The organism is Burkholderia sp. BE17, from assembly GCF_009362305.1.
GTDB lineage: Bacteria > Pseudomonadota > Gammaproteobacteria > Burkholderiales > Burkholderiaceae > Burkholderia > Burkholderia pyrrocinia_C.
On the sequence record NZ_WHNU01000016.1, the window covers coordinates 115344 to 159491 of the forward strand.

40 protein-coding genes (1 of these 40 cut by a window edge) are annotated in these 44148 nt (G+C 68.5%); 21 read left to right on the forward strand and 19 right to left on the reverse strand.

What is annotated here, in order from left to right; all coding sequences use genetic code 11:
• Positions 1 to 1054, reverse strand: partial view of an alanine dehydrogenase gene (gene ald / locus GD429_RS15925; RefSeq protein ID WP_152857761.1) — the 5' portion only. The gene continues 62 nt to the left of window position 1, outside the view; 1054 of the gene's 1116 nt are visible here — the first part of the coding sequence; its start codon is at positions 1052 to 1054; its stop codon lies beyond the left edge, outside the window.
• 331 nt (positions 1055 to 1385) lie between these two features.
• Between ald and GD429_RS15930 the strand changes: the two genes are divergently transcribed.
• Positions 1386 to 1802, forward strand: a complete 417-nt coding sequence (locus tag GD429_RS15930; protein ID WP_152857762.1) for a DUF3995 domain-containing protein — start codon at positions 1386 to 1388, stop codon at positions 1800 to 1802.
• A gap of 12 nt (positions 1803 to 1814) precedes the next feature.
• Here the strand turns inward: GD429_RS15930 and GD429_RS15935 are convergent, their stop codons facing one another.
• The gene (locus GD429_RS15935; RefSeq protein ID WP_152857763.1) at positions 1815 to 2399 is read right to left on the reverse strand and encodes an RNA 2'-phosphotransferase; all 585 of its coding nucleotides are present in this window, start codon (positions 2397 to 2399) and stop codon (positions 1815 to 1817) included.
• Between the two features lie 594 nt (positions 2400 to 2993).
• Between GD429_RS15935 and GD429_RS15940 the strand changes: the two genes are divergently transcribed.
• From GD429_RS15940 to GD429_RS15955, 4 genes are all read left to right on the forward strand, one after another.
• Positions 2994 to 3734 (forward strand): gluconate 2-dehydrogenase subunit 3 family protein, encoded by a 741-nt coding sequence (locus GD429_RS15940; protein ID WP_152857764.1) that lies wholly within the window; start codon positions 2994 to 2996, stop codon positions 3732 to 3734.
• Positions 3734 to 5512 carry a GMC family oxidoreductase gene (locus GD429_RS15945; protein ID WP_152857765.1) on the forward strand — a complete coding sequence of 593 codons (1779 nt, stop codon included), beginning with the start codon at positions 3734 to 3736 and terminating at the stop codon, positions 5510 to 5512. The genes GD429_RS15940 and GD429_RS15945 overlap by 1 nt, the downstream gene beginning before the upstream one ends.
• Positions 5509 to 6933: a cytochrome c gene (locus tag GD429_RS15950; RefSeq protein ID WP_152857766.1), complete on the forward strand. Its 1425-nt coding sequence runs from the start codon at positions 5509 to 5511 to the stop codon at positions 6931 to 6933. The genes GD429_RS15945 and GD429_RS15950 overlap by 4 nt, the downstream gene beginning before the upstream one ends.
• A gap of 206 nt (positions 6934 to 7139) precedes the next feature.
• Complete coding sequence (locus GD429_RS15955) at positions 7140 to 8858, forward strand: cation:proton antiporter (protein ID WP_152857767.1); 1719 nt, start codon at positions 7140 to 7142, stop codon at positions 8856 to 8858.
• A gap of 154 nt (positions 8859 to 9012) precedes the next feature.
• On the opposite strand, the gene GD429_RS15960 is transcribed toward GD429_RS15955, so the two are convergent.
• Together GD429_RS15960 and GD429_RS15965 are read right to left on the reverse strand one after the other, a co-directional pair.
• Positions 9013 to 10908: a peptidoglycan D,D-transpeptidase FtsI family protein gene (locus tag GD429_RS15960; RefSeq protein ID WP_152857768.1), complete on the reverse strand. Its 1896-nt coding sequence runs from the start codon at positions 10906 to 10908 to the stop codon at positions 9013 to 9015.
• A 422-nt stretch (positions 10909 to 11330) separates the two neighbouring features.
• On the reverse strand, positions 11331 to 11675 hold the full coding sequence (locus GD429_RS15965; RefSeq protein WP_152857769.1) for a DUF3564 family protein: 345 nt from the start codon (positions 11673 to 11675) through the stop codon (positions 11331 to 11333).
• Positions 11676 to 12325: 650 nt separating this feature from the next.
• Between GD429_RS15965 and GD429_RS15970 the strand changes: the two genes are divergently transcribed.
• The gene (locus GD429_RS15970; protein ID WP_321574643.1) at positions 12326 to 13540 is read left to right on the forward strand and encodes an SDR family oxidoreductase; all 1215 of its coding nucleotides are present in this window, start codon (positions 12326 to 12328) and stop codon (positions 13538 to 13540) included.
• Positions 13541 to 13596: 56 nt separating this feature from the next.
• Here the strand turns inward: GD429_RS15970 and hpaR are convergent, their stop codons facing one another.
• Positions 13597 to 14037 (reverse strand): homoprotocatechuate degradation operon regulator HpaR, encoded by a 441-nt coding sequence (gene hpaR, locus GD429_RS15975; RefSeq protein ID WP_152857770.1) that lies wholly within the window; start codon positions 14035 to 14037, stop codon positions 13597 to 13599.
• Positions 14038 to 14189: 152 nt separating this feature from the next.
• On the opposite strand from hpaR, the gene GD429_RS15980 reads away from it, so the two are divergent.
• From GD429_RS15980 to GD429_RS16015, 8 genes are all read left to right on the forward strand, one after another.
• Positions 14190 to 14879, forward strand: coding sequence for a fumarylacetoacetate hydrolase family protein (locus GD429_RS15980; RefSeq protein WP_152857771.1), 690 nt, complete (start codon positions 14190 to 14192; stop codon positions 14877 to 14879).
• On the forward strand, positions 14876 to 15640 hold the full coding sequence (locus GD429_RS15985; RefSeq protein ID WP_152857772.1) for a fumarylacetoacetate hydrolase family protein: 765 nt from the start codon (positions 14876 to 14878) through the stop codon (positions 15638 to 15640). Before GD429_RS15980 ends, GD429_RS15985 begins: the two co-directional genes overlap by 4 nt.
• A gap of 22 nt (positions 15641 to 15662) precedes the next feature.
• Positions 15663 to 17126: a 5-carboxymethyl-2-hydroxymuconate semialdehyde dehydrogenase gene (hpaE, locus tag GD429_RS15990; protein WP_152857773.1), complete on the forward strand. Its 1464-nt coding sequence runs from the start codon at positions 15663 to 15665 to the stop codon at positions 17124 to 17126.
• Between the two features lie 49 nt (positions 17127 to 17175).
• Positions 17176 to 18024, forward strand: a complete 849-nt coding sequence (hpaD, locus tag GD429_RS15995; protein ID WP_152857774.1) for a 3,4-dihydroxyphenylacetate 2,3-dioxygenase — start codon at positions 17176 to 17178, stop codon at positions 18022 to 18024.
• Between the two features lie 122 nt (positions 18025 to 18146).
• The gene (locus tag GD429_RS16000) at positions 18147 to 18539 is read left to right on the forward strand and encodes a 5-carboxymethyl-2-hydroxymuconate Delta-isomerase (protein ID WP_152857775.1); all 393 of its coding nucleotides are present in this window, start codon (positions 18147 to 18149) and stop codon (positions 18537 to 18539) included.
• Between the two features lie 19 nt (positions 18540 to 18558).
• The gene (hpaH, locus tag GD429_RS16005; protein ID WP_152857776.1) at positions 18559 to 19362 is read left to right on the forward strand and encodes a 2-oxo-hept-4-ene-1,7-dioate hydratase; all 804 of its coding nucleotides are present in this window, start codon (positions 18559 to 18561) and stop codon (positions 19360 to 19362) included.
• A gap of 7 nt (positions 19363 to 19369) precedes the next feature.
• Positions 19370 to 20176 carry a 4-hydroxy-2-oxoheptanedioate aldolase gene (gene hpaI / locus GD429_RS16010; RefSeq protein WP_152857777.1) on the forward strand — a complete coding sequence of 269 codons (807 nt, stop codon included), beginning with the start codon at positions 19370 to 19372 and terminating at the stop codon, positions 20174 to 20176.
• Positions 20177 to 20195: 19 nt separating this feature from the next.
• On the forward strand, positions 20196 to 20432 hold the full coding sequence (locus GD429_RS16015) for a hypothetical protein (protein ID WP_152857778.1): 237 nt from the start codon (positions 20196 to 20198) through the stop codon (positions 20430 to 20432).
• Here the strand turns inward: GD429_RS16015 and GD429_RS16020 are convergent.
• A complete protein-coding gene (locus tag GD429_RS16020; protein WP_152857779.1) occupies positions 20423 to 21232 on the reverse strand; it encodes an AraC family transcriptional regulator in 810 nt (269 codons plus the stop codon). The genes GD429_RS16015 and GD429_RS16020 overlap by 10 nt on opposite strands.
• Positions 21233 to 21327: 95 nt before the next feature.
• Between GD429_RS16020 and GD429_RS16025 the strand changes: the two genes are divergently transcribed.
• Positions 21328 to 21579, forward strand: coding sequence for a hypothetical protein (locus GD429_RS16025; RefSeq protein ID WP_152857780.1), 252 nt, complete (start codon positions 21328 to 21330; stop codon positions 21577 to 21579).
• 46 nt (positions 21580 to 21625) lie between these two features.
• Positions 21626 to 22588 carry a quinone oxidoreductase family protein gene (locus GD429_RS16030; protein ID WP_152857781.1) on the forward strand — a complete coding sequence of 321 codons (963 nt, stop codon included), beginning with the start codon at positions 21626 to 21628 and terminating at the stop codon, positions 22586 to 22588.
• A 234-nt stretch (positions 22589 to 22822) separates the two neighbouring features.
• Here the strand turns inward: GD429_RS16030 and GD429_RS16035 are convergent, their stop codons facing one another.
• From GD429_RS16035 to GD429_RS16050, 4 genes are all read right to left on the reverse strand, one after another.
• Positions 22823 to 23914 carry a porin gene (locus tag GD429_RS16035; protein ID WP_152857782.1) on the reverse strand — a complete coding sequence of 364 codons (1092 nt, stop codon included), beginning with the start codon at positions 23912 to 23914 and terminating at the stop codon, positions 22823 to 22825.
• 167 nt (positions 23915 to 24081) lie between these two features.
• Entirely contained in the window at positions 24082 to 25149 is a 1068-nt protein-coding gene (locus GD429_RS16040) for an ABC transporter ATP-binding protein (protein ID WP_152857783.1), read from the reverse strand.
• Positions 25142 to 26914 (reverse strand): ABC transporter permease, encoded by a 1773-nt coding sequence (locus GD429_RS16045; RefSeq protein WP_152857784.1) that lies wholly within the window; start codon positions 26912 to 26914, stop codon positions 25142 to 25144. The genes GD429_RS16040 and GD429_RS16045 overlap by 8 nt, the downstream gene beginning before the upstream one ends.
• A 100-nt stretch (positions 26915 to 27014) precedes the next feature.
• Positions 27015 to 28115, reverse strand: coding sequence for an ABC transporter substrate-binding protein (locus tag GD429_RS16050; protein WP_152857785.1), 1101 nt, complete (start codon positions 28113 to 28115; stop codon positions 27015 to 27017).
• 125 nt (positions 28116 to 28240) lie between these two features.
• Here GD429_RS16050 and GD429_RS16055 point away from each other — a divergent pair, with 125 nt between their 5' ends.
• Both GD429_RS16055 and GD429_RS16060 read left to right on the forward strand, forming a co-directional pair.
• Positions 28241 to 28912, forward strand: coding sequence for a response regulator (locus GD429_RS16055; RefSeq protein WP_034179665.1), 672 nt, complete (start codon positions 28241 to 28243; stop codon positions 28910 to 28912).
• A gap of 178 nt (positions 28913 to 29090) precedes the next feature.
• Positions 29091 to 30512, forward strand: coding sequence for a sensor histidine kinase (locus tag GD429_RS16060; protein WP_152857786.1), 1422 nt, complete (start codon positions 29091 to 29093; stop codon positions 30510 to 30512).
• A gap of 285 nt (positions 30513 to 30797) precedes the next feature.
• On the opposite strand, the gene GD429_RS16065 is transcribed toward GD429_RS16060, so the two are convergent.
• From GD429_RS16065 to GD429_RS16100, 8 genes are all read right to left on the reverse strand, one after another.
• Positions 30798 to 31664, reverse strand: coding sequence for an MOSC domain-containing protein (locus tag GD429_RS16065; RefSeq protein WP_152857787.1), 867 nt, complete (start codon positions 31662 to 31664; stop codon positions 30798 to 30800).
• A gap of 93 nt (positions 31665 to 31757) precedes the next feature.
• Positions 31758 to 32711, reverse strand: coding sequence for an ABC transporter substrate-binding protein (locus tag GD429_RS16070; protein ID WP_152857788.1), 954 nt, complete (start codon positions 32709 to 32711; stop codon positions 31758 to 31760).
• 37 nt (positions 32712 to 32748) lie between these two features.
• Complete coding sequence (locus GD429_RS16075) at positions 32749 to 33930, reverse strand: c-type cytochrome (protein ID WP_152857789.1); 1182 nt, start codon at positions 33928 to 33930, stop codon at positions 32749 to 32751.
• Between the two features lie 50 nt (positions 33931 to 33980).
• Positions 33981 to 34808: an ABC transporter ATP-binding protein gene (locus tag GD429_RS16080; protein WP_152857790.1), complete on the reverse strand. Its 828-nt coding sequence runs from the start codon at positions 34806 to 34808 to the stop codon at positions 33981 to 33983.
• Positions 34802 to 35917 carry an ABC transporter permease gene (locus GD429_RS16085; RefSeq protein ID WP_152857791.1) on the reverse strand — a complete coding sequence of 372 codons (1116 nt, stop codon included), beginning with the start codon at positions 35915 to 35917 and terminating at the stop codon, positions 34802 to 34804. The genes GD429_RS16080 and GD429_RS16085 overlap by 7 nt, the downstream gene beginning before the upstream one ends.
• A gap of 4 nt (positions 35918 to 35921) precedes the next feature.
• Entirely contained in the window at positions 35922 to 36956 is a 1035-nt protein-coding gene (locus GD429_RS16090) for an ABC transporter substrate-binding protein (protein WP_152857792.1), read from the reverse strand.
• A 33-nt stretch (positions 36957 to 36989) separates the two neighbouring features.
• Entirely contained in the window at positions 36990 to 37829 is an 840-nt protein-coding gene (locus tag GD429_RS16095) for a class II aldolase/adducin family protein (RefSeq protein WP_152857793.1), read from the reverse strand.
• 20 nt (positions 37830 to 37849) lie between these two features.
• A complete protein-coding gene (locus GD429_RS16100; protein WP_152857794.1) occupies positions 37850 to 38935 on the reverse strand; it encodes an LLM class flavin-dependent oxidoreductase in 1086 nt (361 codons plus the stop codon).
• Between the two features lie 346 nt (positions 38936 to 39281).
• Between GD429_RS16100 and GD429_RS16105 the strand changes: the two genes are divergently transcribed.
• On the forward strand, positions 39282 to 40628 hold the full coding sequence (locus GD429_RS16105; protein WP_152857795.1) for an acyl-CoA dehydrogenase family protein: 1347 nt from the start codon (positions 39282 to 39284) through the stop codon (positions 40626 to 40628).
• Between the two features lie 61 nt (positions 40629 to 40689).
• On the opposite strand, the gene GD429_RS16110 is transcribed toward GD429_RS16105, so the two are convergent.
• Positions 40690 to 41664 carry a LysR family transcriptional regulator gene (locus GD429_RS16110; protein WP_193727113.1) on the reverse strand — a complete coding sequence of 325 codons (975 nt, stop codon included), beginning with the start codon at positions 41662 to 41664 and terminating at the stop codon, positions 40690 to 40692.
• 17 nt (positions 41665 to 41681) lie between these two features.
• Here GD429_RS16110 and GD429_RS16115 point away from each other — a divergent pair, with 17 nt between their 5' ends.
• On the forward strand, positions 41682 to 42248 hold the full coding sequence (locus GD429_RS16115; protein ID WP_152857797.1) for a cysteine dioxygenase: 567 nt from the start codon (positions 41682 to 41684) through the stop codon (positions 42246 to 42248).
• 104 nt (positions 42249 to 42352) lie between these two features.
• Positions 42353 to 43978 carry a rhodanese-related sulfurtransferase gene (locus GD429_RS16120; protein ID WP_321574646.1) on the forward strand — a complete coding sequence of 542 codons (1626 nt, stop codon included), beginning with the start codon at positions 42353 to 42355 and terminating at the stop codon, positions 43976 to 43978.
• Positions 43979 to 44148 lie beyond the last annotated feature (170 nt).

Here is a 44148-nt window from a genome sequence, read left to right on the forward strand (position 1 = left end):
ACGTGATGTGTCCGTCGCAGACGTTCAGGCCCGCGCGCAAGTGCGGATCGTCGGCCATCGCCTGCTTCCAGCCCTTGTCGGCGAGCGCGAGCGCATGCCCGAGCGTCGCGTTGTTCAGCGCGAAGGTCGACGTGCGCGCGACCGCGCCGGGCATGTTCGCGACGCAGTAGTGCACGACGCCGTCGACGACGAAGGTCGGGTCCGCATGCGTTGTCGCATGCGAGGTCTCGAAGCATCCGCCCTGGTCGATCGCGACGTCGACGACGACGGCGCCCGTGCGCATCGTCGCGATCATGTCGCGCGTGACGAGCCGCGGCGCCGATGCGCCGGGCACGAGTACCGCGCCGATCACGACGTCGGCTTCGCGCACGGCTTCGTCGATCGTATGCGCATTCGAGCAGACGGTCGTGATCCGGTTGGCGAAGATCAGGTCGAGCTGGCGCAACCGGTTCACGTTGTTGTCGAGCACGGTGACGCGCGCGCCGAGGCCGACCGCCATCTGCAGCGCGCCGGTACCCACCACGCCCGCGCCGAGCACGACCACATGCGCGGCCGGCACGCCGGGCACGCCGGCCATCAGCAGGCCGCGGCCGCCGCGCGGGCTTTCGAGGTGGGTCGCCGCGACCTGGATCGACATGCGTCCCGCCACCTCGCTCATCGGCGCGAGCAGCGGCAGGCCGCCGCCGGGCCCGGTCACGGTTTCGTACGCGATGCAGACGGCGCCGGATTTCACGAGCGCGGCCGCCTGTTCGGGATCGGGCGCGAGATGCAGGTAGGTATAGAGAATCTGGCCGCGCCGCAGCATCGCGCATTCGGCCGGCTGCGGCTCCTTGACCTTGATGATCATGTCGGCGCGCGCGAAGATTTCGTCGGCGCCGTCGCACAGCGATGCGCCCGCGGCCGTGTAGTCGTGGTCGAGCAGGCCGATCGCCGTGCCCGCGCCGCGTTGCACGAGCACGGTATGGCCGTGCCGCGTGAGTTCGCGCGCGCCGGCCGGCGTGAGGCCGACGCGGTATTCGTGGTTCTTGATCTCCTTCGGCACACCGATCAGCATGAGTCGCCTCCATGGCCTTCGTTATCGTTGTCGTGCATGTGCGCCGCGCGGCGAACGATGCGCGCGCGGCCGGTTGCGCAGGGGCATGCCGACCGCGGTACTGGAATACCAGCGTACTAGCGCGCGAGGGGAAGTCAAGCGGGCGGCCGGCACGACGATGCCCGCGCACTGCACCGCAGCACGCGCTGCCGCGGGTTGCGACCGGACGCCGCAATGCACGCGATGCCGGGTTTCGGTATCGTCTTGCGTGTCGCGGGCCGGGACCGCGTGCCGGAAACCTGCCGGCAAAACAACGAGACATCGACACAACGAGACGAGGATATTTACCGACATGACCGGCGCGTATTTCAGCGTGCCGACGCTTTGCGCGATCGCGCTCGTTCACGTCTACTGGGCGTTTGGCGGGCGGCTCGGCAAGCGTGCGGCCATTCCGGAACAGGACGGCGTGCCGCTGCTGCGGCCGACCGCCGTCGGCACGTTTGCCGTCGCGATGGCGCTGCTGGCCGGCGCATGCGTGGTCGCCGCGCGTGCCGGCTGGCTGGGTCGGAACGCGTATCCCGGCACGATCGCGTTCGCGGTCGTTGCGCTCGCATTGATCTTCGCGGTGCGGGCCGTCGGCGATTTCCGCTATGTCGGTTTCTTCAAGCGGATTCGCGGGTCGCGTTTCGCGCGGATGGACACGCTGTATTACTCGCCGCTTTGCGCGGCGCTCGCGCTGTCCCTCGCGTCGATGTTCTGGCCGTGGTGAACGGCGCGCGACTCAGCGCGCCGGCGTGTCGATCTGCGTGAGGTATTCGGCCGGCACGGCATCGGTCAGCCATACGCCGTTCTCGGCGACGAAGAACGTGTGGCCCTGCCGGTGCATGCGCTGCGCATCGACTTCGAGAATCACGGGCTCGCCGTAGCGCGTGCCGACGGCCAATGCAGTCCGGATGTCCGGCGACAGGTGCACGTGATGACGGGCGCCGGGTTTCAGCCCTTGCGCCCGAATCGAATCCAGGAAGCGTGTCGCGGTGCCGTGATAGAGGCGCTCGGGTGGTTGCGCGGGCGGATACCGGCGTTGCACGACGGATGTCGAATGGCCTTGTACCGCGCGAATGCGTTGGCCATCGTCGGAGAGGGCGAAGCGCTGCTTGTCGCTGGTCGCGCAGACGGTTTCGATCGTCGCGCGATCGAGCCGGCGCCCGTGACGGGCGGCGCAGGCGATCAGTTCGCCGATGTCGGCCCAGCCTTCCGGGTCGAGTTGCAGGCCGATGGCTTGCGGTTCGTGGCGCAGCAGGTAGCTCAGGTATTTGCTGATGCTGATCGCGTCGGGCGCCAGCGGTTTGTTTTTCTGTGTATTCATGAGACGCGGAGGCTACCAGACCGCCGTGCAAACCGGCACCGTCGCGTTGCGCCGCGTGGCTGGAAAGAGACAGCCGTCGGTCCTGCCCGACGCGGAGCGGTCGCCTGCCCGGCGCGCGGATCGCGCCAGCGATCGCGCCATCCTTGCGCATTCCGGATTTTTCAATTGTTGCAATTTTCGATGCATTGAATTGCATCGAACCATCTCGTAATGGAACCGGTTCCATATATAATTCGCGGCACGCGTCGCCGGACCTGAAAGAGGGTCGTGCATGTTGCGCTTGCTGCCGGCAAGCGCGGCGTCCAGGTTGAATCCGGGTCATGGTGATGGCGGGCAGGTTCAGGCCGACAGGCCGGTATTTGTCCGATGACAAGGCCCGCGAAGAGGCCGATCCGCGCAGCGCTTCCGGAACCGGCGCGCACGCGGCTGCATGAAGGCGCCGTCGCGCATTGCGCGGCCGGCGCCCGCATCGAGGTTGTTCGCAACACACGAAACAACAGGACAGCCAGCCGCATGCGGCAAGGCTGCCGTGCCGGACCCGCCGTATGCGGAATACGCGCGTCCGGCCCCGATCCCCAACGATCACATCCGACCATGTCCACGCCAGCTGACAAACCCAACTCGCGCCGCCGTTTCCTGCGCACGTCGGTCGCGCTCGTGCCGATCGCGTCGGTCGCCGGCTGCGACCTGCGCTCGTCGTCGCCATCCGCGACGACGGCCGGCAACGCGCCCGCCGCCTCGGCCGGCGCCGAACGCGCCCCGTACAAGCCGACCTTCTTCGATGCGAAGGAGTGGGCGTTCGTCCAGGCCGCCGTCGACCGGCTGATTCCGGCCGATGCCGAAGGCCCCGGCGCGCTCGAATCGGGCGTGCCCGAATTCATCGACCGCCAGATGGAGACGCCGTATGCGCACGGCGCGACGTGGTACATGCAGGGGCCGTTCCAGCAGGGCGTGCCCGAGCTCGGCTACCAGTTGAAGCTCGTGCCGCGCGACATCTACCGGCTCGGCATCGCGGCCGTCAACCGCTATTGCGAAAAGGCCCACGGCAACGCGTTCGCGAATCTCGACGCGACTACGCGCGACACCGTGCTCGGCGCGCTGGAGAAGGGCGGCGCGCAGATCGACGACGTGCCGCCCGGCGTGTTCTTCGGCCAGCTGCTGCAGAACACGCGCGAAGGCTACTTCTGCGACCCGGTGCACGGCGGCAATCACGACATGGCCGCGTGGAAGATGATCGGCTTTCCGGGCGCGCGCGCGGATTTCATGGATTTCGTCAACCAGAACGGCAAGCCCTATCCGTACGGCCCCGTCTCGATCAACGGGGAGCGCAGCTGATGGCCGCAGAGAAAAAACCGCATGTCGATGCGGTGATCGTCGGCTTCGGCTGGACCGGCGCGATTCTCGCGAAGGAACTGACCGAAGCGGGCTTGAAGGTCGTCGCGCTCGAGCGCGGCGAGTATCGCGACACCTATCCGGACGGCGCGTATCCGAACACGATCGACGAGCTGACCTACAACGTCCGCAAGAAGCTGTTCGTCGACCTGTCGAAGACGACCGTATCGATCCGCCATGGCGTGCAGGACACCGCGCTGCCGTACCGGCAGCTCGCCGCGTTCCTGCCGGGCGAGGGCGTCGGCGGCGCGGGGCTGCACTGGTCGGGCGTGCACTTCCGGATCACGCCGGAAGAGCTGCGCCTGCGCAGCCACTATGAAGAGCGCTACGGCAAGAAGTTCATCCCCGCCGGGATGACGATCCAGGACACCGGCGTCAGCTACGACGAGCTCGAGCCGCATTTCGATTTCGCCGAGAAGGTGTTCGGCACGTCGGGGCAGGCGTACAAGGTCGGCGGCAAGGTGGTCGGCGACGGCAACGTGTTCGAGGCGAACCGCAGCAACAATTTCCCGCTGCCCGCGCAGCTCAATACCTATTCGGCGCAGCGCTTCTTCGACGCGGCACAGTCGCTCGGCCTGCATCCGTACCGGCTGCCGTCGGCGAACACGTCGGGCCCGTACGCGAACCCGTACGGCGTGCAGATGGGCCCGTGCAACTTCTGCGGCTACTGCAGCGGCTACGCGTGCTACATGTACTCGAAGGCGTCGCCGAACCTGAACATCCTGCCCGCGCTGAAGCAGGCGCCGAACTTCGAGCTGCGCTCGAAGTGCCACGTGCTGCGCGTCGACCTCGACGACACGAGGAAACGCGCGACGGGCGTCACCTACGTCGACCCGGCCGGGCGCGAAGTGCACCAGCCGGCCGATCTCGTGATCGTGGCCGCGTTCCAGTACCACAACGTGCACCTGCTGCTGCTGTCGGGCATTGGCAAGCCGTACGACCCGATCTCCGGCGAGGGCGTCGTGGGCCGCAATTTCGCGTACCAGAACCTGTCGACGATCAAGGCGTTCTTCGACAAGGACACCTACACGAACCCGTTCATCGGTGCGGGCGGCAACGGCGTCGCGGTGGACGATTTCAACGCGGACAACTTCGACCACGGCCCGCTCGGCTTCGTCGGCGGCTCGCCGCTGTGGGTGAACCAGGCCGGCGCGAAGCCGATCAGCGGCATCGCGACGCCGCCCGGCACGCCGCAGTGGGGCTCGGCGTGGAAGAAATCCGTGAAGGATTACTACGCGCACACGATCTCGATGGACGCGCACGGCACGAACATGTCGTACCGCGACGTGTATCTCGACCTCGATCCGACCTATCGCGATTCGTACGGCCAGCCGCTGTTGCGGATGACCTTCGACTGGAAGGACAACGACATCAGGATGGCGCAGTACGTGACCGGGCAGATGAAGAAGATCGCGGAGGCGATGGGGCCGAAGGCGATCGGCGTATCGACGCGCGAGTTCGGCAAGCACTTCGATTCGCGCGCGTACCAGACGACCCACCTCGTCGGCGGCGCGATCATGGGCACCGACCCGAAGACGAGCGTGCTGAACCGCTACCTGCAGTGCTGGGACGTGCACAACGTGTTCGTGATGGGCGCGTCGGCGCTGCCGCAGGGCATCGGCTACAACCCGACCGGGATCATCGCGGCGCTGGCCTACTGGTCGGCACGCGCGATCCGCGAGCAATACCTGAAGAATCCCGCCCCGCTGGTGACCGCATGAAGAGGACGATGAACCACAACGCCGCGCGCGGCCTTTCCCCGGTGCGGCGTGCGCTGGCGGCCGGCGCGGCCTGGGCCGCGCTCGGCCTCGCGGGCACCGCGGCTTTCGCGCAACCGGCGGTTGCGCCCGCGGCGGCGTCCGGCCCGGCGGCCGCGCCCGTCAGCCAATCCGCCGACGCGAACCTCGTCAAGCGCGGCGAATACCTGGCCCGCGCGGGCGACTGCATCGCATGCCACACGGCGAGCGGCGGCAAGCCGTTCGCGGGCGGGCTGAAATTCGACACGCCGATCGGCGCAATCTATTCGACCAACATCACGCCGGACCCGAAAACCGGCCTGGGCGGCTGGACGTTCGACGACTTCACCCGCGCGGTGCGCGAGGGCGTGCGCAAGAACGGCGACACGATGTATCCGGCCATGCCGTTCCCGTCGTATGCGCGTCTCACCGACGACGACATGAAGGCGCTGTACGCGTACTTCATGCATGGCGTCACGCCCGTCGAGCACGAGAACCGCGCGGTCGACATCGTGTGGCCGCTGTCGATGCGCTGGCCGCTCGGGATTTGGCGCAAGATGTTCGCGCCGTCGCCGAAGCCGTTCGACGCGGCGCCGTACACCGACCCGGTGGCCGCGCGCGGTGCGTATCTCGTGCAGGGTCTCGGCCACTGCGGCGCGTGCCACACGCCGCGCGCGCCGACGATGCAGGAGCGCGGGCTGACCGACGCGGACGGCCCGGACTTCCTGGCCGGCGGCGCGGCGATCGACGGCTGGGTGCCGACGAGCCTGCGCGGCGAGCCGCGCACCGGGCTCGGCACGTGGACGGAAACCGAGATCGTGCAGTTCCTGAAGACCGGGCGTACGCTGCGCACGGCCGCGTTCGGCGGGATGACGGACGTGGTCGGCCACAGCATGCAGCACATGACCGACGACGACCTGAATGCGATCGCGCGTTACCTGAAGACGCTGCCGCCGCGCGTGCAGGGCGAGCAGCCGCACGTGTACGACGCTGCCGCCGCGCAGGCCTTGCAGACCGGCGACGCGGGCAAGCCGGGCGCGGCCGTTTATCGCGACAACTGCATGGCGTGCCACCGCAGCGACGGCCATGGCTACACGCGCGTGTTCCCGGCGCTCGCCGGCAACCCGGTCGTGCAGGGCGGCGATCCGACGTCGCTGATCCATGTCGTGCTGGAAGGCAGCGCGCTGCAGGGCACGCGCACCGCGCCGTCGACCTTCACGATGCCGCCGTTCGGCTGGCGCCTGTCGGACCAGGAAGTCGCGGACGTGTCGAACTTCGTGCGCACGAGCTGGGGCAACACGGGTGCGCCGGTGACGGCCGCACAGGTCGCGAAGGTGCGCAAGAGCGTGCCGTCGACCCGCCCCGAAGCGCCGCCGGGCGCGCGGTTCCCGCAAGCGTCGCGCTGACGGGCGGCGGGGCGTCGGCCCCGCCTGTCCGAGCCGCTTCAAGGCGCTGCCGAGCCCACGCGGCGTCCGTCGTTCCACCGGGGTTGCACCCCGCCAAGGCGCGCCACCGCGTGAAATTTTCGCCGCGGCGCGCCATTGTTCTGCCTCATCCCTTATCCTTCCACTCTTGAACCTTACTAAATAGTTACAAGAACTTGGGAGGGGGGATGCCTCATGACGTCAGCCTGATTGCGTTGCTCGCGGCCGGTTTCGGTCTCGCGATGATTTTCGGTTACTTCGCATCGCTGCTGAAAATGCCGCCGCTCGTCGGCTATCTGCTCGCCGGGATCGTGATCGGCCCCGGCACGCCCGGTTTCGTCGGCGACCTGTCGCTTGCGCAGCAGCTCGCCGAAGTCGGTGTGATGCTGCTGATGTTCGGCGTCGGCCTGCATTTCTCGCTCGGCGACCTGCTCGCGGTGCGCAAGATCGCGCTGCCGGGGGCCGTCGTACAGATTACCGTCGCGACGCTGCTCGGCGGCGGGCTCGCGCTCACGTGGGGCTGGAGCCTCGGTGCGGCGCTCGTGTTCGGGCTCGCGCTGTCGGTCGCGAGTACCGTCGTGCTGTTGCGCGCGCTCGAGGGGCGCGGGCTCGTCGAGACGGTCAACGGGCGCATCGCGGTCGGCTGGCTTGTCGTCGAGGATCTCGTGATGGTGCTGGTGCTCGTGCTGCTGCCGCCCGTCGCGGGGCTGCTCGGCGGCACGCCGCCCGGCGACGCGCAGGCGGCCGGCGGCAGCGTGTGGGGCACGCTCGGCGTGACGATGCTGAAGGTCGCGGCGTTCATCGCGCTGATGCTCGTGGTCGGCAAGCGCGTATTCCCGCGCATTTTGTGGCTCGTCGCGCGCACGGGCTCGCGCGAGCTGTTCACGCTGTGCATGATCGCGGCCGCGGTCGGCATCGCGTTCGGCGCGGCGAAGCTGTTCGACGTGTCGTTCGCGCTCGGCGCGTTCTTCGCCGGGATGATGATGCGCGAGTCGGAATTCAGCCGCCGCGCGGCCGACGAGACGCTGCCGCTGCGCGATGCATTCTCGGTGCTGTTCTTCATCTCCGTCGGGATGCTGTTCGACCCGAAGGTGCTGATCGAGGAGCCGCTGCACGTGATCGAGGTCGCGGCGATCGTGCTGGTCGGCAAGACGCTCGCGGCGGTCGCGCTCGTGATCGCGTTCCGCTATCCGCTGAATACCGCGCTGACGGTGGGCGCGGGCCTCGCGCAGATCGGCGAGTTCTCGTTCATCCTCGCGGGGCTCGGCCGTGCGCTCGGGCTGCTGTCGGCCGAGGGGCAGAGCCTGATTCTCGCGGTCGCGCTGATCTCGATCGCGATGAACACCCTGCTGTTCGCGATGATCGATCCGGCGCTCGCATGGATCCGCAAGCATTCGGCGTTCGCGCGCAAGCTCGAGGCGCGCGACGATCCGCTCGCCGCGCTGCCGATGTCGACGCCGCAGACGCACCTGACCGGGCAGGTCGTGATCGTCGGCTACGGCAAGGTCGGCACGCGGATCGCGCATGCGCTGGACGAGCGCGGGATCGCGTATGTCGTCGTCGAGCAGAATCGCGAGCTCGTCGAGAAGCTGCGCGCGGACGGCATCGCGGCCGTGTCGGGCGACGCGATCGAGCCGATCGTGCTCGTGCAGGCGCATATCGCGCGCGCCGGGATGCTGGTCGTCACGCTGCCCGACGTGTTCGACGTGCGGCAGATCGTCGAGATCTCGCGCACGCTCAACCCGACGCTCGAGGTCGTGCTGTGCACGAACAGCGGCGACGAGGCCGCGCTGCTGTCGAGCGAAGGCATCGGCACCGTGTTCATGGGCGAGACCGAACTCGCGCGCGGGATGACCGAGCACGTGCTCGGCAGGATGGCGAAACCGGTCGCGGCGGCTTCGCATTGACGGTGCGCGGCAGCGCGCCGCGCATCGGGCAGGGCGGCGACCGCTTCACGCCGGCCGCCCCTTCGCTTAGTAGAACGTCTCGATGGGATGAATGCGTGGGGGGCGGAGATGGAGCGCGGGTGGTGCAACACGCCGCATCGCCCGCCCGGCGGCTTCAGCTTGCCGCCGCCTTCGCCGGCACGGTCGTGCCGGACTGCGCGGCCGTCTTCACCGGCGTGGACGTTTTCTGCACGACAGCCGTCTTCGGTTGAGCCGCAGCCTTCGGCGCTGCAACCGTCTTCTGCGGCGCGGCCGCCCTGGCCGGCGCGTTCGTCTCGGGCTCGACCGGCGCGTCGGGCGGCACGCCGAGCAATTGCAGCGAGCCGCTCGTGACCGACGCGAACACCGGGCCGGCCACCGTGCCGCCGTAGTAGCCCTTGCCGCGCGGCTCGTCGATCATCACCGCGACGATCAGGCGCGGGTTGCTCATCGGCGCCATCCCCGCGAACAGCGCGCGGTACTTGCCCTTCGCGTAGGTCGCGCCGACCTGCTTGCGCGCGGTGCCCGTCTTGCCGCCGATCCGGTAGCCGTCGACGCGCGCGCGGCGCCCCGTGCCGCCTTCGCCGACCGCCATCTCGAGCATCGAGCGGATCGACGCGGCCGTTTGCGCCGACGTCACGCGGTGGCCGCGGTGCGCATCGATCGTCTGCTGGTCGGTGCCGTTCTTCAGCAGCGACACGGGGTGCAGCGTGCCGTCGCCCGCATAGGCCGTGTAGGTCTGCGCGATCTGCAGCAGCGACATCGACAGCCCGTAGCCGTACGCCATCGTCGCCTGCTCGATTGGCCGCCAGCGCTTGTAGCCGCGCAGCCGGCCCGACGCGACGCCCGGGAACGTCAGTTCCGGCGCGCGGCCGATCCCGTATTCCTGGTACTTGTTCCAGATCGTTTCGGCCGGCAGGTTCAGCGCGAGCTTCGCGAGCGCGACGTTGCTCGACTTCTGCAGCGCCTGCGAGACCGTCAGCGACCCGTGGTTCGACGTGTCGTGGATCACGGCCGGGCCGATCTTGTAGGTGCCCGGCGACGTGTTGATGATCGTGTTCGGCGTGACCTTGCGCTCGTCGATCGACAGCGCGACGACGAGCGGCTTGATCGTCGAGCCGGGTTCGAACGTGTCGATCACCGCGCGGTTGCGCAACTGCTGGCCCGTGAGGCGCGCGCGGTCGTTCGGGTCGAAGGTCGGGTAGTTCGCGAGCGCGAGGATCTCGCCGTTCTGCGCATCGAGCACGACGACGCTGCCGGCCACCGCATTGTTCTCGATCACGGCCGCCTTGAGCTGACTGAACGCGAGTTGCTGGATCCGGCGGTCGATCGTCAGCTCGATCGTCGCGCCGTGCTGCGCGGGAACGAGCGGGCGCGTGTCGGACACGATGCGGCCGAGCCGGTCGCGGATCACCTCGCGCTGCCCGGACGTGCCGGACAGGCACCCGTTCGCCGCGAGCTCGACGCCTTCCTGGCCCTTGTCTTCGACGTTCGTGAAGCCGACCACGTGCGCGGCCGATTCGCCCTCCGGGTAGAAGCGCTTCGAATCGGCGATCTGCGTGATGCCGTCGATCGCGAGCTTGTCGAGCCGGCCCGCGGTGTCCGCGTCGACCTGCCGCTTGAGCAGCACGAACGTCTTGTCGTTGCCGAGGCGCCGCTTGACCTCGACGAGCGGCATGTCGAGCAGCTTCGCGATCTGCGGATAGTCGGTATCGGCGACCTGTTTCGGGTTCGCCCAGATTTCATAGGTCGCCAGGCTGACCGCGAGCATCGCGCCGTTGCGGTCGACGATGCGCCCGCGCATCGCGTCGAGCTCGATCGTGCGCTGGTAGCGCTTCTGGCCCTGGCCGACGTAGAAATCCTGGTTCGCGACCTGCACCCAGAAGGCACGCGCCAGCAGCGCGGCGAACGCGAGGAACACGACGATCACGACCAGTTTCGAGCGCCACATCGGCAGGCGCGACGCGAGCATCGGATTCTTCGTCGCGACCGAGTACGGATCGACGGGGTGGGTCTTCTTTTTCACGCTCATGCAATGGCCGGGTCGGGCCGCCGGACGGCGGCAGGTCAGTCTGAATAATGCGATTGTAATAAATGGGTAAACGTCGTGTGGGGAAAGTATGTTCCGGCCCCACGAAAAGGCGGGCGGCGGGCGTCAGGAAAGGCGCTGAAAAGGGGGCTGGAAAGGCGGAGCGCGGGCGGATTTTCGCCGCTGCCGCAGACGAAGATCGGAGGGCGATCGGCGGCGTGTCGATCCGGGCGTGCGGTATCCGCTACCGGTCGATCGCGGCCGTCGCCGGCATGCGATCAATTGCCCGGCCCTCGGTTATTTCTTTAATGGCGAAAAATAAAAAGCGCCCCAGAATGAGGCGCCGTTAATGCTGAATATCGAAATGACTATCGCTGAAACTGGAATAAACCCGAAAACCGCAGACGATTTATGTAAAAAATTTTCTATCGAGCAACGGAAATGAATTCCCGGTATTCCGGCTGGGTCGTGCAGCGATCGACGGCCTGCAGCCGCCACGCGCCCGCGTGATTGCCTGCGAGCACGGCGGGGCCCTGTTCGCGCTGCGTCGCACCGAACGACAGCCCCTTCAACTGGCATACGGCTTTCCCGCCGTCGGCCGCGCAGAGCGCCATCGCGCCCTCGACGTCGCGAACCTTGCCCCAAGTCGGAAGATCGATGCCCTGATGTGCCTCACGCGACCACAGTCCCTCGTCGGTATCCACCCACAGTACCGCGAAGGATTGCCGGGTTGTCGATTCGCTGCCATTAATTCGAATGGTGAGGCGCATTGGATCGTCTCCTGAAAAAAAAGGACGAATTTGACCGTTTGGACTTGAACAGTCTAGATAGACTGGTGTGAAACGCAAGTGATAATCCGCAATAAATCGATACTGAGTCCATTGCGGTTTCAGATGAAACGACGTCTGACGATTCACGGACATTTCGGCGGCGCGCGCAAACGCACGTGGCATCGGCGCTTGCGGTGTCGACGCGCGCATCGGTGACGTTCGAGACATGGGATGACATGGCCGGGGGCGCGTCGATCTGTCGCGCGCGGGCCGCCGCCAGAACCGGGCCGATCGCCGCAATCCGGCACCGCCGGGATGCGGTCCGACCCGATGTTTCAGCGTTTTGACGGCGCGGCCGGAACGACACACTCCGACAATCGCGCACAAATCGGCACACTTTCACGAAACTTTCGGGACAGACTTGCACGCGATCGGGCCCCACACTGGGAACTTCCCGATCCTGTGCCGCGGACGCCCGTCCTCGGCGGCTGCCGCCGCCTCGTGCCAGAGGTGCGATCGACGCGATCGCGGGCCGCATGCCCGATCGGGACAGCCGGGGCGCGCGTCGGCCCCGGCCCGGCCGGTGAGCCGTGCGCAGCCCGCAACCGCGGGCGCCGCGCCGCCCGGCCGACTCTTCGAAGGAGACTATCGTGCTGATCTGGAAAACCGCGTTGTCGCTCAACTGGCGGACGAGCCTCGTGTCGCCGGCCAGCGCACCGGTCGCGGCGGCGAACGTCGGACGGCTGGTGCTGACCGGCGCGACCGGCTTCATCGGCAGCACCGTGCTGACGGCGCTCGTCAACGCGGGGTTGCTCGAACGCATCGTGTGCGTCGTGCGCGCGCAGGACCGCGGCCATGCCGTCGCGCGGCTGCGCGAAGCGGCGCTGCGCGCGGGGCTCGCGCCGTACTGGGCGTCGCGCCTGACCGACGCGAACGTGATCGTCGGCGCGCTCGGCGACGTGTGGCAGGGCGCCGACGCGCCGCGCCTCGCCGGCGCGACGCACGTGATCCACTGCGCCGGTCATGCGTCGCCGGCCGACGGCGCGCACCTGCAGGCGGACATCGCCGATTCATTGCGCTTCGCCGAACGTTTCGCGCGGGCGCCGCGCCTGCAGCGCTTCGTGTACGTCGGCACCGCCTATGCGCATGCGGGGCGCGGCGGCATCGTGCACGAAGAAGTCGTGGCGGACGACGCGGCGAACGATGTCGCGCAAGACGGCGAAGGCCTGCCGGGTGCGGTGCTCGCGGCGGACTACCTGCATGCGAAGGCGGAAACGGAGCAGCGCCTGCGCGCGCTCGGGCTGCCGCTCGTCGTCGTGCGGCCGTCGCATGTCGTCGGCCATACGGTGCTCGGCACGCGGCCCGCGCCGAATTCGTTCTGGATGTTCCGCCTTGCGCATGCCGCGCGCCGCTTCACAGCGCGGCCGATGACGCGCATCGACATCGTGTCGGTGGACGACGTGGCGCGCGCGACGATGCTGCTGGCCGTCAAGCCGGCGCTCGCGCACGATCTCTATCACGTGTCGGCCGGCGACGAGGCGCCGCAGGTCGCGCAGATCGTGCGCGCGATGGACGAGGCGGCGGGGATGACGGGGGCGCCGCGCTACGCGGCGTGCGCGCCGGCCGAACTGCCGCTGGTGGTGCGCGACGTGCTCGGGCGGCCCGATCCGGCGCTCGAGCGCGTGATCGGCCGGGCACTGCAGCGCTGCGCGGAATTCGCGACGGTCGATCGCGTGTTCGACAACAGCCGCGTGCGCGACGAAATCGATTTCGAGCCGTTGCCGTTCATCGATTACGTCGAGGAATGCATGCGCACGTCGCGCGGCGTCGCCGTGACCGAGCTGATGCGCGGCGCGATGCACTGACCGCCCGCGCTGCACCGGGCGCCTGTTCCCGCGGCTGGCGGGAACAGGCGCCATCGTCACGCGTTGCCGCCGAGTTCGATGAGCCGGTCGAGCGCGCGGTAGATGTCTTCGAGGCCGTCCTCGCCGAAGCGCGATTCGAGCTGCCGGTATTGCTCGTCGATGCGCGGACCGATTTCCGTGACGAGCTTCTTGCTTTGCGGCGTCAGGCTGACCAGCAGCCGGCGCTGATCTTCCTGCGCGCGCGTGCGCGTGATCAGCCCGTCGCGTTCCATCCGTTCCAGCACGCCCGTGAGGCTCGGGCTCAGGATGCAGCAGCGCCGCGCGATCTGTCCCGCTTCGAGTGCATGCGCCGGTTCGCCGTCGAGCACGCGGATGATCCGCCATTGCTGTTCGGTCAGCGCGAATTCCTTGAGAATGGGGCGGAACAGGCCCATCAGCGTTTCGCGGGCCTCGAGCAGCAGCATGGCAAGGTTGCGATGGTCGAGCGTACGGTTCATCGGGGTGGGCAGTGGACGGGGACGCATCAATCTTAACAGCCGAAGGTGGTGAATTTCGCGTATCAGGGTAATCGAGGTTGTCAGCACCCGATTGTTTACTTAAGATATTAAGTATTGACGATGCGCCGCGACGCGCGGCAGGGGAATGACGCATGGAGCTGTCTTGCACGACCGCCGCGGCGCCGCCGCTGCCGGTCGCCATCGGTACCGTCTACGGTGCGCTGCTCAACGAGCGCGCGGCGCTCGACGCGCTCGGCGATGCGGTGAACGCACCGCCTTACGGCCGCCCGCCGCGGGCGCCGATCCTTTACATCAAGCCGGCCAACACGCATGCGGCCGACGGCGCGGCCGTCGTCGTGCCGGCCGGCGTCGATGCGCTGGAGATCGGCGCGTCGGTGGCCGTCGTGTTCGCCCGGCGCGCCACGCGCGTGCCGGCCGCGCAGGCGCTCGACTACGTGCACGGCTTCACGCTCGCGAGCGACGTGTCGGTGCCGCATCCCGATTACTACCGCCCGGCCGTGCGCTTCAAGTGTCGTGACGGTTTCTGCCCGCTGGGCCCGGCGATCGTGCCGGCCGCCGCGCTGGCCGATGTCGACGCGCTCGCACTGACCGTGCGGATCGACGGCGAGGTGGCTGCATCGGCGTCGACTTCGACGCTGATTCGCCCGGTGCGCGAACTGATTGCCGACGTGACGGCGTTCATGTCGTTCGACGCGGGCGATGTGCTGCTGCTCGGCGTTGCCGGCGGCGCACCGCGCGCCCGCGCGGGCAGCACGATCGAGATCGCCGCCGCCGGCATCGGCACGCTGCGGCACACGCTGATTGCGGAGGAAACACGATGAAGAAGGCGCGCGTGATCTACAACGGCGCACTGCATGCGGCCGAACCGGCCGGCGACGGCGCGATCCGACTCGACACGGGGCGCGTGGTTGCCGAGGACCTGGTCGCATGGCTGCCGCCCGTCGCGCCGCGCACGACGTTCGCGCTCGGCCTCAACTACGCCGACCACGCGAAGGAACTCGCGTTCAAGGCGCCGAGCGAGCCGCTGATCTTCCTGAAGGGGCCGAACACGTTCATCGGCCACCGGTCGCGCACCGTGCGTCCGGCGGATGCGACGCACATGCACTACGAGTGCGAGCTGGCCGTCGTGATCGGCCGGCCCGCGCGCAACGTGAGCCGTGCGCAGGCGATCGACCACGTGGCCGGCTATACGGTCGCGAACGACTACGCGATCCGCGACTATCTGGAGAACTACTACCGCCCGAACCTGCGCGTGAAGAACCGCGACACCTGCACGCCGCTCGGGCCGTGGTTGGTCAGCCGCGACGAGATCGGCGACGCGGGCGACCTGACGCTGCGCACGACGGTGAACGGCCGGGAGACGCAGCGCGGCAGCACGCGCGACATGATCTTCGACGTGCCGGCGCTGATCGAGCACATCAGCAGCTTCATGACGCTCTCGCCGGGCGACCTGATCCTGACCGGCACGCCCGAGGGGCTGGCGGACACGCAGCCGGGCGACGAGGTCGTGACCGAAATCGAAGGGATCGGCAGGCTCATGAACACGATCGTCGCCGAAGCAGACTACTATCGCGCCGGCTGAGCCCGTCGCCCAAGGAGAACCCATGACCATCAAGCACTGGATCGACGGCCGCGAAGTCGAGAGCCGCGAGACCTTCACGACGCTGAATCCCACGACGGGCGACGTGATCACCGACGTCGCGTCGGCCGGCGAGGCCGAAGTCGACGCGGCGGTGCGCGCGGCGAAGGAAGCCTTCCCGAAATGGGCGAATACGCCCGCGAAGGAGCGCGCGAAACTGATGCGCAAGCTCGGCGAGCTGATCGAGAAGAACGTGCCGATGCTTGCGGCGCTGGAGACGCAGGACACCGGCCTGCCGATCGCGCAGACGAGCAAGCAGCTGATTCCGCGCGCATCCGAGAACTTCAACTTCTTCGCGGAAGTGTGCGTGCAGATGAACGGGCGTACCTATCCGGTCGACGACCAGATGCTGAACTACACGCTGTACCAGCCGGTCGGCGTGTGCGCGCTGGTGTCGCCGTGGAACGTGCCGTTCATGACGGCCACGTGGAAGACTGCGCCGTGCCTCGCACTCGGCAACACGGCCGTGTTGAAGATGTCGGAGCTGTCGCCGCTGACGGCCGACCAGCTCGGCCGGCTCGCGCTCGAAGCCGGCATTCCGCCCGGCGTGCTGAACGTCGTGCAGGGCTACGGCGCGACCGCCGGCGACGCGCTGGTGCGGCATCCGGACGTGCGTGCGGTGTCGTTTACCGGCGGCACGGTCACGGGCAAGCGGATCATGGAGCGCGCGGGCCTCAAGAAATATTCGATGGAGCTCGGCGGCAAGTCGCCGGTGCTGATTTTCGACGACGCGGATTTCGACCGTGCACTCGATGCGTCGCTGTTCACGATCTTCTCGATCAACGGCGAACGCTGCACTGCGGGCTCGCGGATCTTCGTGCAGCGCAGGATCTACGACCGCTTCGTGCAGGAATTTTCGCGCCGCGCGAACAATCTGGTGGTCGGCGATCCGTCCGATCCGGCCACGCAGCTCGGCGCGATGATCACGCGCCAGCACTGGGAGAAGGTGACGGGCTACATCCGCATCGGCGAGCAGGAAGGCGCGCGCGTGGTCGCGGGCGGCGCGGACAAGCCGGCGGGCCTGCCCGACCATCTGCGCAACGGCAACTTCGTGCGGCCGACCGTGTTCGCCGACGTCGACAACCGGATGCGTATCGCGCAGGAAGAGATCTTCGGGCCGGTCGCGTGCCTGATCCCGTTCGAGGACGAGGAGGAAGGGCTGCGGCTCGCGAACGACACGTCGTACGGCCTTGCGTCATACATCTGGACGCAGGACGTCGGCAAGGTGCATCGCCTCGCGCGCGGCATCGAGGCCGGGATGGTGTTCGTGAACAGCCAGAACGTGCGCGACCTGCGCCAGCCGTTCGGCGGCGTGAAGGAATCGGGCACCGGGCGCGAGGGCGGCGAGTACAGTTTCGAAGTGTTCGCGGAGATCAAGAACGTGTGCATCTCGATGGGTTCGCATCACATTCCGCGCTGGGGCGTGTGACGGGCGCGGGTCGTTTCGCCGCAAGCACGAACGATATGGAGACTTAACGATGGGCAAACTGTCCCTCGCCGCGAAAATCACGCACGTGCCGTCGATGTACCTGTCGGAAATGCCCGGCAGGCATCACGGCTGCCGCGAAGCGGCGATCCGCGGCCATCGGCTGATCGGCGAGCGCTGCCGCGCGCTTGGCGTCGACACGATCGTCGTGTCGGACGTGCACTGGCTCGTCAACGCGGGTTATCACGTGAACTGCAATGCGCGGTTCGCCGGCACGTACACCAGCAACGAGCTGCCGCATTTCATCCGCGACATGCAGTACGCGTATCCGGGCAACCCGGCGCTCGGCCGGCTGATCGCCGAGACGGCCAGCGCACGCGGGATCGCGACGCGCGCACACGAGATCGACAGCCTCGAACTCGAATACGGCACGCTCGTGCCGATGCGCTACATGAACGGCGACCGGCACTTCAAGGTCGTGTCGATCGCCGGCTGGTGCATGTGGCACACGCTCGACGAAAGCCGCCGTTTCGGCGAGGCGCTGCTCGAAGCGATCGAGAAGAGCGATTCGAACGTCGCGTTCCTCGCGAGCGGTTCGCTGTCGCATCGCTTCAACGACAACGGCAGCCCCGAGGAATCGATCCACCAGATCAGCCGCGAATTCTTCCGGCAGGTCGACCTGCGTGTGGTCGAGCTGTGGAAGCAGGGTGATTTCAAGACGTTCTGCGCGATGCTGCCCGAGTACAACACGCATTGCCACGGCGAAGGCGGCATGCACGACACGGCGATGCTGCTCGGCCTGCTCGGCTGGGATCGTTACGACAAGCCCGTCGAGATCGTCACCGACTATTTCGCGAGTTCGGGCACGGGGCAGATCAACGCGATCTTTCCGCTGCCGTGAACGTTGCCGCCCCGCATCCGACTTCCGACTGCAAAGATTGGAGTCCGAAAGTAAGTGCTGAAGCACCAACTTGATCCGACATAAGCGCTAACGCGCCAACTCGGGTCGACAGGAGATTAGCCATGCCCCACATCGTCGTCGAATACACCGCGAACATCCGCGACGACGCGCGCATTCCCACTCTGCTGCGCACGATCAATGCGACGCTGATCGCGCAGGGCGGCGTGTTCCCGACCGGCGGCATCCGCTCGCGCGCGATCGAGCTGCAGGACTACTGCGTCGCCGACGGCACGGAGGACGACGCGTTCGTCCACGTGACGCTGAAGATCGGCTCGGGCCGCAGCGACGACACGAAGAAAGCCGCGTGCGACGCGCTGTTCGACGCGATCAAGGCGCATTTCGCCGAGCTGTACGCGAAGCGCTATCTCGCGCTGTCGATGGAGCTGACCGAGTTCAGCGAAAGCGGCTCGTACAAGCACAACAACATCCACGCCCGCTACAAGCGGGCCGGCTGACCCCATTCCCGATCCGACCATGCTCGAACCCGCCATCATCGACCAGCTCGCGCAGCGTCTGCACGACGCCGAGCGCGAGCGCAAGCAGATCCGCCAGATCTCGCTCGACCATCCCGACATCACGATCGACGACGCATACGCGATCCAGCGCGCGTGGGTGACCCTCAAGCTCGCGGAAGGCCGCACGCTGAAGGGGCACAAGATCGGCCTCACGTCGAAGGCGATGCAGAACACGTCGCAGATCGACGAACCCGACTACGGCGCGCTGCTCGACGACATGTTCTTCGCGGACGGCGGCACGATCCCGACCAGCCGTTTCATCGTGCCGCGCGTCGAGGTCGAACTCGCGTTCGTGCTCGGGAAGCGGCTTTCGGGCCCGAACTGCACGATCTTCGACGTGTACGACGCGGTCGATTACGTCGTGCCCGCGCTCGAGATCATCGATGCGCGCAGCCAGTCGATCGACCCCGATACGAAACGGCCGCGCAAGGTGTTCGACACGATCGCCGACAACGCGGCGAACGCGGGCGTCGTGATCGGCGGGCGGCCGGTGAAGCCGCAGGACGTCGACCTGCGCTGGGTTGCGGCGATCATGTCGCGCAACGGCGTGGTCGAGGAAACGGGCGTCGCGGCCGGTGTGCTGAACCATCCGGCGAACGGCGTCGCGTGGCTCGCGAATCGTCTGTCGCGCTTCGACGTCGCGCTGGAGCCCGGGCAGATCGTGCTCGGCGGCTCGTTCACGCGGCCGTGCGCGGCGCGGCCGGGCGACACGTTCAGCGTCGACTACGGTCCGCTCGGGACGATCCAGTGCTACTTCGAGTGAGCGGGCGATGCAGATTCCTTCGAATGTCTTCAAGGCCGCGCTCGCGCGCGGCGACGCGCAGGTCGGGCTGTGGCTCGGGCTGGCAAACCCGTACAGCGCCGAAGTCGTCGCGGGCGCCGGTTTCGACTGGCTGCTGATCGACGGCGAGCACGCGCCGAACACGGTGCCGACGATCCTCGCGCAACTGCAGGCGATCGCGCCATATCCGTCGCATCCGGTCGTGCGCGTGCCGTGGAACGATCCGGTGATCGTCAAGCAGGTGCTCGATCTCGGCGCGCAGACGCTGCTGGTACCGATGGTGCAGAGCGTCGACGAAGCGCGCGCGGCCGTTGCCGCGACGCGTTACCCGCCGCACGGGATGCGCGGCGTCGGCAGCGCGCTGGCGCGTGCGTCGCGATGGAATCGCGTCGGCGACTACCTGCACCGCGCGAACGACGAGATGGCCGTGCTCGTGCAGGTCGAGACGCGCGCGGGGCTCGATGCGATCGATGCGATTGCGCGGGTCGAAGGTGTCGATGGGGTGTTCATCGGGCCGGCCGATCTGGCGGCCGATCTCGGGCATCTCGGCAATCCGGCGCACCCGGACGTGCAGGCCGCGATCGACGGCGCGATTCGGACGATCAAGGCGGCCGGCAAGGCGCCCGGTATTTTGAGTGCGGATGAAGCGGCGGCGCGGCGCTATCTGGAAGCGGGTGCGCTGTTCGTTGCGGTCGGGGTCGATACGACGCTGCTGGCGAGGAGTGCGGAGCGGTTGGCGGCGCAGTTCAAGGAGGTATCTCGACCGGCGAAAAAGAATGGCGACACGACGTATTGAGCGACGGGTGGTGACGGGTATGACAAGCAAGGTAGACGTACTGCCTGACGAATCGGAGCATCGGCACAAGGTTTCGCAAAGGGACCGGATGGCCTCGCTCGAATCGAACGCGATCCTTGATCGCGAGGCGGGGGCTCGTTGGCACGTCCGAGCCATCGACATGACGCGTTGCAGGGAAACAAGCGGTGAAGCAATCCCGGATGTGATGTCGGAATTGAGTGCGCAGGCGCAAGCCCTGCGGATGGGTTACGACTGACTTCCCACTGTCCCGACTGCTGATCTTGCTACGTCCGGATATCTCCCCGGCGTCGTCCCCAACGCCCGCCGGAACATGTCGATGAACGCGCTCACGTTGTCGTACCCGAGATCGAGCGCGATCGTCGTCACCGGCACGCCATCCGCGATTTTCTCCAGCGCGCGCAGCAGCCTTGCCTGCTGACGCCACTGCGCGAACGTCAGCCCCGTCTCGGCGACGAAGCGGCGGCTCATCGTTCGTGCGCTGATGCCGGCCCATTCCGCCCGTTCCTCAAGCCGCCTGTTGTCCGCGAGATTTGCGGCCAGCGCATCGGTGATCCGCATGAGCCGCGGGTCCTGCGGCCGTATCAGTCCCAGCGCTTCGACCTCCGACGCGGCGATTTCATCGAGGATCACGTCAGCGATCCGCGTCTGCGCGGCATCCAGTACGGAATCGCCCCAGCTTGCCGCACGCTGCACGGCTTCGCGCAGCAGCGGCGACGCACGGATCGCGCGCGGCGTATCCGGCAGTGCCGCGCAGCGCGCTTCGGCGACGAATGCCGACCAGCCGGAAATCGGCCCGAACGAGCGCAGCGAATGCCGGCAATGCGGCGGAATCCAGATTGCGTGGATCGCCGGCACGACCCAGTCCTGGTCGTCGAGACCGATCGTCAGAAGCCCGCTCAGCGCACCGACGAGCTGGCCGCGCGCATGCGCATGCGGCGGCGTGATGCGCGGGTCGCGTTGCGACAGGACGGCCGCGACGACGAACGGACCATTGTCGGACGTGATGAAGCGGGCGGGCAGGAGCGGATCGGACATGGCCGGATAACGGTATCGAATGGCCGTTATACCGGAGATCGGCCGGCTTCGCATGCCTACACTGCGTCCATCGATGACAACCGGAGTACGACGCGATGCGAGCCGAACAGATGCTTCCCGACCATGCCGACCGGATCGATGCCGGCGGAACGACGATCCGCAAGGGCACCATCGGCGCGTTTCTGGTCAACGCGCGCGTGCTGACCGATCCCGACGCTACACCCGCCGACCGGGCACGCGCGGAAACCGACACGATCGATGCGTTGCCCGCGCTGCGCGCGATCGGCCTGTTCGACGTGATGGAAGTGCGCGATCCCGCGCTGCGCGCGTGGCTCGACGCCCGCTGATGCGCACCGGAACCGTCGATCGAGATCCCCGATTCAAGGAGTCACCATGAAAGCAGCAGTCGTGACGGGCGCCGGCGAGCGTCCCGTTCATATGGAATTCGATGCGCCGCACGCGATGCCGGGCCACAGCCTGATCGACGTGACGGCGTCCGCACTGAGCTGGATCGCGCAGGGGCGTGCGTCCGGCACGCATTACTCGTCGGATCGACGTTATCCGTTCGTCGTCGGCGTCGACGGTGTGGGCCGTCGCGACGACGGGAAGCGCGTCTATTTCTTCGGCACCCCCGCGCCGTTCGGCGCGATGGCCGAGCGCACGATCGTGCCGGACACGCAGTGCGTGCCGCTGCCGGACGGGCTCGACGACGTCACGGCCGCGGCGATCGCGATTCCCGGGATGTCGTCGTGGGCCGCGCTGACCGAACGTGCGCGGCTCGTCGCGGGCGAGACGGTGCTGGTCAACGGCGCAACGGGCACGTCGGGCCGGCTGGCGGTGCGGATCGCGAAGCATCTCGGTGCCGCGAAGGTGATCGCGACAGGCCGCAACGCGGTCGCGCTGGACGCTTTGCTGAGCGCCGGCGCGGACGCCGTCGTGTCGCTGCAGCAGGACGATGCGCATCTGGCGCGTGCGCTCGAACCGCACTTGCGCGCGGGCGTGGATGTCGTGCTCGACTATCTGTGGGGTGCCAGCGCGCAGACGCTGCTGGTTGCCGCGGCGAAGGCGGCGCCCGATGGCCGCCGGCTGCGGTTCGTGCAAATCGGCTCGATCGGCGGCGCGGACGTGCTGTTGCCGGGCGCAGTGTTGCGCGCAACCGCAATCGAATTGATGGGCAGCGGCCTCGGCAGCGTGCCGCTGCCGCGTTTGCTGGCTTCGGTGCGCGGCGTGTTCGACGCGGCCGGCCCGGCGCGGCTGGCGATCGAGACGCGCACCGTGCCGCTGTCGGCTGTCGGCGAACACTGGGGCGATACAGACAGTCGCGTGCGCACGGTGTTCACGATGCACGGCGAGTAAACGGCGACCGAACCGCAGTGGGGCTGGCTCGGCGCGATGAACGAGCTGCGCGGCGACAACCGGCTATCCGTCGTGATGCCGCCGCGCATGCGGGGAAAGCAGGGCGGTCGCGGGCGAAACACACCCGTCGCCACCCACTGCATCAGGCTCAGAACCGCCTGATGCCGCCGCGCATGCGGGGAAATCAGGGCGGCCGCGGGTGAAACTCACCCGTCGCCCCCCGCCGCATCAGGCTCAGAACCGCTGCTGAATCCCCGCCGTGACACCGACCTGCGTCGTGCCGTAGCCCGCGAAATCGCGCGACGCGCCGACCTTCTGGTCATGCTTCGCGATCGCGAACGCGCCGGCCGCGTACAGCACCGTGCGCTTCGACAGCGCGTAGTTCGCGCGCAGCGACACCAGCGTCGGATCGGCGTCGGTGCCGCCCTTGATGTTCTGGTGATAGACGGCCGCGATCAGCGAGAACGTCGGCGTGAACTGGTACGACCCGCCGACCCAGACCATGTCGCTCAACTGGTTCGCCGCCGTCGTGCGGAACGTGCGTTTGTAATTGCGATAACCCGCCATCGTCTTCAGGTTGCCGAAGTCGTAGCTCAGGCCCGCGTGGATGCCCTGGATGTAGTTGACCGTATCGGCCGGCGTGACGCTGTCGGCCGCGCCGTTCTGCCGGTCGAACGTGACCACCGCCGCGAACGGGCCGGTCTCGTAGCCGAGCGCGAAATCGTATTTCGAGCTGGTCTTCACGCTGCCCGGCACGTTGCCGAAGCCGTACAGCGCGCCGAACTTGAAGCCGCTGAATTCGCCGTCGTAGCGCACCGCGTTCGACGAGCGCGTGAACATGCCGTCCTTGCGGCCGCCCGTCGCCATTGACGACGAGGCCCACGAGTAGTTCTGCGCGTAACCCATCGGGTCGAACGGCAGCATGTAGTCGTAGGTGACGGTGTAGTTGCGGCCGAGCGTGAGTTCGCCCCATTTGCTCTTCAGGCCGATCGTCGCGCGGCGCGCGAAGATCGAGTCGGGGCCGTCGTCGAGCGCGCCGTTCGCGAGGTCGATCCCGCTTTCGAGGCGGAACACGGCCTTCAGCCCGCCGCCGAGATCCTCGACGCCGCGCAAGCCCCAGCGCGACGTATTCTTGTTGCCCGACTTGAGCTTGACCGAACTGCCGCCTTCCGGCGCCGCGTGGTTCGTGTATTCGATGCCGGCATCCATGATCCCGTACATCGTGACGGACGACTGCGCATGCACGGCGGGCGCGGCGATGCAGGCCGCGGCGGCCGAGCTCGTGAGGACTACTGTGCGAATCGAACGTTCTGCGCGTGACTTCATTGACGGTGTCTCCTTGGTTTCTTGTGGGTGGGGTGAAACAGGTACGGTGCGCAACAGGCTGCGGCGGACGCCAGAAGACGTCCGCCGGACCGGCATGTCATCACATGGCGCGATGCACGCGGTGCGCGGCGTGCAGGCGCGGCGGCGCGCGGGCCGCCGCGCTCGGGTCAGCCCGCTTTCGCGAACGCCCAGCAGTCGTTGGTCGGGAATTCGAGCCAGTGCTTGCCGGCTGCGCGCGGCATGTGGCCGAACGCGCGCAGGCGCATGTCGCCGCAATGGAACAGGTATTCCCAGCGATCGCCGAGATACATCGACGTGACGAGGTCGGCCTGCAGCCGGTTCGCGCCCGGGCCGTCGGCGACCTGCACGCGTTCGAGGCGGATCACGGCCTGCGCGTCCTGGCCCGGCGCGAATGTGTCGCGCGCCATCGCGCGGATTTCCCAGCCGTCGCCGGCAAGCGTCACGCATTCGCCGTCGATCGCGGCGACGCGTGCGTCGATCCGGTTGTTGCTGCCCATGAATTCGGCCGTGTACAGCGAGCGCGGCGCGCCGTACAGCTCGGCCGGCGTGCCTTCCTGCTCGATGCGGCCGTTGCGCAGCAGCAGGATGCGGTCGGACATCGCCATCGCCTCGGTCTGGTCGTGCGTCACGCACAGTGCCGACAGCCCGAGCGACACGATCAGCTCGCGCAGCCACGCGCGCGCTTCCTCGCGCAGCTTCGCGTCGAGGTTCGACAGCGGCTCGTCGAGCAGGATCACCGGCGGGTTGTAGACGAGCGCGCGTGCGATCGCGACGCGCTGCTGCTGGCCGCCCGACAACTGATGCGGAAAGCGTTCCGCGAGATGGCCGAGGCCGAGCTGGTCGAGCGCGGTCTGCACGCGGCGCTTCTGTTCGGCGGGTGCGACGCGGCGCAGCTTCAGCCCGTAGCCGACGTTCTCGGCGACGGTGCGGTGCGGCCACAGCGCGTACGACTGGAACACGAGGCCGAGCGAGCGCTGCTCGACGGGCAGGTCGACGCGCTTCGCGCCGTCGAAGAACACGCGGTCGTCGAGCTGGATGCGGCCGTCGGACGGCTGTTCGAGGCCGGCCACCGCGCGCAGCAGCGTGGTCTTGCCGCTGCCCGATGCGCCGAGCAGGCACACGACTTCGCCGGCCTTCAGTTCGAACGACACGCCCTTGAGGATCGGATTGGCGCCGTAGCTGAGATGCAAATCGTCGACGATGAGCTTATCCATGAAGTTTCACTCCGAAACGCAGGGCCACGCCGAGACCGGCGCCGACCATCGCGATGTTGATGACAGAAAGCGCGGCGACCTGGTCGACGGCGCCGGTCGCCCACAGCGACACGAGCAGCGCGCCGATCACTTCGGTGCCGGGCGACAGCAGGTAGACGGCCGTCGAGTATTCGCGCTCGAAGATCATGAAGATCAGCAGCCACGCGGCGAGCAGGCCGAAGCGCACGAGCGGCAGCGTCACGTCGAGCGACACGCGACTGCGCGTCGCGCCGACGCTGCGGCCGGCTTCCTCGAGCTCGGGGCCGACCTGCAGCAGCGCGCTCTGGATGAGCCGCATCCCGTATGCGAGCCACACGACCGTGTACGCGATCCAGATGCTCCACATCGAGTTCTTCAGCTCGCGCAGGCCGGGGACGAACAGGAAGATCCACAGGAACGCGAGACCGGCGAGCAGGCCCGGCACCGCGCGCGGCAGCAGCACCAGATAGTCGAGCAGCTTGGTCGCCCAGTCGGGGCGGCGGTGGCCGGCGAATGCGACGAGCGAGTAGAAGCCGACCGCGAGCGCGCCGCCGATCACGCCGATGCCGAGCGTGTTGACGATCGCGCGCACCAGGTTGTCCTGCTCGAACAGCTCGATGAAGTTCGCCAGCGTCAGCACCTCGGCGAGCGCCACGCCTTCGCCCCAGTTGGTCACGAACGCGCGCAGCACGATGCCCGAGATCGGCACGATCACGGTCAGCATCAGCCACAGCGCGACGATCGCGAGCGCGACCCAGCGCCACACGCCGAGCGGCAGCACCGTCGCGCGGCCGGCCTTGCCCTTCACGGTGACGAAGCGGTTCGCGGTTTTCAGCAGGTGGCGCTGCAGCAGCACGAGCGGGAACGTGATCGCGACGATGCACACCGCGACCGCGGCCATCAGGTGGTACGACGGCACGCCGAGCTTGTTGGTCAGCTTGTACAGGTAGGTCGCGAGCACGAGGTGGCCTTCCGGATCGCCGAGCACGAGCGGCAGCCCGAACACCTCGAAGCCGAGGAAGAACACCAGCACGCCGGCGAACAGCAGCGCGGGCATCGTCATCGGCAGGCTCACGTCGAGCGCGACGCGGAACGGGCGGGCGCCCGTCACGCGCGCGGCTTCCTCGACGTCCGAGCCGAGGTTGCGCAGCGCGGCCGACGAATACAGATACACGTGCGGCACGTGCGTGAGGCCGACGATCACCGTGATCGCGAAGATCGAATACACGTTCCAGGGCACGTTTTGCACCCCGAACAGTTCCTTGAACCATACCGAGTAGAAGCCGACCGGGCCGGCCGCGACCACGTAGCCGAACGCGAGCACCATCGGCGACACGAACACCGGCGTGAGCAGCAGCGGTTCGAGCCAGCGGCGGCCGGGCAGGTCGGTGCGCACCATCAGGAACGCGAGGATGCCGCCGAGCGGGATCGAGATGAACAGCATCCCGCCGGCGATGATGAACGAGTTCTTCACGGCCGACCAGAAGTCGGGATCGCTGAAGATGAAGCGGAAACCTTCGATGCCGAGCGTCTTGTTCGCGTCGAAGAACGGCGCGGACAGCAGGCTCTGGAACAGGATGAAGCCGAGCGGCAGCGCGACCGCGACGGTCAGTACCGCGACGACGATCCAGCGCAGCATGCCGGCGAGCGGCTGCAGGCTGTTGACCGGCAGCGCGGGAATCGCGCCGCGCTGGCCGGTGGCGGGCGCAACGGCCGGCGCCGTTGAGCGTGTGCTGGTTGAAAGCATGAGTTCGCCCCTGCGGCCATCCGGATGGCCGCCTCTAGGAAGTCGGTGAGGGGAAGCGGCCGCCCGCGCGATGCGTGGCGGGCGGCCCGCTGTCAGCGGATCAGCGCTTGATCGACTGCTGCCATTGCTTCAGGAAAGCAAGGCGCTTCGACTGGTCGAGATAGACGAGCAGGCCGGTGCCGATCTGGATCGGCTTCAGCGAATCGCCGAGCTCCTTCGACAGGCTCGCGGCCGACGTTTCGCCGGTGACGTCCGCGCGGATCGCGTACAGGTTCGCCTGGTTCGCGATCAGCGTCTGGCCGCGGTTCGACAGCAGGTAGTCGACCCACAGCTTGGCGGCGTTCGGGTTTTTCGCCTTCTTCGAGATGGTGGCGAGGCGGCTCACGATCTGCGTGTAGTCCTTCGGAAACACATACCCGATGGACTTGTCCTTCTTCGCCTTCGCGTACGCGTACGAACCGATGATGTTGTAGCCGATCAGGTTCTCGCCCGACGAGATGCGCTCCATCATCGCGCCGGTGCTCGACTGCAGCTTCGGGCCCGTCGCGCCGATCGCCTTCACGAGTTCCCACGTGACCTTCTCGTTCAGGTGCGCGTCCTGCGTCAGCGCATTGAAGCCGACGCCGGATTTCTCGACGTCGTACGTCGTGAGCTTGCCCTTGAACTTGTCCGGTTGCGACGCGAGCAGCTTGATCAGCTCGGCGCGCGTCTTCGGCACTTCGTTCTCGGGGATCAGGCGCTTGTTGTAGACGATCGCGAGCGGCTCGAAGGTCGTGCCGTACGCCTGCTTCTGGTATTGCGCCCATTGCGGCACGTTCGGGCTTTCGGGCGAATCGTAGGACGCCATCAGGCCGTCGTTGACGAGCTTGACCTGCAGGTCCATCGCCGAGCTCCACAGCACGTCGGCGCTGGTGCTGCTCGCCGCGTTCTCGCTGATGTAGCGGTTGTACAGCTCGGTGCTGTTCATGTCGTTGTACTCAACCTTGACGCCGTACACGCTTTCGAAGTCCTTGATCAGCGGACGCACGAGGCCCGTGTCGGTCGTCGAGTAGACGATCAGCTTGCCTTCCTTCTTCGCGGCGTCGATCACGCCCTGGTAGTTACCCGGATACCCGGCCGGAACCTGCGCGACGGCGCTGCCGGCGGCAGTGCCCAGGGCGATCGCCAGCGCGGCGGCGAGGTGCTTCGGTGCAAACGGCATGTCTTCCTCCAGTTACCCATAGATGTTGTTCGAGTGACGCGGATGTTAATTGCGGGGTACTTTCAGCCTGCTTTCATTTCGGTTCACAATAGCGTCCTTTGTGTCATGGATTTCCCGAGGTCCCCATGCGTGTGCTGCTCGTCGAAGACAATCCGAACCTGGCCCAGTCGCTGAACGACGCACTGAGCGCCGCGCGCTTCGCGGTCGATCACATGGCGGACGGGGAGGCGGCGGACCACGTGCTGCGCACGCAGGATTACGCGCTGGTGATCCTCGATCTCGGGCTGCCGAAGCTCGACGGGCTGGAGGTGCTGCGACGGCTGCGCGCGCGGCGCAATCCGGTGCCGGTGCTGATTCTCACCGCGCACGGGTCGGTCGAGGACCGCGTGAAGGGGCTCGATCTTGGCGCCGACGACTATCTCGCGAAGCCGTTCGAGCTGACCGAACTGGAAGCGCGCGCCCGCGCGCTGATCCGGCGCAGCCTCGGCCACGAGCACTCGCGAGTCGAATGCGGGCCGCTTTCGTATGACAGTATCGATCGCAGCTTCCACCTCGCGGGAGAACCGCTGTCGCTCACGCCGCGCGAGCGCTCGGTGCTCGAGGTGCTGATCCTGCGTAACGGCCGCGCGATCAACAAGGAAACGCTGTCGGAGAAAATCTTCGGGCTCGACGAGTCGGTCAACGCCGACGCGATCGAGATCTACGTGTACCGGCTGCGGAAGAAGCTCGAGAACACGGGCGTCGCGATCGTCACGCTGCGCGGGCTCGGGTATCTGCTCGAAGCGAAGGAAGTATGAGTTACGACCCCGACGCTCACTGGCTTTGCGTGGGACCGGAGTACGCGCTAAAGCGCTACTCCGGATCGACAGCTTTGCATGGGACCGGAGTAAGCGCCAAAGGCGCTAACTCCGGATCGACACGTTCGCTGCGCCCGAAGGGGGCGCATGGCTTCCTTGGGGCGGCCCGGCGGGAGCCATGGTGACCCGTCCGAACCTGCGCACGCAGGTCGCGCTGTGGCTGCTGCTGCCGTTGCTCGGCCTGCTCGCGCTCGACTCGTGGCTCACGTACCAGCGCGCGATGAGCGCCGCGCACGTCGCGTTCGACCGCACGCTGTCGTCGTCGCTGAAGTCGATCCGCGAAGGCGTGCGGCTCAACGACGGCGAGATCGAGGTCGACCTGCCGTATCTCGCGCTCGAAATGCTCGAATCGAGCGACGGCGGCAAGATCTACTACCTGATCCGCGAGGACAACGGCCGCACGATCACCGGCTACCCGGACCTGCCGCCGCCGCAGGGGCGCGACGCGGGCGACGGCGCGCTGTTCGTCACGCGCTACTACGACGTCGTCTATCGCGGCGAGCAGTTGCGGATGGCCGCGCTGCGCATACCGGTGCACGACGTGCCGACCGCGCAGTCGCGCATCGTGTGGGTGATGGTCGGGGAGACGATCGAGGCGCGTCAGGCGCTCGCCCGCGAGATCCTGGTGGGTTCGCTGCTGCAGGAAGGGCTGCTCGTCGTGCTCGCGCTCGGGATCGTGTGGCTCGGCGTCGGGCGCGGGCTGCGGCCGCTGAACCGGCTGTCGGCGACGGTCGCCGCGCGCAGCGAGGACGACCCGACACCGCTCGACACCGGCGCGATGCCGAGCGAGCTTGCGCCGCTCGTCGATTCGATCAACCAGTACATCGGCCGCACGCAGCGGATGCAGGTCGCGCGGCGCCGCTTCTTCGCCGATGCGGCCCATCAACTGAAGACGCCGCTCGCGGCCGTACAGGCCGGCGTCGAGCTCGCGCTGCGGCCCGACGAGCAGCCGCGCGCGGACGTGCACCTGCGGCGCGCGAACGGCGCGGTGCGGCAGGCCGCGAAAATCGTCCAGCAACTGCTGTCGCTGTCGCGGCTCGATTCGGACAGCGGCCACGCGGTCGCGCACAAGCCGGTCGCGCTGCATCGCGTCGCGCGCAGCGTGACGCTCGACTGGTCGCCCGTCGCACGCGCGCGCGACATCGATCTCGGCTTCGAGCACGAGGCCGACGTCAGCGTGCACGGGCAGTCCGACCTGCTCGGCGAAATGATCGGCAACCTGATCGACAACGCGATCCGCTATGCGGGCGACCGCGCGGTGATCACGGTGCGCGTGTCGCGCGACGGCGAACAGGCGCAGCTCGACGTGATCGACAACGGGCCGGGCATTCCGGCGGACGAGCGCGACGCGGTGTTCGAGCGCTTCCATCGCGGCAGCAAGACGCAAACGGTGGAAGGGACAGGGCTCGGGTTGTCGATCGTGCGGGAAATCGCACGCGTGCACCAGGGCAGCGTGACGCTTGTCGATGCGGCGGGCGGGGGGCTGGTCGTGACGATCCGGCTGCCGGCGGCGCACGAGGAGGGGCCGGGCGCGGCGTGACGACGTGCCTGAGGCAGGCCGAAGACCCCGCGGCAAGGTAGGCTGCGAAGCCGAAGCCGAAGCCGAAGCCGAAGCCGACATGCAGGCAAGCGTGCCGGCGCTATGCGCGCCGAGGCTCGATGACCGTCAGGATATTTCCGTGAATTCCACTACCGCATCCTTTTCCGCTGCGCCGGCGCGGCACGCGCTGCGCATTCATCGTGGCCGCGCCGCGATGCTCGGCGTCGCGGCGCTCTTCGCGTTCGGGGCGACGATGCGACGGCTATACAGTGCCGTGAGCACGCCTCAATCGCCGAACCCGATCTCCGCTTCGACCGTCTGGCCGACTTCGAGCCACGCACCCACGCCTTCGACGACGATCGCGTTGATGCCGAACGTCAGCGCATCGTCGTAGTTCGGATTCGCGCGATAGGTCTGCATCGTGTCGGTCGGTTCGTGCGGCCATTCCGGATCGGGCGCACCGGTGACCTGATCGATCGTCGGCATCGGGCAGCGCGTGCACAGCTTCACGAGGCGCAGCCGCACGGGCGTCGCGCCGTCGGTGTCGAGGTGTTCGACGAAATCCTCTTCGTATGCGTCGAGATCCGACACGACAATGTTCGGGCGGAAGCGGTTCATCGGGATCGCCGGCGCACCCTTCGCGGCGAGCCGCGCGTTCAGGTCGTCGAGCGACGACTGGCCGATCACGAGCAGCGGATAACCGTCCGCGAACTGCGTGTGCGTATCGATCTCGCCCGTCCATTTGCGGTTGCAGCCGCGGCGCGCGTCAGGCCCGAAGCGCGCGAGCCTGGTGGGCATGCCGAGGAATTCGGTGAGCCATGCGGCCGTCTCGGCGCCCGTGTCGATCGCGTCGACCGTGTCGCGCCAGACGGTCGCGGCCATTTTCGGCGTGGCGGGCGACACGTCGCCGTCGAGCGGCGTGCGGATCTCGCGCATGCCCGGCGCGTTCAGCACGAGCGCATCGCTGTCGAGTGCGGTGCGGATCAGCGCGAGGCGCGGGTGCGTGCGCTGCGTGATCATCTGCCCGTCGGGATCGGTGATCAGCCAGTGGCGGTCGTATGCGAGGCCTGTTTCGAGCAATTGCGCACGCGTCAGCGCGACGCCGGCGCAGGATTTGATCGGGTAGACAAAAAGTTCACTGATGGCTGGCATGGCGCTGGCTTCGAATGACGTAGATGGTCGAAGCGAGATTGTGCCAGATCGTGCCGAAGCCGTTCGGGCGGTTGCGCACCGCCGGGCGGCCGGTCATGCGAGCGGGAAACCCGCGTCGAAGGTCGTGCGCACGTCGAGCGGCTGGCGCAGCAGCCCGGCCTTCAGATAGAAGTCGGCCGTGCGCTGCTGTTCGGCGATCAGCGTCGCATCGATCGGCAGCCAGCGCGTGTTGCGGCGCTCGAACTGCAGCTTCGCGGCTGCCGGCGGAATGCCGATGATGCGTGCGAGCGCCGCGGAATACGCGTCGACGTGCCGGTACGACCAAGCCTGGGCGCGCACGACGCGCCGCAGGAAATCGTGCAGCACGTCGCGCTTCGACGCGATCGCCGCGTCGGTCGCCGCGATGTAGCTGAGGCCCGACCACAGCCCGCGGCCGTTGACGAGCACGCGCGCGCGGCCGCTCGTTTCGGCGAGCGCCGTGTAGGGCTCCCACGTCGCCCATGCGTCGATCGATCCGGTTGCGAGCGCAAGCATCGTGTCGGCCGGCGGCAGGAAGCGGAACGACACGGCATCGGGCGGCAGGCCCGCCGCGTCGAGCGCCTTCAACGTGACGAAATGGCCGATCGAGCCGCGCGTGGTGCCGATGCGCTTGCCCTTCAGGTCGGCCGCGCCTTTCAGTGCCGCGTCGGGCCGCACGAGCACGGCCGTGCCGTACGGATCGGAGCGGTTCGCGCCGATCACCTTGATGCGTGCGCCCGACGCGAGCGCGAAGATCACCGGCGCATCGCCGATCGGCCCGCAATCGACGGCGGCCGCGTTCAGTGCTTCGGCGAGCGGCGCGGCGGCCGGGAACTCGGTCCACGCGATGTCGTACGCGAGGCCGTTCAGTTCGCCGGCCGCTTCGAGCAGCGCGCGCAGCCCGCCTTTCTGGTCGCCGGCGCGCAGCAGCGGCCGTGCGCCCGATTGCGCGCGCAGCGCGGCCGGGGCCGCGGCGATCGTGGCGAGGGCGCTCGCCTGTGCGAGGAAATGGCGTCGGGTCGGATTCATCGTGAAGTTCGGTTGATCGAAAGAGAGGTTCGGGAAATCAGTGCGGGAGCCCGGCCTGCACGTCGCGTACGGGTTCCGCGTCGACGCGCAGCAGCAGCGCGGTCAGCGGGTCGCCGTTCGCGGCGGCCGTGGCCGGCCGCGCAGCGGCATCGGAACGACACAGCAGGTCGGCATCCGACCAGCCGGCGCTGCCCGGCAGCGCGCGCGCCCGCAGCCAGCCGCGCCGGTCGGCGAGCAGTTGCGTGCCGCCGAGCGTGTCGGGCGCGACGCCGGCAATCGTCGCGAACGCGAGCCAGGCATCGGGTGTCGACGCGACGCAGTTCGCACGCGTGCCGGTTGCCGACGGCACGGCCGCGCCGTGTGCCGTGACGAGCAAGGTTTGCCAGCGCGCGTCTTCCGGCGGCGGCGCGACGCCCGGTGCGAGCGCGACGATCCGCACGCGCTGGCCTGCGCGCCAGCGGTCGAGCGATTGCGGCGCGGCGCTGCCACAACGCACGTCGAGCGCCGGCAGCGGGACGGGCACGGGCCACGCGCCGTCGGCCTGCGCGCCGCTGCCTGCGGAGAGCGCTTTCAGGTAGTCGAGCACGGCCCACGTATCCTGCGGGTCGAGCGTCGCGGCGAAGCCGGGCATGGTCGGTGCGCCGTGTTCGTCGTGCGTGCCGTGGCGCACACGCCAGAACAGTTCGCCGTCGAGGCGACGGGCGAGCAGCGCGCCGGCAAAGGTCGGCGGCCAGTGCGAAAGCGTGGCCGCGAGCGGCCCTTCGCCACGGCCGTCCGTACCGTGGCAGGCCGCGCAGTGTTGCGCATACAGGTGTGCGCCGCGCATCACGTTCGATACCGAAAACGGCGTGGGATCGCGCTGGAAACTCGTCGGCACGGCGGGCGCGAGCCACAGCGACGACGGCGGCCACGGCGCGAACCATGCAATGGCGAGCGCGGCGATCGCGGAGGCGAAACGCCACTTTCGCGAAGCGAGCGCGACGCAGGTGAGCATGACGGCCAGCGCCGTCGCCGCACCGGCGAACGCGAGTTGCCGCGTGAGTCCCGCATCGATGCGCAGCGTCTCGAGTGCGATCCGGTGCGCCCACGGCCATGCGGCCTGACCGTCGGCGTCGCCTGTCAGGCCGACCGCGTGCAGCGCGCGCGCCAATGCGATTTGCGCGCGATACAGCAGTTGCAGGAATGCGAGCGCCCAGTCGGAGAACGGCGGCGCATTCATCGGCCACGTTCCCGCCGCGCGGCGGCCAAGCGTCGAACGGCACCCCGCATCTACCAGCTCGCATCCAGCCCGAGATGCCGCAGCGCGTCGTGGCGTAGTTCGGCGAGGCGCGGGTCGCCGCGATGGCGCGGGTAGGGCAGGTCGACGTGCAATTCGGCGACGATCCGTGCCGGACGCGGTCCGAACACGATCACGCGCTGCGCGAGAAACAGCGCTTCCTCGACATCGTGCGTGACGAGCAGCGCGGAGAACTCGTCGCGTTGCCACAGCGCGGTCAGCTCGGCCTGCATCGTGAGCCGCGTCAGCGAATCGAGCTTGCCGAGCGGCTCGTCGAGAATCAGCAGCCGCGGATCGTTGACGAGCGCACGGGCAAGCTCGACGCGCTGCGCCATTCCGCCGGACAACTGATGCGGAAACACGTTCGAGAATTCCTGCAGCCCGACGCGTTCGAGCGCATCGTCGACGCGATGCTGCGCGACACGCGCCACGCCGCGCGCTTCGAGGCCGAGTGCGACGTTCGCGCGCACGCGTCGCCACGGGTATAGCGTCGGGTCCTGGAACACGACGATGCGCGACGGATCGGGTTGCTCGATCGGCACGCCGTCCTGCGCGATCGTGCCTTGCCGCGCGGCGTCGAGGCCCGCGACGAGGCGCAGCAGCGTCGACTTCCCGCAGCCGCTCGGGCCGAGCAGCGCGACGAATTCGCCGGCCGCGACCGACAGCGTGACGTCGTCGAGCACCGGCAGCGGGCCACCTGAGCCGTCGAACGCATGGCTGACGCGGCGGATGTCGATGCGCGCGCCGCGCGGCGCCGTGATGGTGGGCGAAGCGGCTGCCGAAGCGGCAACTGACGGTCCGAATACGGTGGCGCTTACCATTTGACGGTTCCTTTCTGCCACGCGAGCACGCGGTCGCGCACCGCGAACAGCAGCGCGATCAGCCCGGAAAACAGCAGCGCCATCACGATCAGCGCCGCATACATGTTCACGTACGATGCCCAGCCCTGCGCCCAGCTCAGGTACCAGCCGAGCCCCGACTTGACGCCCATCATCTCGGCGACGACCAGCACCGTGAACGACGCGCTCAGCCCCATGAAGATGCCGACGAACACGTGCGGCAGCGCGGCCGGAATCGCGACGCGCAGCACCAGGAAGCGCGCGTTCGCGCCGAGCGTGCGAGCCACGTCGTAATACTGCTTGTCGACGCTCGCGACGCCCGACCACGTCAGCACCGCGACCGGGAAGCCGGTCGACAGCGCGATCAGGAACGCGGCGGCCGAATAGCTCGACGGGAAGAAGTAGAACGTGAGCGGCAGCAGCGCGGTGGCCGGCACGGGGCCGAGCACGCGCAGCACCGGATGCACCCAGTAGCCGATCCGGCGCGACCAGCCGATCGATACGCCGACGGCAAAGCCGACCGCGACGCCGTACGCAAACCCGAGCGCGAGCAGCTTCAGCGTGTTGCCAGCGCTGCCGAGCAGGCGCGGCCAGTCGTCGACATAGACCTCGATCAGCGCCTGCGGCGGCGCGAAGAACGGCGTCGGCAGCCAGCCGGTTTTCGCGGTGACGATCTCCCATGCGGCGAGCACGAGCGGCAGCGCGACGAGCCACGGGCCGGCCGGACGCACGCGCGCGAGCCGCGTGCGAGTGGCGGGCACGAGATGGCCGAGCGTCGCAACGGCGAGCAGCACCGCGGCGATCGACCATGCTGCCGTGCCGAACGTGTCCGTGTATGCCCAGTCGGTGAAGCCGACGACACGGTTCGGCCACAGTTGCGTGAGCGCGCCGAGCGCGGCCCACGCGAATGCGGCGGCGATGCCGGTCGGCCAGGTGCGTGCGCGGCGGGCTTCGGTGGACGGCGTGGCATCGCAGGCCGTGCAGGCAATGCGCTCAGACGCAGCGGAGACAGCGGAGACAGTAGACGCAGCGGCGCCGCCGGCCGGTACCGATGCAGCGCGCGCGGGGGAAGCGTGTTCGATCGTCGACATCGCGTCACCCCAGCACGTTCGCATAGACCTGCTGCGCGAAGCGCTGCGGGTCCGTGCTTTTCTTCAGCACGCTGATGCGGCGGAAATCGTCCGCATAGAACGCGATTTCCTGCTGCAGGTCGACGTTGGTCGGGTGATGCGTGTAGGTGAGCGTCGCGTACAGCTTTCGCAGGTCGTCGGGGCTGATCTTCGGCGAATACTTTGCGAACACCTTCGCGGCCTCGTTCGGGTTGTCGTGCGTGAACTCGGTCGCCTGCACGATCGAGCGCGCGAGTGCGGCGGCGGCAGGCCGGTCGTTGCGCAGGAGATCGCCGCGCGCGCCGATCACGCAGCACACCTTGCGCGCGTATTCGCCGGACAGGTTGGTCGCGAGTTCCGTATACGCGCCGTTGCTGCGCTTTTCGAGCAGGAAGAGATTCGGGTCGCCGTCGGCGATCGCGTGGATCTCGCCCTTGTCGACCGCGACGCCGAGCAGGTCGGCCGGATACTGCCGCCACGTGATGTCGCGCTCGGGATCGATCCCGTTCTTCGCGAGCAGGATCGAGAAGAAATGCTTGCCGGGCGCCGCGAGATCGCTGACGCCGACCGTCTTGCCCTTCAGCGCCTGCAGCGTCGTGACGCCGGCCGCCTTCGCGCCGACCAGCCGCACGCAGCCGCCGTGCGAGCTGCCGATGATCTTCACGTCGAAACCTGCTTCGAGCGGCTTCAGCCAGCGGTGGATCATCCCGACCGCCGCATCGGCCTTGCCGGTCGCGATCGATTCGAGCAACTGGTCGGTCGACCCGCTGTAGTTGATCAGGTCGACCTTCAGGCCGTTCTTCTCGAAGAAGCCGCGCTCCTGCGCGACGACGATCGGCGTCAGGCAGAACGCGTTCTGGTTCCACGCGAACGTGAGCTTCTTCAGCGGCGGTGCGGACCACGCTTTGCGGCCGAGCGTGATCGCCGGCGCGGCGAGCGCGGCGGCGCCGGCCGCGCGCAGCAGCCGGCGGCGTTTGTCGTCGTGCGCGATGGCCGGCGCGGGTGCGGTGGGTTGGGTCATGGCGGTCTGGTCTCCGGTCGTGCGGAAGGGCGCTCAGTCGAGCAGGTCGGGTTCGTCGGCGACGACGCGCGCGAACAGGCTGTCGAACGCATGCAGCGCGCCGTCGGGGCCGCCGATCTGGCCGTGCGTGTGGCGCGCGGTCGCGTGATCGATCGGCTGCGGTGTGCCGGCCGCTTCGGCCAGCAACTGCGTGTGCGCGGCGTTGTCGAGCGCGATGTACCACCACGCGGCGGCCTCGACCGTCGGGCCGGCCGTCAGGATCCCGTGGTTCTTCAGGATCACGCCCTTGTGCGTGCTGCCGTCCGGCTTCGAAAGCGCGTGCGCGATCCGCGCGCCTTCGCTCGTGTCGACGACCATCCCCGTGAAGTCGTCGAACAGCGCGTGATCCTCGTAGAACACGCACGCGTCCTGCGTGAGCGGATCGAGCGGGCGGCCGAGCGTCGACCATGCCTTGCCGTAGGTCGAATGCGTGTGCGCGGCGGCGACGACGTGCGGATGCGCTTCGTGGATCGCCGCATGGATCGCGAACGCGGCCTTGTTCAGCGGCCGCGTGCCGATCGCGGTTTCGCCGCGCGCGTTGACGAGCAGCAGGTCGGACACCTTGATCTGCGAGAAATGCACGCCGAGCGGATTCACCCAGAAATGATCGGGCAGTTCCGGATCGCGCGCGGTGATGTGGCCGGCGAGCCCGGCCGCGAAACCGAAGCGCGCGAACAGGCGGAACGCGGCCGCGAGCCGCTCCTGCCGGTGGCGGCGTTCGGCGGCGACGTCGATGCGCGGCGCGGGCGGATCGAACCAGAAATGCTGGCGCGGCGCTTCGGCGAGCACGAGGCCCGATGCGGTACGGACGGGCGTGGCGAGGACGGCGGACATGGCGTGCGGCTCCGTTGGCGTTAGGCGGCGCGGCGCGCCGCGTCGCGTTCCGCGACAGCGCTGCGCACGCGCGGAATCAGTTCGCGGCCGTAGTCGATCGCGTCTTCGAGCGGATCGAAGCCGCGGATCAGGAACGTCGTCACGCCGAGGTCGTAGTAGTCGAGCAGCGCATCGGCGACCTGTTCGGGCGTGCCGACGAGCGCCGTCGAGTTCGAGCGCGCGCCGGTGAGCTTCGCGATCTCGGTCCACAGCCGCTTGTCGACGCGCGAGCCGCGTTCGGCCGCGGCGAGCAGGCGGCGCGCGCCTTCGCTCTGCTGCGGGCCGCCGGCGCCGAGGCCGGCCGCTTCGCGCAGCCGCCGCGTTTCGTCGAGGATGCGGTGCGCGCGCGCCCACGCTTCGTCCTCGGTCGCGGCGAGGATCGGGCGGAACGACACGGAGAAACGCACCTGCCGGCCGTGCTGCGCGGCTTCGGCGCGCACGCGCGTCGTCAGGTCGCGCACCTGGTCGAGCGATTCGCCCCACAGCGCGTAGACGTCCGCGTGCTTGCCGGCCACCGCGAGCGCGGCCTCCGATGCGCCGCCGAAATAGATCGGCACATGCGGTTGCTGGAACGGCTTCACTTCCGAAAAGCCCTGCTTGAAGCGGTAATGCGCGCCGTCGTGATCGAACGGCTGCGCTTCGGTCCAGATCCGGCGCAGGATGCCGAGATATTCGTCGGTACGCGCATAACGCGCGTCGTGGTCGAGGAAATCGCCGTCGCGCTGCTGCTCGCTGTCCGAGCCGCCGGAGATGAAGTGCACGGCGAGCCGGCCGCGGCTGAACTGGTCGAGCGTCGCGATCTGCCGCGCGGCGAGCGTCGGCGCGGTGAAGCCCGGGCGATGCGCGAGCATGAAGTGGATGCGCTCGGTCGCGGCGGCCGCGAACGCGATCGTCAGCGTCGCCGACGGGCCGGTCGAGTGATGCGGCACAAGGATCCGGTCGAAGCCGGCCGTTTCGTGGGCGCGCGCAAAGTCGCGCACATAGTCGGGATCGACCACGGGGCCGGACGGCGAGTGGATTTCCGACTGCTTCTGGCTCTGGATCATGCCGATGAATTCGACGCTCATCTGGGTCTCCGGTGCAGGGACGTCCCGGTGCACGGCCGGGCAGGAATGGAGCGCAGGTTAACGCCGGGATCATGCGGAATGGAAATAATCAATCCCGATTTGAATATCAGATTTGCATGGTTTGGGAGGGTGGGCGCTGAGCATACGCTGTGGGCTCACTATCGATCGGGCGCGGATCGGGCGCGCGTCGGCGGCGTGCCGCGCAGTGCGTGCCGGCGATTCCGGCGCGACATGCCGGCCACATCGTCGACGTCACGCGAAACCGCGCCGCGTGGTGATCGATCACTGCTATTGCGGCTTTCGCCGCGATTGCCGCCTTTGCGTATTACCCAGGGAATCCGTCTCGATGTCCGCCAGCCTTGCCGCTTCCTCACCGTCGCAACAGCAGCCTTCGCTGCGCCTTCTGCCTGCCGACGATGCCGACGACGCCGACGATGCCGAAGACGCGCGCATTGCCGCGCTGCTCGACCGCCTCGCACCCACACTCGCCGCCGATGCGGCGCGCAACGACGTCGACGGCCGTTTCCCGCACGAGAACTTCGCGCGGTTGCATCGCGCAGGGCTGATTGCACAGATCGTGCCGCGCGAGCATGGCGGCGCGGGCGCGACGCTCGCGCGGGCGAGCCGGATCGTGGCCGCCGTCGCGCGCGCCGATCCGGCGACCGCGCTGGTGCTGACGATGACGTATCTGCAGCATCGCGCGCTCGCCCGTGCCGACACCCGCTGGCCTGCCCAGATGCGGCGCGCGGTGTTCGACAGCGCGGTCGCGCAAGGCGCGCTGATCAACGCGCTGCGCGTCGAGCCGGCGCTCGGTTCGCCGTCGCGCGGCGGCCTGCCGGAAACGGTCGCGCGCCGCGACGGCGACGGCTGGCGGCTGTCCGGCCACAAGCTGTACAGCACCGGGATTCCGGCGCTGCGCTGGCTGGCCGTGTGGGCGCGCACCGACGAACCGGAGCCGCGCGTCGGCGTGTTTCTCGTGCCGCGCGATCGTGATGCGGACGGCGACCGCATCCGCGTGATCGAAAGCTGGAATCACCTCGGCCAGCGCGCATCGGGCAGTCACGAGGTGGTATTCGACGATGTGCGGCTGCCGGCCGACCACGCGGTCGACGTGCGCGCGCCGCAGGCGTGGGCCGTGTCGGCCGCGACGCATGCGGATGCCGACGCACAGGCCGACCAGCAGGCTTGGATGGTCGCGCTGCTCGGCAGCCTGTACGACGCGGTGGCGCGCGCGTCGCGCGACTGGCTGGTCGGATTCGCGACGACGCGTGCGCCGAGCGGGCTCGGTGCGCCGCTCGCGACGCTGCCGCGCGTGCAGGAGGCGGTCGGCGAAATCGAGGGCTGGCTGCATGCGAACCGCGTGCTGCTCGACGATCTCATTTCACGCACCGACGCCGGCAACGCGCCGTCGGTGACCACGAGCGGCCTCGTCAAGCGGAGCGTGACCGAGCACGCGATCCGCGCGGTCGAGCAGGCGCTGAAACTGTCGGGCAACCACGGGCTGAGCCGTGACAATCCGCTCGAACGCCACTATCGCGACGTGCTGTGCAGTCGCGTGCATACGCCGCAGGACGACGCGATCGCGGTCGCCGCAGGGCGTGCGGTGCTTGAAGCGGCAAGCCGGGATGAAACGAAAGCGGAGGCGCGCGGGGCGTCGCGCGACGAGGTCGAACGCGGCCGAAACGATGCGTGAGCGGTGCAGCGCTGCGGGGGCAACAAACAGGACGGCGCGAAGCAGACGCCGCCCCGTCCGGTCACGCAGCCTTGCCGTGCGTCTGCTCGGGCAATGCGAATGCCGCGCGCGCATGCGCGGCTACGGCCGCGAGCGGTGCGTCGAAGCGCGCCGCATCGTGCCGGCGCAGCAGCCACAGATCGATCTGCGGCTTGAAATCGGCGAGCGGCACGATGTCGAGCGCGTCGCGCAGCGGGCTGCCTTCGACGAGCGGCAGCGGCATCAGCCCGATGCCGAAGCCGTTCGCGACGCTCTGCAGTTGCAGGTCGCGGCCGTAGGTGTCGAGCGTGACCGGCATCGGCAGGCCCTGCGCGTCGAGCGCGCGCCGCAGGCCCGCGCGAAAGCCGCAACCGTCGGGATTGAGCACCCAGCCGCGCGCGTGGCAATCCGCGAGCCGGTAGCTGCGGCGCGGCCAGTCGCCCTTGCGGCCGACCGCGACGAGCCGCGTGGCCAGCAGCCGTTCGCCTTCGACGTACGGCGGCAGCACCATCTCGCGCGCGAGGAATACGAGCGCCGCATCGAGCTCGCGGCGTGCGACGCGCTCGACGAGCGTGCCGCCCCACGCGGTCGTGACCTGCGTCGCGAGCGCGGGCCACTGCGCGGCGAGTTCGGCGATGAGTGCGGGCAGCATCAGTTCGCCGAGCCCCTGCGTGAGCCCGAGCCGGAATTCGCCTGCGGGCGGCTGCTGGCCGGCCGTCAGTTCGCGCAGCGCATCGACTTCGCGCAGGATCGCGCGACACTGCTCGAATACCTGCCGGCCGATGTCGGTCGGGCGCGGCGGCTTCGTGTTGCGATCGAGCAGGATCACGCCGAGCGCGTCCTCGAGATTCTGGACGCGCCGCGTGATCGCGGGCTGCGTCATCCCGAGCTCGGCCGCGGCCAAGCTCAGGGTCTGGCAGCGGACGACCGCTGCAAAAGCGTCGATATCGCTAATTTTCATGTTTGTTCTGCATGGTCTTTCGGGTGCATCATGACGATCCATCATATTCGGCATCATATTCGAGGAGGCAGCCGATGAGTACGCTTTCGCTGCATCAGACGCCGCTGCGTCCGTTCGTCGACGGTCTGGGCGCGCTGCTCGCGTCCGGCGCGAACGAGGCGCGCATTCTCGACGAGGGCGGCGCGCTGCTGGCCGCGCTCGTCGAACACGACGACTGGCTGCCCGACGCGTTCGCGCAGCCCGATCCCGCGCGTTATCGCCAGTACCTGCTGTATCTCGATCCGGACGAGCGGTTCTCGGTCGTCAGCTTCGTGTGGGGGCCCGGCCAGACGACGCCGATCCACAACCACACGGTGTGGGGGCTGATCGGGATGCTGCGCGGCGGCGAGTTTTCGCAGCCGTACCGGTTCGACGAAGCGGGCAAGCCCGTGCCGGCGGGCGAAGCCGTGCGGCTGGAGCCGGGCGAGGTCGAGGCCGTATCGCCGCACATCGGCGACGTCCATCGCGTGACCAACGCATTCGCCGACCAGGTATCGATCAGCATCCACGTGTACGGCGCGAACATCGGCAAGGTCGAGCGCGCGGTGTACCTGGACGACGGCACCGTGAAGCCTTTCGTGTCCGGCTATTCGAACGCCTGATGCGGCGCCCGCCGGCGTGGCCCGTTGCGGGCGCGTGCGGGCAGGCCGAAGATTCATCCGTTTCGCTTTCTTCACCGACTTCAACAGAATCCGACAGAGACATCGTGACGCAATCCGCCGATTCCACCTCCCGCTTTCCCGCCGCGTCGTACCAGGACGTGCGCGCGCGCCTGCTTGCCCGCGATGAGCTCGCGCTGATCGACGTACGCGAGGAAGATCCGTACGCGCAGGGCCACCCGCTGTGGGCCGCCAACTTTCCGCTGTCGAAGCTCGAACTCGACGCGTGGACGCGGATTCCGCGCCGCGACACGCCGATCGTCGTGTTCGGCGAAGCGGGCGGCGAGGATCTCGCGCCGCGCGCGGCCGCGAAGCTCGCGCAGCTCGGCTATACCGACGTGCGGCTGCTCGACGGCGGCCTTGCGGGCTGGCTGGCCGCGGGCGGCGAACTGTTCATCGACGTGAACGTGCCGAGCAAGTCGTTCGGCGAATGGGTCGAGGCCGAGCGGCATACGCCGTCGCTGTCCGCGCAGGAAGTGCAGGCGCTGATCGACGCGAAGGCCGATGTCGTGATCGTCGACGCGCGCCGTTTCGACGAATACCAGACGATGAACATCCCGACCTCGACGAGCGTGCCGGGCGCGGAACTCGTGCTGCGCGTGCGCGCGCTCGCGCCGAATCCGCACACGCAGGTGGTCGTCAACTGCGCGGGCCGCACACGCAGCATCATCGGCACGCAGTCGCTCGTCAACGCGGGGCTGCCGAACCCGGTCGCGGCACTGCGCAACGGCACGATCGGCTGGACGCTTGCCGGCCAGACGCTCGAGCGCGGCGCGGCGCGTCGCTTTCCGGACGAGATCGATGCGACGCAGCGCGCCGATGCACGCCGCGCTGCGCGCGCGGTGGCCGAGCGCGCCGGCGTGCCGCGCATCGGGCTCGCGGATGTCGCCGCGCTCGACGAGCCGGGCCGCACGCTGTACCGCTTCGACGTGCGCACGCCGGAGGAATATGAAGCCGGCCACCTGCCGGGCTTCCTGAGCACGCCGGGCGGCCAGCTCGTGCAGGAGACCGACCATCACGCGGCCGTGCGCGGCGCGCGGATCGTGCTCGCCGACGACGACGGCGTGCGCGCGGACATGACCGCGTCGTGGCTTGCACAGATGGGCTGGGATGTACGCGTGGTCGAGCCGGCCGGCGCGGCGGCGTTCGGCGAGCAAGGCCAGCCGCCGCGCGACGTGCCGGCAACGCCGCCCGCGACCGACGTGTCGCCCGCGACGCTCGCGGGCTGGCTGAAGGAAGCCGCGCCCGGCGAACTGGCGATCGTCGACGTGACGGCCAGCGCGAACTACGTGAAGCGCCATATTCCGGGCGCCTGGTTCGTCGTGCGCGCGCGGTTGCGCGACGCGCTCGCGGCGATCCCGCCGGCGAAGCGCTACGTGTTCACGTGCGGATCGAGCCTGCTCGCGCGGTTCGCGGCGGACGATGCGCGCGCGCTGCTGCCGGCGTCGGCCGACATCTCGGTGCTGACCGGCGGCACGGCCGCATGGATCGATGCGGGGCTGCCGCTCGAAAGCGGCGAGACGCGGCTCGCGTCGCCGCGCGTCGACCGCTACCGGCGCCCGTACGAAGGCACCGACAACGCGGCTGCCGCGATGCAGGCGTATCTCGACTGGGAATACGGGCTGGTCGACCAGTTGAAGCGCGACGGCACGCACCACTTCAGCGTGATCTGATCGATACGTGCGGTAGCCGGGCGCGGCGGCACGTAGTGCGCCGCGCCCGGCTACCGCCCGGCTACCGCCCGGCTACCGCCCGGCTACCGCCCGGCTACCGCCCGGCTACCGCCCGGCTACCGCCCGGCTACCGCCCGGCTACCGCCCGGCTACCGCCCGGCTACCGCCCG

Bases quoted from the DNA above. Each gene is read 5' to 3' on its own strand.
- GD429_RS15985 (WP_152857772.1), top strand. From the start codon at position 14,876: ATGAAGAAGGCGCGCGTGATCTACAACGGCGCACTGCATGCGGCCGAA.
- GD429_RS16000 (WP_152857775.1), top strand. From the start codon at position 18,147: ATGCCCCACATCGTCGTCGAATACACCGCGAACATCCGCGACGACGCG.
- GD429_RS16055 (WP_034179665.1), top strand. From the start codon at position 28,241: ATGCGTGTGCTGCTCGTCGAAGACAATCCGAACCTGGCCCAGTCGCTG.
- GD429_RS16015 (WP_152857778.1), top strand. From the start codon at position 20,196: ATGACAAGCAAGGTAGACGTACTGCCTGACGAATCGGAGCATCGGCAC.
- hpaD (WP_152857774.1), top strand. From the start codon at position 17,176: ATGGGCAAACTGTCCCTCGCCGCGAAAATCACGCACGTGCCGTCGATG.
- GD429_RS16035 (WP_152857782.1), bottom strand. From the start codon at position 23,914: ATGAAGTCACGCGCAGAACGTTCGATTCGCACAGTAGTCCTCACGAGC.
- GD429_RS16060 (WP_152857786.1), top strand. From the start codon at position 29,091: ATGGTGACCCGTCCGAACCTGCGCACGCAGGTCGCGCTGTGGCTGCTG.
- GD429_RS15940 (WP_152857764.1), top strand. From the start codon at position 2,994: ATGTCCACGCCAGCTGACAAACCCAACTCGCGCCGCCGTTTCCTGCGC.
- GD429_RS16065 (WP_152857787.1), bottom strand. From the start codon at position 31,664: ATGCCAGCCATCAGTGAACTTTTTGTCTACCCGATCAAATCCTGCGCC.
- hpaI (WP_152857777.1), top strand. From the start codon at position 19,370: ATGCAGATTCCTTCGAATGTCTTCAAGGCCGCGCTCGCGCGCGGCGAC.
- GD429_RS16090 (WP_152857792.1), bottom strand. From the start codon at position 36,956: ATGACCCAACCCACCGCACCCGCGCCGGCCATCGCGCACGACGACAAA.
- GD429_RS15960 (WP_152857768.1), bottom strand. From the start codon at position 10,908: ATGAGCGTGAAAAAGAAGACCCACCCCGTCGATCCGTACTCGGTCGCG.
- GD429_RS16050 (WP_152857785.1), bottom strand. From the start codon at position 28,115: ATGCCGTTTGCACCGAAGCACCTCGCCGCCGCGCTGGCGATCGCCCTG.
- GD429_RS15980 (WP_152857771.1), top strand. From the start codon at position 14,190: ATGGAGCTGTCTTGCACGACCGCCGCGGCGCCGCCGCTGCCGGTCGCC.
- hpaH (WP_152857776.1), top strand. From the start codon at position 18,559: ATGCTCGAACCCGCCATCATCGACCAGCTCGCGCAGCGTCTGCACGAC.
- GD429_RS16030 (WP_152857781.1), top strand. From the start codon at position 21,626: ATGAAAGCAGCAGTCGTGACGGGCGCCGGCGAGCGTCCCGTTCATATG.
- GD429_RS16075 (WP_152857789.1), bottom strand. From the start codon at position 33,930: ATGAATGCGCCGCCGTTCTCCGACTGGGCGCTCGCATTCCTGCAACTG.
- GD429_RS16115 (WP_152857797.1), top strand. From the start codon at position 41,682: ATGAGTACGCTTTCGCTGCATCAGACGCCGCTGCGTCCGTTCGTCGAC.
- GD429_RS16080 (WP_152857790.1), bottom strand. From the start codon at position 34,808: ATGGTAAGCGCCACCGTATTCGGACCGTCAGTTGCCGCTTCGGCAGCC.
- GD429_RS15930 (WP_152857762.1), top strand. From the start codon at position 1,386: ATGACCGGCGCGTATTTCAGCGTGCCGACGCTTTGCGCGATCGCGCTC.
- GD429_RS16070 (WP_152857788.1), bottom strand. From the start codon at position 32,711: ATGAATCCGACCCGACGCCATTTCCTCGCACAGGCGAGCGCCCTCGCC.
- GD429_RS16085 (WP_152857791.1), bottom strand. From the start codon at position 35,917: ATGTCGACGATCGAACACGCTTCCCCCGCGCGCGCTGCATCGGTACCG.
- GD429_RS16040 (WP_152857783.1), bottom strand. From the start codon at position 25,149: ATGGATAAGCTCATCGTCGACGATTTGCATCTCAGCTACGGCGCCAAT.
- hpaE (WP_152857773.1), top strand. From the start codon at position 15,663: ATGACCATCAAGCACTGGATCGACGGCCGCGAAGTCGAGAGCCGCGAG.
- GD429_RS16110 (WP_193727113.1), bottom strand. From the start codon at position 41,664: ATGATGCCGAATATGATGGATCGTCATGATGCACCCGAAAGACCATGC.
- hpaR (WP_152857770.1), bottom strand. From the start codon at position 14,037: ATGAACCGTACGCTCGACCATCGCAACCTTGCCATGCTGCTGCTCGAG.
- GD429_RS15945 (WP_152857765.1), top strand. From the start codon at position 3,734: ATGGCCGCAGAGAAAAAACCGCATGTCGATGCGGTGATCGTCGGCTTC.
- GD429_RS15965 (WP_152857769.1), bottom strand. From the start codon at position 11,675: ATGCGCCTCACCATTCGAATTAATGGCAGCGAATCGACAACCCGGCAA.
- GD429_RS15955 (WP_152857767.1), top strand. From the start codon at position 7,140: ATGCCTCATGACGTCAGCCTGATTGCGTTGCTCGCGGCCGGTTTCGGT.
- GD429_RS16095 (WP_152857793.1), bottom strand. From the start codon at position 37,829: ATGTCCGCCGTCCTCGCCACGCCCGTCCGTACCGCATCGGGCCTCGTG.
- GD429_RS16045 (WP_152857784.1), bottom strand. From the start codon at position 26,914: ATGCTTTCAACCAGCACACGCTCAACGGCGCCGGCCGTTGCGCCCGCC.
- GD429_RS15935 (WP_152857763.1), bottom strand. From the start codon at position 2,399: ATGAATACACAGAAAAACAAACCGCTGGCGCCCGACGCGATCAGCATC.
- GD429_RS16100 (WP_152857794.1), bottom strand. From the start codon at position 38,935: ATGAGCGTCGAATTCATCGGCATGATCCAGAGCCAGAAGCAGTCGGAA.
- GD429_RS16020 (WP_152857779.1), bottom strand. From the start codon at position 21,232: ATGTCCGATCCGCTCCTGCCCGCCCGCTTCATCACGTCCGACAATGGT.
- GD429_RS16105 (WP_152857795.1), top strand. From the start codon at position 39,282: ATGTCCGCCAGCCTTGCCGCTTCCTCACCGTCGCAACAGCAGCCTTCG.
- GD429_RS15950 (WP_152857766.1), top strand. From the start codon at position 5,509: ATGAAGAGGACGATGAACCACAACGCCGCGCGCGGCCTTTCCCCGGTG.
- GD429_RS16025 (WP_152857780.1), top strand. From the start codon at position 21,328: ATGCGAGCCGAACAGATGCTTCCCGACCATGCCGACCGGATCGATGCC.